Annotated in this window: 58 protein-coding genes and 1 pseudogene (1 of these 59 only partly in view); 18 read left to right on the forward strand and 41 right to left on the reverse strand. The window is 62.0% G+C overall.

The features are described 5' to 3' along the window. Window positions 1–103 precede the first annotated feature (103 nt). The 3 genes from XH88_RS29500 to XH88_RS29510 form a co-directional block, all read right to left on the reverse strand. Window positions 104–832, reverse strand: a complete 729-nt coding sequence (locus tag XH88_RS29500) for a Crp/Fnr family transcriptional regulator (protein ID WP_271671737.1) — start codon at window positions 830–832, stop codon at window positions 104–106. A gap of 274 nt (window positions 833–1,106) precedes the next feature. Then, complete coding sequence (locus tag XH88_RS29505) at window positions 1,107–1,232, reverse strand: hypothetical protein (RefSeq protein WP_271671738.1); 126 nt, start codon at window positions 1,230–1,232, stop codon at window positions 1,107–1,109. A gap of 95 nt (window positions 1,233–1,327) precedes the next feature. Then, window positions 1,328–2,041 carry a Crp/Fnr family transcriptional regulator gene (locus XH88_RS29510; RefSeq protein ID WP_271671739.1) on the reverse strand — a complete coding sequence of 238 codons (714 nt, stop codon included), beginning with the start codon at window positions 2,039–2,041 and terminating at the stop codon, window positions 1,328–1,330. A gap of 152 nt (window positions 2,042–2,193) precedes the next feature. On the opposite strand from XH88_RS29510, the gene XH88_RS29515 reads away from it, so the two are divergent. Then, on the forward strand, window positions 2,194–2,511 hold the full coding sequence (locus tag XH88_RS29515; protein WP_271671740.1) for a c-type cytochrome: 318 nt from the start codon (window positions 2,194–2,196) through the stop codon (window positions 2,509–2,511). 13 nt (window positions 2,512–2,524) lie between these two features. Here the strand turns inward: XH88_RS29515 and XH88_RS29520 are convergent, their stop codons facing one another. From XH88_RS29520 to XH88_RS29530, 3 genes are read right to left on the reverse strand one after another with little or no spacing between them, the layout of a single operon-like run. Continuing rightward, window positions 2,525–3,628 carry an ABC-type transport auxiliary lipoprotein family protein gene (locus XH88_RS29520; protein ID WP_271671741.1) on the reverse strand — a complete coding sequence of 368 codons (1,104 nt, stop codon included), beginning with the start codon at window positions 3,626–3,628 and terminating at the stop codon, window positions 2,525–2,527. Between the two features lie 3 nt (window positions 3,629–3,631). After that, window positions 3,632–4,402: an ABC transporter ATP-binding protein gene (locus XH88_RS29525; protein ID WP_271671742.1), complete on the reverse strand. Its 771-nt coding sequence runs from the start codon at window positions 4,400–4,402 to the stop codon at window positions 3,632–3,634. A gap of 2 nt (window positions 4,403–4,404) precedes the next feature. Continuing rightward, window positions 4,405–5,541: an ABC transporter permease gene (locus XH88_RS29530; protein WP_271671743.1), complete on the reverse strand. Its 1,137-nt coding sequence runs from the start codon at window positions 5,539–5,541 to the stop codon at window positions 4,405–4,407. A gap of 132 nt (window positions 5,542–5,673) precedes the next feature. Here XH88_RS29530 and XH88_RS29535 point away from each other — a divergent pair, with 132 nt between their 5' ends. Together XH88_RS29535 and XH88_RS29540 are read left to right on the forward strand one after the other, a co-directional pair. Next, window positions 5,674–5,949 carry a hypothetical protein gene (locus XH88_RS29535; protein WP_271671744.1) on the forward strand — a complete coding sequence of 92 codons (276 nt, stop codon included), beginning with the start codon at window positions 5,674–5,676 and terminating at the stop codon, window positions 5,947–5,949. Then, window positions 5,950–6,438, forward strand: a complete 489-nt coding sequence (locus XH88_RS29540) for a phage holin family protein (protein WP_271671745.1) — start codon at window positions 5,950–5,952, stop codon at window positions 6,436–6,438. It begins immediately after the preceding gene. A gap of 9 nt (window positions 6,439–6,447) precedes the next feature. Here XH88_RS29540 and XH88_RS29545 read toward each other — a convergent pair whose 3' ends face one another. Both XH88_RS29545 and XH88_RS29550 read right to left on the reverse strand, forming a co-directional pair. After that, window positions 6,448–9,138: a bifunctional acetate--CoA ligase family protein/GNAT family N-acetyltransferase gene (locus XH88_RS29545; RefSeq protein ID WP_271671746.1), complete on the reverse strand. Its 2,691-nt coding sequence runs from the start codon at window positions 9,136–9,138 to the stop codon at window positions 6,448–6,450. A gap of 73 nt (window positions 9,139–9,211) precedes the next feature. After that, on the reverse strand, window positions 9,212–10,051 hold the full coding sequence (locus XH88_RS29550; protein WP_271671747.1) for a universal stress protein: 840 nt from the start codon (window positions 10,049–10,051) through the stop codon (window positions 9,212–9,214). A 174-nt stretch (window positions 10,052–10,225) separates the two neighbouring features. Between XH88_RS29550 and XH88_RS29555 the strand changes: the two genes are divergently transcribed. The 3 genes from XH88_RS29555 to XH88_RS29565 are packed head-to-tail and all read left to right on the forward strand — an operon-like array spanning window position 10,226 to window position 13,741. Beyond that, window positions 10,226–11,209: a zinc-dependent alcohol dehydrogenase family protein gene (locus XH88_RS29555; protein ID WP_271671748.1), complete on the forward strand. Its 984-nt coding sequence runs from the start codon at window positions 10,226–10,228 to the stop codon at window positions 11,207–11,209. Window positions 11,210–11,232: 23 nt separating this feature from the next. Continuing rightward, window positions 11,233–12,756, forward strand: coding sequence for a bifunctional aminoglycoside phosphotransferase/ATP-binding protein (locus XH88_RS29560; protein ID WP_271671839.1), 1,524 nt, complete (start codon window positions 11,233–11,235; stop codon window positions 12,754–12,756). Between the two features lie 25 nt (window positions 12,757–12,781). Then, complete coding sequence (locus tag XH88_RS29565; RefSeq protein ID WP_271671749.1) at window positions 12,782–13,741, forward strand: CHAD domain-containing protein; 960 nt, start codon at window positions 12,782–12,784, stop codon at window positions 13,739–13,741. Here the strand turns inward: XH88_RS29565 and XH88_RS29570 are convergent. Continuing rightward, window positions 13,738–15,573, reverse strand: a complete 1,836-nt coding sequence (locus XH88_RS29570) for a PHA/PHB synthase family protein (RefSeq protein ID WP_271671750.1) — start codon at window positions 15,571–15,573, stop codon at window positions 13,738–13,740. The two genes, XH88_RS29565 and XH88_RS29570, sit on opposite strands and share 4 nt — an antisense overlap. Before the next feature lie 199 nt (window positions 15,574–15,772). On the opposite strand from XH88_RS29570, the gene XH88_RS29575 reads away from it, so the two are divergent. Next, entirely contained in the window at window positions 15,773–16,501 is a 729-nt protein-coding gene (locus XH88_RS29575) for a CBS domain-containing protein (RefSeq protein WP_271671751.1), read from the forward strand. Between the two features lie 25 nt (window positions 16,502–16,526). On the opposite strand, the gene XH88_RS29580 is transcribed toward XH88_RS29575, so the two are convergent. The 3 genes from XH88_RS29580 to XH88_RS29590 all read right to left on the reverse strand — a co-directional run bounded on the left by XH88_RS29580 (window position 16,527) and on the right by XH88_RS29590 (window position 19,332). Beyond that, a complete protein-coding gene (locus XH88_RS29580; protein ID WP_271671752.1) occupies window positions 16,527–16,985 on the reverse strand; it encodes a RidA family protein in 459 nt (152 codons plus the stop codon). Between the two features lie 21 nt (window positions 16,986–17,006). After that, complete coding sequence (locus XH88_RS29585; RefSeq protein WP_271671753.1) at window positions 17,007–18,698, reverse strand: benzoate-CoA ligase family protein; 1,692 nt, start codon at window positions 18,696–18,698, stop codon at window positions 17,007–17,009. 142 nt (window positions 18,699–18,840) lie between these two features. Further along, a complete protein-coding gene (locus XH88_RS29590) occupies window positions 18,841–19,332 on the reverse strand; it encodes a MarR family winged helix-turn-helix transcriptional regulator (RefSeq protein WP_271671840.1) in 492 nt (163 codons plus the stop codon). Window positions 19,333–19,610: 278 nt separating this feature from the next. Between XH88_RS29590 and XH88_RS29595 the strand changes: the two genes are divergently transcribed. Together XH88_RS29595 and XH88_RS29600 are read left to right on the forward strand one after the other, a co-directional pair. Continuing rightward, on the forward strand, window positions 19,611–20,783 hold the full coding sequence (locus XH88_RS29595; protein WP_271671754.1) for an ABC transporter substrate-binding protein: 1,173 nt from the start codon (window positions 19,611–19,613) through the stop codon (window positions 20,781–20,783). Window positions 20,784–20,813: 30 nt separating this feature from the next. After that, a complete protein-coding gene (locus XH88_RS29600; protein ID WP_271671755.1) occupies window positions 20,814–21,272 on the forward strand; it encodes a cupin domain-containing protein in 459 nt (152 codons plus the stop codon). Here XH88_RS29600 and XH88_RS29605 read toward each other — a convergent pair. The 4 genes from XH88_RS29605 to XH88_RS29620 form a co-directional block, all read right to left on the reverse strand. After that, a complete protein-coding gene (locus tag XH88_RS29605) occupies window positions 21,269–22,519 on the reverse strand; it encodes a flavin-dependent oxidoreductase (RefSeq protein ID WP_271671756.1) in 1,251 nt (416 codons plus the stop codon). The two genes, XH88_RS29600 and XH88_RS29605, sit on opposite strands and share 4 nt — an antisense overlap. A gap of 55 nt (window positions 22,520–22,574) precedes the next feature. Next, entirely contained in the window at window positions 22,575–24,926 is a 2,352-nt protein-coding gene (locus tag XH88_RS29610) for a bifunctional salicylyl-CoA 5-hydroxylase/oxidoreductase (protein ID WP_271671757.1), read from the reverse strand. A 100-nt stretch (window positions 24,927–25,026) separates the two neighbouring features. Continuing rightward, window positions 25,027–25,863 (reverse strand): enoyl-CoA hydratase family protein, encoded by an 837-nt coding sequence (locus tag XH88_RS29615; protein WP_271671758.1) that lies wholly within the window; start codon window positions 25,861–25,863, stop codon window positions 25,027–25,029. 42 nt (window positions 25,864–25,905) lie between these two features. Continuing rightward, entirely contained in the window at window positions 25,906–26,667 is a 762-nt protein-coding gene (locus XH88_RS29620) for an SDR family NAD(P)-dependent oxidoreductase (RefSeq protein ID WP_271671759.1), read from the reverse strand. A 214-nt stretch (window positions 26,668–26,881) separates the two neighbouring features. Here XH88_RS29620 and XH88_RS29625 point away from each other — a divergent pair, with 214 nt between their 5' ends. The 5 genes from XH88_RS29625 to XH88_RS29645 are packed head-to-tail and all read left to right on the forward strand — an operon-like array spanning window position 26,882 to window position 32,589. Continuing rightward, window positions 26,882–27,682 carry an alpha/beta fold hydrolase gene (locus XH88_RS29625; protein ID WP_271671760.1) on the forward strand — a complete coding sequence of 267 codons (801 nt, stop codon included), beginning with the start codon at window positions 26,882–26,884 and terminating at the stop codon, window positions 27,680–27,682. A gap of 7 nt (window positions 27,683–27,689) precedes the next feature. Beyond that, window positions 27,690–28,979 carry an acyl-CoA dehydrogenase family protein gene (locus tag XH88_RS29630; RefSeq protein ID WP_271671761.1) on the forward strand — a complete coding sequence of 430 codons (1,290 nt, stop codon included), beginning with the start codon at window positions 27,690–27,692 and terminating at the stop codon, window positions 28,977–28,979. A 2-nt stretch (window positions 28,980–28,981) separates the two neighbouring features. After that, on the forward strand, window positions 28,982–30,508 hold the full coding sequence (locus XH88_RS29635) for a class I adenylate-forming enzyme family protein (protein ID WP_271671762.1): 1,527 nt from the start codon (window positions 28,982–28,984) through the stop codon (window positions 30,506–30,508). Then, window positions 30,505–31,593 carry an NAD/NADP-dependent octopine/nopaline dehydrogenase family protein gene (locus XH88_RS29640; protein WP_271671763.1) on the forward strand — a complete coding sequence of 363 codons (1,089 nt, stop codon included), beginning with the start codon at window positions 30,505–30,507 and terminating at the stop codon, window positions 31,591–31,593. The genes XH88_RS29635 and XH88_RS29640 overlap by 4 nt, the downstream gene beginning before the upstream one ends. 3 nt (window positions 31,594–31,596) lie before the next feature. Further along, on the forward strand, window positions 31,597–32,589 hold the full coding sequence (locus tag XH88_RS29645) for a 3-hydroxybutyryl-CoA dehydrogenase (RefSeq protein ID WP_271671764.1): 993 nt from the start codon (window positions 31,597–31,599) through the stop codon (window positions 32,587–32,589). On the opposite strand, the gene XH88_RS29650 is transcribed toward XH88_RS29645, so the two are convergent. The 6 genes from XH88_RS29650 to XH88_RS29675 all read right to left on the reverse strand — a co-directional run bounded on the left by XH88_RS29650 (window position 32,586) and on the right by XH88_RS29675 (window position 38,939). After that, window positions 32,586–33,632 carry a peptidase M29 gene (locus XH88_RS29650; RefSeq protein ID WP_271671765.1) on the reverse strand — a complete coding sequence of 349 codons (1,047 nt, stop codon included), beginning with the start codon at window positions 33,630–33,632 and terminating at the stop codon, window positions 32,586–32,588. The genes XH88_RS29645 and XH88_RS29650 overlap by 4 nt on opposite strands. Before the next feature lie 38 nt (window positions 33,633–33,670). Next, the gene (locus XH88_RS29655) at window positions 33,671–34,438 is read right to left on the reverse strand and encodes an ABC transporter permease (RefSeq protein WP_271671766.1); all 768 of its coding nucleotides are present in this window, start codon (window positions 34,436–34,438) and stop codon (window positions 33,671–33,673) included. Next, window positions 34,435–35,220 (reverse strand): ABC transporter permease, encoded by a 786-nt coding sequence (locus XH88_RS29660; RefSeq protein WP_271671767.1) that lies wholly within the window; start codon window positions 35,218–35,220, stop codon window positions 34,435–34,437. Before XH88_RS29660 ends, XH88_RS29655 begins: the two co-directional genes overlap by 4 nt. After that, window positions 35,217–36,062, reverse strand: a complete 846-nt coding sequence (locus XH88_RS29665) for an ABC transporter ATP-binding protein (protein WP_271671768.1) — start codon at window positions 36,060–36,062, stop codon at window positions 35,217–35,219. Before XH88_RS29665 ends, XH88_RS29660 begins: the two co-directional genes overlap by 4 nt. Before the next feature lie 122 nt (window positions 36,063–36,184). After that, window positions 36,185–37,879 (reverse strand): dihydroxy-acid dehydratase, encoded by a 1,695-nt coding sequence (ilvD, locus tag XH88_RS29670; RefSeq protein ID WP_271671769.1) that lies wholly within the window; start codon window positions 37,877–37,879, stop codon window positions 36,185–36,187. Window positions 37,880–37,955: 76 nt separating this feature from the next. Continuing rightward, window positions 37,956–38,939, reverse strand: a complete 984-nt coding sequence (locus XH88_RS29675; protein WP_271671770.1) for an ABC transporter substrate-binding protein — start codon at window positions 38,937–38,939, stop codon at window positions 37,956–37,958. Between the two features lie 175 nt (window positions 38,940–39,114). On the opposite strand from XH88_RS29675, the gene XH88_RS29680 reads away from it, so the two are divergent. Beyond that, window positions 39,115–40,023 carry an NAD(P)-dependent oxidoreductase gene (locus XH88_RS29680; RefSeq protein WP_271671771.1) on the forward strand — a complete coding sequence of 303 codons (909 nt, stop codon included), beginning with the start codon at window positions 39,115–39,117 and terminating at the stop codon, window positions 40,021–40,023. 25 nt (window positions 40,024–40,048) lie between these two features. Here the strand turns inward: XH88_RS29680 and XH88_RS29685 are convergent, their stop codons facing one another. The 9 genes from XH88_RS29685 to XH88_RS29725 form a co-directional block, all read right to left on the reverse strand. Next, window positions 40,049–40,612 (reverse strand): flavin reductase family protein, encoded by a 564-nt coding sequence (locus XH88_RS29685; protein ID WP_271671772.1) that lies wholly within the window; start codon window positions 40,610–40,612, stop codon window positions 40,049–40,051. 9 nt (window positions 40,613–40,621) lie between these two features. Continuing rightward, entirely contained in the window at window positions 40,622–41,851 is a 1,230-nt protein-coding gene (locus XH88_RS29690) for an acyl-CoA dehydrogenase family protein (protein ID WP_271671773.1), read from the reverse strand. A gap of 64 nt (window positions 41,852–41,915) precedes the next feature. Further along, window positions 41,916–43,184: a CaiB/BaiF CoA transferase family protein gene (locus XH88_RS29695; RefSeq protein WP_271671774.1), complete on the reverse strand. Its 1,269-nt coding sequence runs from the start codon at window positions 43,182–43,184 to the stop codon at window positions 41,916–41,918. Window positions 43,185–43,415: 231 nt separating this feature from the next. Further along, a complete protein-coding gene (locus tag XH88_RS29700; RefSeq protein WP_271671775.1) occupies window positions 43,416–43,844 on the reverse strand; it encodes a GNAT family N-acetyltransferase in 429 nt (142 codons plus the stop codon). 61 nt (window positions 43,845–43,905) lie between these two features. Next, window positions 43,906–44,205 carry a hypothetical protein gene (locus tag XH88_RS29705; RefSeq protein ID WP_271671776.1) on the reverse strand — a complete coding sequence of 100 codons (300 nt, stop codon included), beginning with the start codon at window positions 44,203–44,205 and terminating at the stop codon, window positions 43,906–43,908. After that, window positions 44,202–44,585 (reverse strand): hypothetical protein, encoded by a 384-nt coding sequence (locus XH88_RS29710; protein WP_271671777.1) that lies wholly within the window; start codon window positions 44,583–44,585, stop codon window positions 44,202–44,204. The genes XH88_RS29705 and XH88_RS29710 overlap by 4 nt, the downstream gene beginning before the upstream one ends. Continuing rightward, entirely contained in the window at window positions 44,542–44,826 is a 285-nt protein-coding gene (locus XH88_RS29715) for a hypothetical protein (RefSeq protein ID WP_271671778.1), read from the reverse strand. The genes XH88_RS29710 and XH88_RS29715 overlap by 44 nt, the downstream gene beginning before the upstream one ends. Further along, window positions 44,826–44,975 (reverse strand): hypothetical protein, encoded by a 150-nt coding sequence (locus XH88_RS29720; RefSeq protein WP_271671779.1) that lies wholly within the window; start codon window positions 44,973–44,975, stop codon window positions 44,826–44,828. Before XH88_RS29720 ends, XH88_RS29715 begins: the two co-directional genes overlap by 1 nt. A 2-nt stretch (window positions 44,976–44,977) precedes the next feature. After that, window positions 44,978–45,664, reverse strand: coding sequence for a hypothetical protein (locus XH88_RS29725; protein ID WP_271671780.1), 687 nt, complete (start codon window positions 45,662–45,664; stop codon window positions 44,978–44,980). Window positions 45,665–45,704: 40 nt separating this feature from the next. On the opposite strand from XH88_RS29725, the gene XH88_RS29730 reads away from it, so the two are divergent. Further along, complete coding sequence (locus XH88_RS29730; protein ID WP_271671781.1) at window positions 45,705–46,445, forward strand: hypothetical protein; 741 nt, start codon at window positions 45,705–45,707, stop codon at window positions 46,443–46,445. 116 nt (window positions 46,446–46,561) lie between these two features. On the opposite strand, the gene XH88_RS29735 is transcribed toward XH88_RS29730, so the two are convergent. From XH88_RS29735 to XH88_RS29780, 10 genes and pseudogenes are all read right to left on the reverse strand, one after another. Next, window positions 46,562–47,554 carry a phage tail protein gene (locus XH88_RS29735; RefSeq protein ID WP_271671782.1) on the reverse strand — a complete coding sequence of 331 codons (993 nt, stop codon included), beginning with the start codon at window positions 47,552–47,554 and terminating at the stop codon, window positions 46,562–46,564. Between the two features lie 75 nt (window positions 47,555–47,629). After that, window positions 47,630–47,848: a hypothetical protein gene (locus XH88_RS29740; RefSeq protein ID WP_271671783.1), complete on the reverse strand. Its 219-nt coding sequence runs from the start codon at window positions 47,846–47,848 to the stop codon at window positions 47,630–47,632. Further along, complete coding sequence (locus tag XH88_RS29745) at window positions 47,817–48,302, reverse strand: hypothetical protein (protein ID WP_271671784.1); 486 nt, start codon at window positions 48,300–48,302, stop codon at window positions 47,817–47,819. Before XH88_RS29745 ends, XH88_RS29740 begins: the two co-directional genes overlap by 32 nt. Further along, window positions 48,299–48,676, reverse strand: a complete 378-nt coding sequence (locus tag XH88_RS29750) for a hypothetical protein (protein ID WP_271671785.1) — start codon at window positions 48,674–48,676, stop codon at window positions 48,299–48,301. The genes XH88_RS29745 and XH88_RS29750 overlap by 4 nt, the downstream gene beginning before the upstream one ends. A gap of 253 nt (window positions 48,677–48,929) precedes the next feature. Further along, window positions 48,930–49,244: pseudogene (locus tag XH88_RS39130) on the reverse strand (phage terminase large subunit); the annotation flags it as partial. A gap of 28 nt (window positions 49,245–49,272) precedes the next feature. Continuing rightward, on the reverse strand, window positions 49,273–49,599 hold the full coding sequence (locus tag XH88_RS29760) for a hypothetical protein (RefSeq protein WP_271671787.1): 327 nt from the start codon (window positions 49,597–49,599) through the stop codon (window positions 49,273–49,275). Then, window positions 49,596–49,778, reverse strand: coding sequence for a hypothetical protein (locus XH88_RS29765; RefSeq protein WP_271671788.1), 183 nt, complete (start codon window positions 49,776–49,778; stop codon window positions 49,596–49,598). Before XH88_RS29765 ends, XH88_RS29760 begins: the two co-directional genes overlap by 4 nt. A gap of 431 nt (window positions 49,779–50,209) precedes the next feature. Continuing rightward, window positions 50,210–51,829, reverse strand: coding sequence for a hypothetical protein (locus tag XH88_RS29770; protein WP_271671789.1), 1,620 nt, complete (start codon window positions 51,827–51,829; stop codon window positions 50,210–50,212). A 366-nt stretch (window positions 51,830–52,195) separates the two neighbouring features. Beyond that, a complete protein-coding gene (locus tag XH88_RS29775; protein WP_333909277.1) occupies window positions 52,196–52,831 on the reverse strand; it encodes an imm11 family protein in 636 nt (211 codons plus the stop codon). 45 nt (window positions 52,832–52,876) lie between these two features. After that, window positions 52,877–53,602, reverse strand: coding sequence for a DUF4261 domain-containing protein (locus XH88_RS29780; protein ID WP_271671790.1), 726 nt, complete (start codon window positions 53,600–53,602; stop codon window positions 52,877–52,879). Between the two features lie 599 nt (window positions 53,603–54,201). Here XH88_RS29780 and XH88_RS29785 point away from each other — a divergent pair. Together XH88_RS29785 and XH88_RS29790 are read left to right on the forward strand one after the other, a co-directional pair. Then, window positions 54,202–54,342: a hypothetical protein gene (locus XH88_RS29785; protein ID WP_271671791.1), complete on the forward strand. Its 141-nt coding sequence runs from the start codon at window positions 54,202–54,204 to the stop codon at window positions 54,340–54,342. 120 nt (window positions 54,343–54,462) lie between these two features. Next, on the forward strand, window positions 54,463–55,425 hold the 5' portion of the coding sequence (locus tag XH88_RS29790) for an FAD-dependent monooxygenase (RefSeq protein ID WP_271671792.1). The gene runs 558 nt beyond the window's last position; only the first 963 of its 1,521 coding nucleotides appear in the window; the start codon lies at window positions 54,463–54,465; the stop codon falls past the right edge of the window.

Consider the following 55,425-nt stretch of genomic DNA (forward strand, 5'->3'; position numbering starts at 1 on the left):
CCATGCTGGCCTCCTTCCAGCCAGCATGGTGAATCAGAAAGAAGCTGATTTGGGAATCCCAAATCGATTCAACCTAACCTCATCCCGCTTTAGACCGGCAAGATCACTCGCCGTCGAGCCCGCTCTCAGCAAGTTCGCGGAGCGCGTTGGTATCGAGCACGACGATGGCGCCGTGCTCGAGGCGCACCCAGCTTCGTCCGGCCCAGGCACGCAATTGCTTGTTGATGCTCTCGCGCGTCATCCCCACCATCTCGCTAATCTCCTGCTGGGTGATCGCGAGCGTGCCGCTGCCGGAATCGAGCTTGCGCTCTTCGGTGAGCCCGAGCAGCGCGCTGGCAAGCCGCCCCGGCAGATTCTGCAGGATCACTTGTTCGACCTGCTGGCTGGTCCAGCGCAGCCGCGCGCAAAGCAGTTCGATGAATTTCATCGCGAGCGCCGGCTGGCTCTTCACGAATGGCAGGAAGTCGCGGCGGTCAATGATGTAGAGCTCGCAGTTGGTGTTGGCCGTCGCGTCCGCCGACCGCGGCGCACCATCAAGCACAGCAATTTCGCCGAAAATTTCGCCGGGGCCGATCAGATTGAGAATGGCGTTCCGGCCATCGGGCGACGAAGAGGAAATCTTCACTGTGCCGGAGATCACCGCAAACAGATTATTCCCGGGATCTCCCTTGGCAGCAATCGTTGCACCGCGCTTGACCGTGGTGTGCTTGGCATAGCGGCACAGTTGATCGAGCGCTTCCGGATCCAGATCTGCGAAGATCGGATGCTTGCGCAGGACGGACAGTTTGCTACCCGACGACTGCCGGGGATCGCCGGTCTTGTCCTGAGGCACGCCGGGACTCCTGAGACTGCGAGGCACTGGAGTTCCTGCGTAGTCAACGTTGCCCGGCTTTTCAACCGGAAAGCATGGGGCGCAGGTTGAAGCAGATACCGCAGGAATGCCGCAATCACGCCACGAAAGCGCATCCGCAGGCTGCGCCCATGCGGATCGCGCCATGCAAAGTTGCAGAAACAGCAAACTCTTGCGGCTCGGCCAGAGGCACTGGGGCGGCGACCGCGGAAGGAGCCCTGGCAGGCGTTAAGATACGACCATTATCTCAGGAAATTCAACGCTTCGCACCCGAATCGAGCCGGACTCCGCTGGTCTGTCGGTCCGCCCAAGCCAAGGCTGCGGCGAATACGACAAACATGGTCACGACAGCAATGGTCACCAGCAGCGCATCGATCGGCATCCTACCCTCCCAATATTTTGAGCATTATTTGCGACCAATCATCGGCGTCATTGATTCAGATCAAAAATCAAGCAGCGCTCGGGCAAAGTCAGGATTCAGGCCGCAGCCAGCGCCTCGACTCGCGCGGGATCGCGCAGGCAGATTCCGCCATGGACGATCTCGATCGCTCCGTGCCGTTCCAGCTTGGTGAAGGTGCGGCTGACCGTCTCGATGGTCAGGCCAAGATAGTCAGCGATGTCCTGCCGGCTCATCGGAAGAGGAACGATATTCGATGAGCCCTTCACCGAGACCAGCCGCTCCCGCCAGCCGAGCAGAAATGTCGCAACTTTTTCGTCCGCCGAGCGGCGGCCGAGCAAAACCATATGGTCGCGCGCCTGGCTCAACTCGCGAATTGCGAGCTCATTGATCCGTTGGAGCAGATGCGGCCGGTCTTCGATGAAGCGGCCGAACGGTACCTTCGCGAACTGGCACGCAGTCACCGCACCAATCGCATCGGCCGAAAAATTGTGCCGACCGGACATGTTCATCCCCAGGAAATCGCCAGGCAGGGCAAAGCCCACGATCTGTCGGCGGCCGTCAGGCAACAGCTTGTAGAGCCGCATAACGCCTTCGAGCAGGTTGAAGAACGAGGTCGTGATGTCCTCCTCGGAGAACACGGTCTCTCCCGTCGAGAAATGAACACGGCGCCCGAGATGCTCGAACTCCCTCAGCTCGGCCGGGTCCAGCGACGCACAAACCGCCGTGCCGCGGACCGCACAATCGCTGCAAAAATGACCGTTCGGCTCAATCATCGTCACGGAAGCCCTCATCCACCCACCCAAACGCCCTGGATTTGCACCGGACAGAGTCCGCCGCGCGGAGTGCATTTTACTGCATTGCGCCAAACCCGATTGACCCAGGTCAAATTTGACGTCTATCCCCACCCTATTCTGCATCGAGAGTTCGACGGGGACCAATTTCCGTGCTGCAAAACGCACTGCGCAACGGCTTGATCGTGCTGCTTTTGACCACACCCGCGCTCGCCGCGCCGACGGCCGAACAACGCGGCAAAGCCTATGCACGGGCCAATTGCGCACGCTGCCATGCTATCGACCGCCGCTCCGAAAGCCCTCTGAAGATTGCTCCGCCGTTCAGGACCCTGCACCAACGCTACCCGATTGATGCCCTCGAGGAAGCGCTCGCCGAAGGCATCTATACCGGCCACGCCGACATGCCCGCCTTCGAACTCGATCCTGACCAGATCCACGACCTGCTGTCCTATCTCAAAACGCTTGAATAGCCGGCAGGTGCTGTCACACCGCCAGTACCGTCCAGCCGATCAGCTCCTTGGCAATGCGGGCAAAAGCTGCGTCGAACGCCGCGACCGCGGCTGCCGGCTCGACCTTGTCGAGCTTTTCATTGGTCTCGAGCAAGCGCGATGCGATCACCTTGCCATTCTTGTCGACGATCCGCGCCGATAGTCCGATCTCGACCCGGCTCTCGCCGTCGGTGGCAATGCCGAAACGCCTGATGTCGATCAGGAGCTGATAGTCCGCCTGCCCCAGATCGGCCGTCCGTAGCGGAGCGTGCGCGATATCGTAATTTTCGAAACTGTCGATCAATCGCGCCTGCACCAGCTTTGGAATGCTATCGGCCCACAGGAATTCGGCAAAGCCCTTGAAGTCGCCGACCGGCGAGAACAGCATCCGCTGCGTCTGGAGCATGGCGACGGCGGTCGGCTCGGGTACGGCCAGCGACGCCGACAGCGTCTTGCCGGCCGGTCCGAGATTCTGCGGCGTGCGGAGATCGTAAGTGATCTTCTGTGCAGGCGCGCCGCCGCCGGTCATCTTCTCAAGGCCAGCCAGGATGCCGTCAATCTTGCCGGTGTTGCGCGCCAGCCCGTCCGAGAACGTCTTGAGATTGGCGATCGTGTCCCTAAGCGGTCCGGAATTGTCCTCCAGCACGGTATCGACGCGCCGCAGGGCATCGCGCGCCGCCTGCGTCATGCTCTGGCCCGCGCCGGCCTCGGCGACCAGGGTCAGCGGCTCGCTGGATTTGGCGACGATCATGCCGCCCTCCAGCGTCACCACCGGCACGCCGGTCAGTCCTTGAAACTCGAGCCCAACTTTGGTGTCGGTGCGCACGGGCGTCGTCGAGGCAACCGAGATCGTGGCATTGACGAAGCGCGGATTGTCCGGCGCGAGGCCGAGCTGGGTCACTTCGCCGACCCGGATGCCGTTGAACAGCACCCCGGCACCGACCAGCAGGCCCGGGACCGGTCCCTGGAACTGGACGTGATAGCTCGTACGCGGTCCGATGCCGCCGGTGTTGTTCAGCCAATAGACGAAGCCGAATACCGCGAGGATCGCAGCCAGCACGAAGGTGCCGATCAGCACATAAGGAGCGCGGGTTTCCATGTTTCATCTCATCTCGTGTTGCAGCATCTGCGAGCGCTTGCCGTGGAAATAGGCGCGCACCCAGGGATGCTCGGATTGCAGCAATTCGCGCATCGGGCCGATTGCGACGATCTTGCCGTCGGCAAGCGCGGCGACGCGGTCGCAGACGGTGGTGAGGCTGGCGAGGTCATGGGTCACCATGAATACGGTCAGCCCCAGGGTCTTTTGCAGCGTGCGGATCAGCGCATCGAAATCGCCGGCGGCGATCGGATCGAGGCCGGACGTCGGCTCGTCGAGGAACAGGATGGGGGGATCGAGTGCAAGCGCGCGCGCCAGCGCAACGCGCTTGGTCATGCCACCGGACAATTCTGCCGGATATTTGTCGCCATCCTCCGGACGCAGCCCGACCATCTCGAGCTTGGCGATCGCGATCTCGTCCATCAGATCCAGCGACAGCGTGAGATTTTCGCGAAGTGGAAATTGCACGTTTTGCCGGACCGTCAGTGAAGAGAACAGTGCACCCTGCTGAAACAGGATGCCCCAGGTCGTGGCCGTGCTGCGGTCATGCGCGCCGCCGATCGGCTGTCCCATGATTTCGATGGTGCCGCTACGGCGCGGGATCAGGCCGATGATGGTGCGCATCAGTACCGACTTGCCACCACCGGACGCCCCTACCAGCCCGAGGATTTCGCCGCGGCGGACGTCGAGCGACAGGTGGTCGAGTACGATCTGGCGGCCGAAGCCGACTACGAGGTCACGAACACCGATCGCAACCTCTGCATGGGGCTCGGGCATCGTCACATTCCGATTGAGGCGAAGAAGATCGCAAACAGGCCGTCGAGCACGATCACCAGGAAGATCGACTTGACCACCGAGGTTGTCGTCTGCCGGCCGAGCGACTCCGCACTGCCCTTCACCCGCAACCCTTCGCTGCAGGCAACGATCCCGATCACCAGCGCCATGAAAGGCGCTTTCAGGATTCCGACCTCGAAATGGGTGACGGAGATGGCGTCATGCAGCCGGGCGATGTAGATGGCTGGCCCCATGTCACCGTAGAACTGCGCAACGAGGCCGCCGCCATAGAGCGCGGCAATCGATCCGATGAAGGTGAGGATTGGCAGTGCGATGACGAGTGCGGCCACCCGCGGCAGGATCAGGACGTCGACGGGATCGAGCCCCATGGTCGAGAGCGCATCGATCTCCTCACGCATCTTCATCGAGCCGAGCTCCGCCGTATAGGCGCTTCCCGAGCGGCCCGCGACCATGATGGCGACGATCAACACGCCGAGCTCACGCAGGACGAGGATGCCGACCATGTCGACAGTGTAGGACTCCGCGCCGAACCTGCGAAAATGGAAGAAACCTTGCTGGGCAATGATGGCACCAATCAAGAACGTGATCAGCACGACGATGGGAATGGCCTGCAACCCGATTCGGTTGAGCTGATAGACCAACGACGTCAGCCGCAGCGAGCGGGGCCGGCGCACGACTCCAAGCACGGCCATAAACAAGGCGCCGAGCATTCGCAGAAAGATCGTGATATCTTCGCGGGCACCGATCGTGGCCTTGCCGAGATCGTCCAGCCTGAGCAGGATTGGGCTAGGCGCGGCCACCTGCGCCGGCGCGTGGCGATTGACCTGCCGCACCTCCTCGAGCAGACCGCTGAAGTGATCGGCCACGCCCACGATATCGGCCGGCCTGCCGGATGATGCAGCCTGGCGCGACAGCTTCTCCAGGACCCAGGCGCCGAGCGTATCGAGCGCGCTGATGCCCGACATATCCAGCGTTACGGCTCTCGATTGAGAGACCTCTGCGACGACCGATCGGGACAGCGTTTCGAGTGTTGCTACGTTGGCTGCAATCCACGGCCCCTCCGGCCGCAATTCCAGCTTGCCGCCAGACGGGGTTGCGAGCAGCAGAGGTTCCGAATTCACACGCATATCCTCATGAGACCACCGGTCCCCTGTTGTTGATCTTGTAGGCCGGCATGAAGCGGCCGGATTGACGCAAATCAATGGGCGTTGGGCCCGCTCACATAGGCTTCCGTCATGCAATGGAGACCGCCAATGTTCGATACCGGCAGAATGAGCGATGAGCTAAAGGCACTGAAGGTCGACGTCACACGTCTGCTGAGCACCGCCGGGGAGGACATGTTCGAAACGTCAAAGGACCGTACCGAAGCCCTCGCCGATCAGATCAGGGCCGCGCTGGCCGAGCTCGGCGAAACCGTCAGCGAGGAGCAGGAGCAGCTGCACGATCTCATCACCGAGCGCCCGGTGGCCTCGCTCGCTTCCGCCTTTGCACTCGGCGTGGTCGTCGGCTTCATGCTGAGGAGACACTAGGTGAATACCGAGAATGTGGTCAAACATCTGCGCGCCCTGTGGCGTACGGACAGGATCATCGCTGATATCAGGCTCCGCCACCTGCTCATCGGGTTCGGCATGCGGGCCTTCGCGGCGCTGATCGCCGCCTTTGGGCTCCTGATGCTGGAGCTGTCGGCCTATTTCGCGCTGGTCCAGATCTGGAGCGCGATCGCCGCAGCGGCCGTGCTCGGAGCGATCAATTTTGCCATCGCGGCTCTCCTCTTCACCGTCGCGGGGCGTCCGCCGTCAGGTCGCGACATCGAGCTCGCCAATGAAATCCACGACACATCGATCGAAGCACTTCAGGTCGAAGCCCGCGCGTTCCAAGCCGAATTGACTGGCGCGGTCCATCATCCGCTCAGCACGATCGTGCCGGTGCTGGTGCCGCTGATCGCCATCATCGTCAAGAACATGCGAAAGCCGGCCAAACAGCCCGCCACAACCCCAAGCTCCGAAGCTCGCTCGTAGTCGCGACGGTCAGAGCTTCAGCCGAACGTCGCAGATATCGGGCTCGGTCGGGTCCGGCTTCACCTCGAAACCGAGGTGCCGGCACATCTCGAGCATGACGACGTTCTCCTTGAGCACATCGCCCGAGATGGTCTTGAGCCCTTCCGACCTCGCATAATCGATGATCAGCTGCATCAGGGCCCAGCCGAGCCCCCTGCCCTTGAGGTCGGAGCGCAGCAGGATTGCGTACTCACCGCTCTCGTAGATCGAATCCGAGTGGAGCCGCACCACGCCGACCATCTCGTTCTTGTCGTCGAATGCAATGAACGCCATGGCGCGCGCGTAGTCGAGCTGGGTGAGGCGCGCGATGAACTCGTGAGTAAACTCCTTCATCGGCGCAAAAAAGCGCAGGCGGAGATCGTGGGCTGTAACGTGACGAAGGAACTCGTGAATGGTCGGCTCGTCCTCCGGGCGCAGGGGACGCACTGAAATGTGCCAGCCATCTTTCAGCGTAAAACGGCGCTCCCATTGTGACGGATAGGCGCGGACGGCGAGATTGGCGGGGCCCGTGCCCGCGAATTTCCGCTGCGGCGGCCCTACCGCGACGCGGGCATCGACCGCTGTGACGCCGGTTTCGTCCGCGAGCAGCGGATTGATATCGAGCTCGCGGATTTCGGGAATATCGGTCGCCATTTGCGCCAGCTTGACCAGGACCAGGGCGACGGCGTCTTCCTTGACGGCCGGCACGTCACGATAGGCACGGAGCAATCGCGACACACGGGTACGATCGATCAGATCCCGGGCGAGCTGCAAATCGAGTGGCGGCAGCGCCAGGGCCTTGTCGTTGATGATCTCCACCGCCGTGCCGCCCCGGCCGAACACGACCACCGTGCCGAAAGTGGGATCGTCGGCGAGGCCCAGGATCAGCTCGCGCGCCTTTGCCTTGACGACCATCGCTTGCACGATGACGCCGTCAATGCGGGCTTCGGGCCGCAACTTCTTCGCCCGCGCAAGAATATTGGCCGCCGCTCCTCGCACCGCAGCCGGCGTGGTCAGGTTGAGCACGACCCCGCCGACATCGGACTTGTGCACGATATCGCGCGACAGGATCTTGAGCACGACGGTCGCGCCTTGTGCAAATATCTCGTCCGCATAGGCGACCGCCTGCTCGACATCATCAGCCGCATAGGTCGGCACCATCGCGATGTCATAGCACCCGAGCAGATGCTTGATCTCGACGGGCTCGAGCCATTCGCGACCGTCGGCAATGGCCCTTGCGACAATTTGCTTTGCAGCCGCCACATCAGGCACAAAGGTGTCGGGCATCGCCGGGGGAACCTGGCTCAACTCGTCGATCACCTCGCGATGACGGACCAGATGCATGAAGCCGCGCACCGCGTCATCTTCGGTCGGGTAGTTCGGAATGCCGGCGCCGGACAGCGTCGCAATGATCTCCTGATCGGCCCCGACCCAGGCTGCCAGCACCGGCTTGGCCCAGCTGCGGTGCTTCTCGCGATATTTGCTGACGAGTTCGGTCACGGTCGTCGCGATCTGGGCGGCCGAAGCGATCGCGGTCTGCACGTTGAGCACGAGAACCGCGTCGTTACCCGGATCGTCGAGCAGCACTTCCAGCGCTGCGGCATAACGCGAGGCATCGGCGTCGCCGACAATGTCGATGGGATTGGCGCCGGACCAAGTCGGAGGCAGCACTGCGTCCAGCTTCTGGCGCGTATCCGGTACCATGGGAGCGGGGAGTCCGCCGAGATCCGCCAACCGGTCGATGGCCAGGACGCCGATACCGCCACCATTGGTGAGAATGGCCAAGCGCTTCCCCGCCGGCGATCCGATTCGACCGAGCGTCTCGGCACAATCGAACAGCTCACGCAGATCAGACACCCGAAGGACGCCGGCGCGACGGAAGGCGGCATCATAGACCGCGTCCGCACCCGCGAGCGCGCCCGTATGTGTGGCGGCAGCCTTCGCACCCTGCGCCATCCGGCCGGATTTGACCACAACGACAGGCTTCACGCGCGCGGCTGCGCGCGCCGCCGACATGAACTTCCGCGCGTCCTTGACGGCCTCGATGTAGAGCAGGATGGCACGAGTCTTGTGATCCATCGCGAAATAGTCGAGCAGGTCCGCGATGTCGACATCGATCTGATCGCCGATCGTGACGATGCCCGAGAAGCCGACGCCACGCTGCGCGGCCCAATCCACCATGCCGGCCGCGATCGCCCCCGATTGCGAGATCAGCGCGAGGGTTCCCGCTCCCGGCATGTGCGCGGCGAAACTCGCATTGAGGTTGACGCCGGGCATCATGATGCCGAGGCAATTGGGGCCGATCAGCCGCATACCATACTTGCGGGCAGCTGCGACGGCGGCTTCCTCGAGGGATCCCGGCCCACGACCGAGCCCCGCCGAGACGATCAGCGCGCCGGCCGAGCCGCGACGCCCGGCTTGATCGATGATGTCGGGAACCTGATCCGCCGGCGCCGCAATGACGACGAGCTCCGGCAGGAAAGGCAATTGAGCCAGGCTGCTCACCGCAGCCACCCCGCCGATCTCCGCATGACGCGCGTTCACCAGGCCGAACTGCCCCTTGAAGGCCGATTTGCGAACATTTTCCAGAACCGCGCGTCCCACGGACGCTTGTCGGGGGCTCGCCCCGACAAGTGCCACTGACTGGGGCGACAGCAGGTTTTTCAGGCGGTAAGTCGACATGGTCACAATCGTCCGATCGGGCTCCGGGTCCGGCAAGTACGAAACTAACCCGAATAGGAGTTGGAAACGCAACCTAGTGCGACATCATCACCCAGCACGGTGGCTGGCCGATGACAGTCTTGGTCACACCGCCCCAGACGATCTCATTCAGGCGCGAGTGGTGATAGGCACCCATGACGATGGCGTCGACGGCGTGGGACTGCGCCCAAGCCCCCAGCACCTTGCCGATTGAGCTTCCGCTGCTCTTCACAGTTTCGAAGGACGCATAAACCCCATGTTCCCTGAGGTGGTGGACGAGACTGAGGCCCGATTGTGCGATGACTTCGGTCTTGTCGTCCGCCACGGTCACCACACGGACCGAAGCAGCTGCCTGAATCATCGGCAGGGCGTCGCCAACAGCGCGCGCGGCGCGAGCCGAGTGGTCCCAGGCGATCACGACATGCTCGAATTCCGGCCGCAGCGCGTCCGCGTGCTGCTCTGGACAGAGCAGCAGCGGCCGGCCGGATTCAAAGAGGAAAGTTTCAACGATGTTTTCGGTTCGGCTGTCGTGGGCCTTTACGGGGATCAGGCTGAGATCGCTGAAGCGTGCATGCTCCGCCAGGGTCGATGCGATCTGGTCCGCCGGCACCTTGCCCGATCGGCTTTGGGCACGCGTACCGGTGCGCGAGGCCGCTTCAGTGAATACATTCAGGAGCTGCTGCATATCGCCCTCCTCGCACACAACGCTGAGTTCTGCGGACTCCTTGGCATCGGGAAAGACCACATTCGGGCGCACGAAAACGTCGTCCTCCAGCGCGAGCCCGGTGATTCTGGCGCCGAGGTCGGCTGCAACGGCGACGCATTTCTCAATCGCGGCGAGCGCAGGCCCGCTCGGCTGACCGACAAGCGGCAGAAAGACGTCCTTGATGGGCATCGGGATTCTCCTTCCGAACCACAATAAGCCGCTCTTCGTCAGGTCCCTTGATTCTCGTCAAGGCGGGGAACGCCGCCCGCGCCGGCAAAGACCGGCGTTGACCAAGGTCAAGCACTGGCCGCGCAGTCGCTCTATGGGTATTCAGTCGGAGCGGTTTGTCCCCGGAGAGCCCTTATGCGTGCGATGGTGTTACCGGTCCCACGAGCGCGGCTCCGAATGGAGGAGCGGCCTGACCCAGTCCCCGGCGTTGGCCAGATTCGGGTGAAGATAAGCGCTTGCGGGGTATGTCGCACCGACCTGCATGTCGTCGACGCCGAGTTGCCCGATATTCACTATCCGATCGTGCCTGGCCATGAGATCATTGGCCGGGTCGACCTCGTTGGCCCCAATGTTACAACGCACGTGCTTGGTGACCGGGTCGGCATTCCCTGGCTCGGCTTCACATGCGGAAGATGTCGATTCTGTCGGGAAGGCATGGAAAATCTGTGCGACGCACCGCTGTTCACCGGCTATACGCGTGACGGCGGCTACGCAACACACACCATCGCCGATGCCCGCTACGCATTTCCAATCGGCGAAGGCGACAATGACGTGGAGATTGCCCCATTGCTGTGCGCAGGGCTGATCGGCTGGCGCTCGCTGGTGCTGGCTGGTCCCGCAGAGAGACTCGGCCTCTACGGCTTTGGCGCGGCCGGCCATATCGTCGCACAAGTCGCAATCTGGCAGCGGCGATCTGTCTATGCATTCACGCGCCGGGGCGATGACGCCGCTCAAGACCTCGCGCGACGTCTTGGTGTCGTCTGGGCGGGGGCTTCCGACGAAATACCCGCCGAGCTGCTCGACGCCGCCATTATCTACGCACCAGCCGGGGAACTGGTTCCGGCTGCGTTGCGCGCCGTCCGAAAAGGTGGTCGCGTGGTGTGCGCCGGCATCCATATGTCCGACATCCCGAGCTTTCCATATCATTTGCTCTGGGAGGAACGGCAGTTAGTCTCGGTCGCCAATCTGACCCGGCAGGACGGACTGGATTTTCTCAAGGTCGCACCACAAGCCGGTGTGCGCACCGAGACGAAGGCATTTCCGCTGGATCAAGCCAACGAGGTTCTGGGCATGCTGCGGAACGGTCAGATCCTGGGCGCGGCCGTCCTGACGCCCTGACGGTGCTTCCGATGCCTGCTTCGATGAAAGATCAAACGGCGATCCAGGAACGGGTCTTCCAGGCCCTGGCTGGACATCCGGGCGTGACGCGGATCGATACGCATGGCGCCTCGGTTTTTCTCGACGGCGATCGTGCGTTGAAAATCAAGCGAGCCGTGCGGTTTCCCTTCCTCGACTATTCGACGCTCGAGAAGCGCAAGGCGGCCTGCGAGGAGGAAATCCGGATCAACCGGCCGCTCGCGCCACAGATCTACTACGGCGTCATCGCGATCACTGAGGAGCCGGATGGATCGGTGAAGGTCAACGGCCATGGCCAGCCGATCGAATACGCCGTTGACATGTCGCGTTTCGACGAGAGCCAGACGCTGGACCATCTGGCGAAGACGCTAAAGTTCGATGCGGATCTTGCATCAGCCATTGCCGGCGCGATCGCGGCATCGCACGCGGCGGCAACGCGTGCCGACGGCAAGGCATGGATTTCCGCGATCCCTGCCCTGATCGACGGCAACAGTGCGGGCCTGCAGAACCGCAATCATCTTCAGGGCGCAGACATCGAACAGCTCGCGCGCGCTTCGCACGAAGCATTCCTGCGCACCCGTCCCTTGCTTGAAGAACGCGGCCGCCAAGGCTTCGTCCGCCGTTGCCACGGCGACCTGCATCTCGCGAATATCGTGCTGATTGACCAGCGGCCCGTGCTGTTCGATGCCATCGAATTCGATGCACAGATGGCCACGGTCGACGTGCTCTACGATCTCGCCTTCACGCTGATGGACCTGCTGCGCCACGATCAGCCGCTGGCCGCAAACGTTGTCCTGAACCGTTACCTTGCCGCGACGCCGTCCGAAAACCTCGATGCGCTCGGCGCGCTGCCGCTGTTCATGTCCATTCGCGCCGCGGTTCGGGCCCAGGTGGCCTTGGCACGGCCGAAGTCATCACATTCCAATGATGCCGATATCCTTGACGAGGCGCGCCGCTACTTTGAGCTTGCCCGGACGCTGATCCAGCCTCCTGCTCCCCGTCTGATCGCGGTCGGCGGGCTGTCGGGCACTGGCAAGACGGTTTTGGCAGCGGCTCTCGCACCAACCGTCGTACCGCAGCCGGGCGCCGTAGTGCTCCGCAGCGATGTCATTCGCAAGGAAATGTTCGGAGTGGCCGACACGGACCGGCTGCCACCATCTGCCTACACGCCCGAACTTGCACAGCGGGTTTATGCAATCTTGGCCGAGCGCGCCCGCCATGTGCTGGCCCAGGGCCATTCAGTGATCATTGACGGCGTGTTCGCCCGCGATGTCGAGCGAGACGCCGTCGCCACACTGGCCCGAGATTGCAACGTGCCTCTCACCGGACTCTTCCTGGTCGCGGATCTGGCAACCCGGCAGGCTCGAATCGGCGGCCGGCGCGGCGATGCATCCGATGCCACGCAAGAGGTTGCCGCCTTGCAAGAGCGCTATAAGATCGGCCCTATCGGGTGGGCGAGCATCGATGCATCCGGGACACAAGCGCAGACGCTCCAGAGCTGCCGGGATGCGATCGTTGAAAACAAATAAGGCAATCTGATTGGCGCGGGCTAGGATGGCGCACCCGACCATGAGTTCGACGGCGACCGGCCCTGCCAAGCCGGCGGCGGGCCGTAATGCGCGGCCAGGCCGCCTCAGCCCCGGCATGGCCTGCGATACGGCCTTTCGGATCATCGCCCGCCGGCATCTCGCCGCCGTCCTCGCCCAGCACGACGGCACATGCCGCGGCGATCCGGATGCGTTGCACCAGATCCGGATCGCCTTGACCCACCTGCGGACCGCGATTCGCTTCTTTTCGCCCATGGTCGACGATGCACTGCGGCCCAAAGTCTGGGCCGAGTTGAAATGGCTGAATAGCCAGCTCGGCATGGTGCGGGACCTCGACGTCGCCATCGAACGCGTGGTCGCCGGCGCGGAGCTCGCCGAGCTCCACCACTGGGACGAAAGGCGCGACGAAAGTCATCGCCTGCTGGCCCGCGCGCTGCGATCGGCGAGATATCGCCGTCTGGTCGAACAGACATCGAGCTGGATCGAGGGCGGCCCCTGGTCAACCAGGCGCAGCAAGGAAGCCATCAGACTTCGCCGCGGCCCTCTCGCCGACCACGCCATGGCGCAATTGACCGATTGGGAAAGGACGCTGCTGAAGAAGGCCCGGAAGCTACGCAAGCTTGACGTCGAGAAAAGGCACAAGCTGCGGATTCTCAACAAGCGGCTGACTTATTCGATCGAGTCGCTGGAGGATCTGTTCGCCGACAAGTCGCTGAAAAAGCAGAAGGCGATCCTCAAGCAATTGCGCAGGGCGCAAAAGTCGCTAGGGCAGCTGAACGATGATGCGCGCGGTCAGATGCTGGCCACGTCACTGAACGAGGCCGTTCCCAAGACAGCCACTCGATTTCTCGACCCCAAGCGCGAACGGAAGCTACTGCGAACGGCCGCGACGGCCTATCGCAAACTCGAAAAGGCCAAGCCCCTCCGCCCCTGCGACCTGTCTCCGGATCCGGAGCCCGAGCATTAGGTGCGGACGTAGTCGCCCGGTGCATCTGGAAGGCTGCCAATGTCGCCGTACCCGATCGGCGGCGGATCGCAAGGCTCGCCGGATTTCGCGATGAGCCAGCGAGTCCACTCCGGCCACCACGATCCCTCGATATGCGGGGCCAGCTTCAGCCATTCATCCGGGCCGACATAGGGCGCGTCCGCACCCTTGGTCATTACCTGATAGCTGTGCCCGGCCTCGTCGGGCGGCGCGACGACGCCGGCATTGTGGCCGCCGCTGGTCAACAGGAAGGTCAGGTCGGCATCGACCTGATAATGGAGCTTGTGCACGGATCGCCACGGCGCCACGTGATCGGTGAGTGTGCCGACCACGAACATCGGGATGTGAATGTCGGAAAGAGAAATATTTCTGCCTTCGACAGGATAACGTCCCTCGGCCAGATCATTGTTGAGGAACAGCTTTCGCAGATATTCCGAATGCATCCGATACGGCAGCCGCGTCGCGTCGGCGTTCCAGGCCATCAGATCACTCGGCGCCGACGCCTCGCCCATCAGGTAGTCATGCGACAACCGCGACCAGATCAGATCGTTCGAACGCAGCAGCGCGAACGCGCTCGCCATCTGCGTCGTATCGAGATAGCCTCGCTGCCACATCATGTCTTCGAGAAAGGCAACCTGGCTATCGTTGATGAAGAGCGTCAGCTCGCCGGCCTCGGTGAAGTCAGTTTGCGCGGCCAGGAGAGTGATAGTCCCGAGACGATCGTCGCCGTCGCGCGCCATCGCGGCGGCAGCGATCGACAGCAAGGTGCCGCCGAGACAATACCCGAGCGCGTGAATCTTCTGCGCCGGTACGATTCGGCCAATCACATCCAGCGCCGCCATCACGCCCAGCTTGCGATAATCGTCGAACGCGACATCCCGATCTCTTACGTCCGGATTGCGCCAGGAGATTGCGAAGACGGTAAAGCCTTGGTCGGTGAGATATTTGACCAGCGAGTTCTGCGGCGACAGATCGAGGATATAGTATTTCATGATCCAGGCCGGCACGATCAGGATCGGCTCGGGCCGCACCTGCGCCGTGGTTGGATGGTACTGGATCAACTCGATCAGCTCGTTGCGGTACACGACCTTGCCGGGCGACACCGCAACCGTCTTGCCGACGATAAACTGCCCGTCCAGGACGGACTTCGCGGCTGCAAGCGTCCGCATCAGGTCGCCGCACCAGTTCTGTCCGCCGAAGATGAAATTCTCGCCGCCACTCTGAAACGCCTTCTCCAGCACCTGCGGATTGGTCATTGCGAAATTCGACGGCGCCAGCATGTCGAGCATCTGGCGCACAGAGAATTCGACGATCGCCTCGTTCGCATGCGAGACGCCGCGCACGCCCGTCGTAGCATCGTGCCACCAGCGCTCTCCGAGCAGAAACGCCTGCGCAAGAACATTGAACGGCGCGGCCTCCCATTGCGGCGCCCTGAAGCGGCGATCCCGGCCCTCCGGCCGGATCACGGACCATGGCTTTTGCTCGGGCGACGTCGCGTGCGCGGCAGCTTCCAGCAGACGGCCGGAGTCACGAACGACGCTCTCAGCAATCTCCATTCGACGCTGGGGCGCCCCCGCAAGATGCAAGCTCCAATCGAGCCAAGCGAGCAGCAAGGCCGTCGGCGAGAGTCCACCCGTGAACCGCGCGAGCAAAGCGTGGAACGTGCGATCGAGTGGGTAGGATTCCGGCACCGACTTGACGGCCGATTTCTCCGCGGTTGGCTCGGTGTTCGTCACCGAGCAGGCGACGTCCACAATCGGATCGATGGAGACCACCGACTGTTCGGGCTGGGGAAGAATTCGCATAACGTTCATGGGTTTCCTGCGCGCTGCTGGTCGCATGTGACAGGATATGACCGTCTGCCTTGGAGACGTTGAGCTGCATCAATTCCAGGAAGCAATCACAATCGCTTAATCCGCGAGAACCGGTCCGCCCGCTTGACCTGCGTCAAACTGCGCCGCGGGGCCTGATCTAGATTTCCCATCGAAGTTCGAAAAGCCAGCGGAGCATTCCATGCGCGCCCACCAGATCATGACCCGGTCGGTTATCTCGGTCACGCCCGACACCAGCATTGTCGAGGCCGCCAATATCATGCTGAAGCGTCACGTCAGCGGCCTCACCGTAGTCGACGATCGAGGCAAGCTGGTTGGCGTGGTCTCGGAAGGCGACTTCATCCGCCGCAGCGAGATCGGCACCGGGCGCAAGCGTGGCCGCTGGTTGAGATTCATCCTCGGACCCGGCACGTCGGCCAGCGACTTCGTCCACGAGCACGGTCGCAAGATTTCCGAGGTGATGACCGCATCGCCCGTGACCATCACCGAGGACACCGCGCTCGCCGAAATCGTCGACCTCATGGAACAGAATAACGTGAAGCGCTTGCCCGTCGTGCGCGGCGACAAGGTCGTGGGCATCGTGTCACGCGCCAACTTGTTGCAGGCAGTGGCGGGCCTCGCGCGCGAGGTACCCGACCCGACCGCCGACGATGATCACATCCGCAGCCGCATCATCGACGCCATGGAGAAGCACGACTGGTGCCCGTTTGGGCTGAACGTCATCGTGCGCGACGGCATCGTTCACCTCAGCGGCGTCATTACGGAAGAACGCTCACGTCAGGCTGCGGTCGTCGCAGCGGAGAATGTCGAGGGCGTGAAGAAGGTGCACGACCATCTATGCTGGGTCGACACCATGTCGGGCGTTTACCTGAACTCGCCCGAGGACGACGAGCTCGCCAAAGCGGGCTGAAACGACGAGCTGAACGGCAAGCATATCAACGAGGAATGACGGCCGTGGCTTCGATCTCGACGCGCGCCGCCTTCTCGACGAGACGGACGACCTGGACCAGCGCCATCGCGGGATAATGCGCGCCGAAGATGGCGCGGTAGATCTGGCCGAGTTCCTTCAGATTCGTCAGGTATTCGTCCATGTCGACGACGTACCAGGTCAGACGCACCAGGTGCTCGGGCCGCGCACCGCCCTCCGCCAAAATCTCGGCGATATTGCTCAGGGTCTGGCGCACTTGAGCGACAAAGCCGTCCGCGAGACGCTCTCGGGCATCCCAGCCAATTACGCCCCCCGTGACGACAATGCGGCCCTCGGCGGCCATACCGTTGGCATAGCCCTTCGGCATCGGCCAGCCCAAAGGCTGGAGCACCTGCGCCCTGGGGCTGGCATCATCCTCGGTGGCGGCTGGCAGCACCGCAAGCTGGGGGCCTTTCGGCGTTGTCACGGACAATTCTCGATCCTCATCTCATTCCGCCGCGACGCCCGAGGACGCCGCAGCCGCCTGCGCCAATTGGCGCAAGGCAAAACGCTTCAATTTGCCGGTCTCGGTCTTCGGCAGCTGCGTCACGAACTCGATCGCGCGTGGATATTTGTACGGCGCGATCTCGCGTTTAACATGCTCCTGCAGCTCGGCTGCGAGCTTTGCGTCCGGCGTCACGCCGGGTGCGGCAATGACATAGGCCTTCACGATCATTCCGCGCGCCTCGTCCGGTGCACCGACGACGCCGCACTCGACGACGGATGGGTGCGTGAGCAGCGCCGCCTCGACGTCAGGGCCTGCAATATTGTAGCCGGCGGAAACGATCATGTCGTCGGAGCGCGACTGGTACCAGAAATAGCCGTCGCCATCCATCAGATAGGTGTCGCCGGTGATATTCCAGCCATTCTGGACGTATTTGCGCTGACGTTCGTCGGCGAGATAGCGGCAACCAGTCGGTCCGCGCACCGCGAGTTTCCCCATCGTGCCCGTCGGCAAATCATTGCCGTCGTCATCGACGATTTTGGCCTCATAGCCCGGCACCGGCTTGCCCGTCGCGCCGGGACGAATTTCCTCCTCGGTCGCACTGATGAAGATGTGCAGCAGCTCCGTCGAGCCAATGCCGTCCATCAGCTTGACGCCAGTGGCTTTCAGCCAGGCGTCGAACGTCGGCTTGGGCAACGTCTCACCCGCGGAGACGCACTTTCGCAGTGAAGAAATGTCGCGGCCAGCAAGCTTGCCGATCATCGCCCGGTACGCGGTCGGCGCCGTGAAGCAGACCGTAGTCTTGTATTGCTCGATTGCCGCCAGGATGTCGTCGGGCGTCGTCTTCTCGAGAACGACGAAAGAGGCGCCAATGTGCATCGGAAACAGCACGCCGCCAAATCCGAACGTGAAAGCAAGCGGCGCGGAGCCGACGAACCGGTCCTTCTGTTCGGCCCGCAGGATATTGCGCGCATACGCGTCACACACCGCCAGCATGTCCCGATGGAAATGCATGGTGCCCTTGGGATCGCCGGTCGTACCCGACGTAAAGGCAATCAGGCAGATGTCGTCGGACGCTGTATCGACCGCAGTGAACTCCGGGCTCGCATCCGCGATCAGCGCCTCGAGCGAGTCGGATGCGCCATTGCCCCAATAGACCACGCGCTTGAGGCCGGGCGCAGCCTGCTTCGATTTCTCCATCTCTTCGGAGAGCTTGCCGTCGCAGAGGGCGAGCGTTATCTCCGCCTTCTGGATCGGATAGGACAGCTCCTTGGCGCGCAGCAGCGGCATCGTCGCTACACAAATGCCGCCGGCCTTGATCACGGCCAGATAAGTCGCAACCATCATCGGGTTGTTGGCCGAGCGCAGCAGCACGCGCCCCCCAGTCACAAGACCGAGCTTGCCGACCAGCACATTGGCGATGCGGTTCACCAGCGCCTGCAGTTCGCGATAGGTGTAGCTGACGGCGGGACTGATGACGCAGAGCGCGTCGCCGTGCCCCTGCTCAACCCAGCGGTCGAGAAAATAGCTGACGCAATTCAATCGCGGCGGATATTGCAACTCTGGCCGCGTGAAGATGAACTCCGGCCACAGCTCGGGCGGCGGCAGATACTGCCGCGCGAACGTGTCGACATGGGCGGTCGCAGCGTTTGCGTCATGCGAGCCCGAGACTTGAATCTTGGCGGCGTCGGCCATCGCACGCTCCTTTGCGCATGGAAAGCACCCGGCAGCACTCACTCAAAACATTTTAGGCTTAAAACAATTTCGTGCAATAGCGGATTTTGAGCAGTTCATGCATTTTCCCGCGGCAAAGTGGGATTGGCGAGCGCCTTGGGGCTTACGGCCGGCGACGCGCGGCCGATTTCTGCGCCGAGGCCTTGGTCTTGGCCAGCAGCCGCATCAGTTCACGTACGTCCTTTGGCGTCAGATCGGCGAAGAGATCGGCGATCCAGGTCTCGTGTTCCGCAGCCATCCGGCGGAATTCGGCGCGACCGAGCTTTGTGAGGCGGATCACCTGGACCCGGCGGTCGGTCTCCGAGGTGCGGCGGTCGAGATGGCCGGATTCCACGAGACGCTCGACGAGGCCAGTGACATTGCCGTTGGACACCATCATGCGCTTGGAGACGTCCGACAGTGTCATGCCGTCGGGCGCCTTGTCGAGTTGCGCCATGAGATCGAAACGGGGCAGCGTGACATCGAAGCGCTGCCGCAAGCGGCCGCGGACCTCCCCCTCGATCAGCGTGGTGCAGGTCAGCAGCCGCAACCACAGCCGGAGCTCTTCGGCATGGTCCTCCGGCGTTTCGGCAGCTTTCGTCTCGGAATCGAGCATCTCGATGCAGTCACTCACGGCATTGGCGCCGACACGGATTCCCCCAACATTTTGAGCTTCAAATAAATCCGCTCCGGCCGCAAGCCCAAAGCTGCAACAATCGACCGCGCCGGAATTTCTTTAGGCTTCAAATAATTTGGCGCGCGGCTTGCATGCGCCGCAGCCGGCAAGATGGTGACGTCCTAAGCTTGCTTGCCGCGGTAGCCATCATCGGCATAAGCTCGGATCGAAGTGCACGCGGCTTGCAGCGCAAGCCCGATATCACGGGGGGACAGATCATGAAGACGCAACTGACTTTGGCTGCGGCCGCCTTGCTGCTCGGCACCGCGATGAGTTCTGCCTTCGCCCAGGAAAAGATCAAGCTCGGCGTGATCGTGACGCTATCGGGACCCGCCGCTGCGCTGGGCCAGCAGGTTCGCGACGGCTTTGCACTTGCGGTCAAAGATCTCGGCGGCAAGATGGGGGGCCGCGATGTCGAAGTGGTCGTCGTCGATGATGAGTTGAAGCCCGACGCGGCCGTGACCAAGGTCAAGGGCCTGCTCGAGCGCGACAAGGTCGACTTCGTTGTCGGGCCGATCTTCTCCAATATCCTGCAGGCGATCCACCGGCCGGTTACGGACTCCAAGACATTCTTGATCAGTCCCAACGCCGGCCCGTCGACCTTTGCCGGCAAGGACTGCAACCCGTTCTTCTATGTGACATCCTATCAAAACGACCAGGTACATGAGATCCTCGGGAAGGTGGCGCAGGATCGCGGCTACAAGCGCGTGTATGTGATGGTACCGAACTATCAGGCCGGCAAGGATTCGGTCGCGGGCTTCAAGCTGGACTACAAAGGCGAGATCGTCGAAGAGTCCTACATGCCGCTGAACACGCTGGATTTCCAGCCGGAGCTATCGAAGATTGCGGCCCAGAAGCCTGATGCGCTGTTCACGTTCATGCCGGGAGGGCTCGGCGTCAATCTCGTCAAGCAGTACAAGCAGGCAGGTCTCGCCGATAGCATTCCAGTGCTCTCTGCCTTCACAGTGGATGAATCGACTTTGCCGGCGCAGCAGGATGCAGCCGTCGGCATGTTTGGCGGCGCCAACTGGGCGCCCAATCTCGACAATCCCCAAAACAAGAAGTTCGTCGCCGCCTATGAGACCACGTATAACAGCGTGCCCGGCACTTACGCTTTCCAGGCCCATGATGCTGCAATGCTGATCGACAGCGCAGTCAAGAGCGTAAAGGGTGATCTCTCCAACAAGGACGCCGTTGCGGCTGCGCTCAAGAAGGCGGACTTCACGTCGCTGCGCGGGTCGTTCAAGTTCAACACCAACGGCTATCCGATTCAGGATTTCTACCTGACCAAGGTCGCCAAACGCCCGGACGGCAAGTTCCAGACCGAGATCGTTCAGAAGGTTTTTGAGAATTACGGCGACCGCTATGCCAAGGATTGCAAGGCGAACTAAGGCTGCGCGTCGCGTTAAGGGAGGACTGCCATGAAAAGCGAAATCACCGGCATCACACGGGCCAATGAGGGAATCCAGGGCATCTCCTGGAACATTCTCGGCCAGACCTATGTGCCCAAGAGCTGCGCCGAGAACAGCTTCTCCTGGCACGCCACCCTGCCACCGGGCACATTCGTGCCGCCGCACATCCATCCCGATCAGGATGAGTATCTCTACATGCTGGAGGGCAAGCTCGACTTCATGCTCGGCAATTCAGAGGCGCAGGCGACCCCCGGCGATCTGATCCGGCTTGGCATGGGCGTGCCACACGGTATCTTCAACAAATCGGACCAGACGGCAAAAGTTCTGTTCTGGGTGTCACCGACCAAAAAACTGTTCGACCTGTTCTGGGGCCTTCACAACATGAAGGAGCAGAAGCCGGAGGACGTGGTGGCGATGGCCGCCGAGTTCAACATCCACTTCCTGCCGCCGCCGCCCGGCGCCAGCTAAGCGCGCACCGCTGCGAGCCCCGGCACCGCAGCGAAGCCGGCTTTGGTGGCGTAACCGCGAACGATCGCCTCGCGCTGCGAATAGCTCAGCACATTGTCGACATTCTCGAAGCCGTCGGGCGCGAGCTGCTCGACGGCGTCGATGACGCCCTCTGGGCCGCCGCGTCGATTGGAGCGGACGATATCTGCGGTCATAGGCAGCCGCTTTTTCTCGTATTCCATGAGCGCCTGTCGCGGATGCTCGGCGCGAACCAGTGCGTCGGCGAGACAACGCGCGTCGAGGATTGCCTGCGAGGCGCCGTTGGATCCCACCGGATACATGGGATGCGCGGCATCGCCGAGCAGCGTGACGCGACCCGACGACCAATAGGGCAAGGGATCGCGGTCGCAGGTCGGATATTCGTAGAATTCGGGCGTCGCCGAGATCAGGCTCTTCACGTCGATGTAAGGCACGGAGAAGCGCGCGACGTGCGGCATCAGCTCCTCGCGTCGACCCGGGCGGGACCAGTCTTCTTTCCGCGGCGGCGGCGCATTGCCCTCGCCTACTTTCACCAGCACTGCCCAATTGGTGAGACGGCTCGCCGAGCTCGAACCCTCTGCGATCGGATAGATCACCACCTTGGCATTGAGGCCGCCCGCGACGATCATCGACTTGCCTGTGAGGAACAGCGGCCAGTCGCGCGCACCGCGCCACAGCATCAAACCGTTCCAGCACGGCGGTCCCTCGTTCGGGAACAGCGTGTCACGGACCCGCGAATGGATGCCGTCGGCCCCGATCAGGATGTCGCCTCGCGCGGTGTGGATGTGCGCGTCGGCGCGGTCGAAGAAATAGGCGGTGACGCCACCCTCATCTTGCGTGAACGCACCGAGCCGGCAACCGGTGTGGATAGCCTCCGCCCCAAGCCGCTCCTCGACGGCGCGATGGATGACGCCCTGAAGACGGCCGCGGTGGATCGAGAATTGCGGCACGTCGTGGCCGGCGTCGATGCCGCGGGCTTCGCGCCAGACCTCCTGGCCATGGCGGTTGAGGTAATAGAGCTGGTCGGTCCGGATCGCGACCTCATCGAGCTTCTGCAGGAGACCAAGGCTGGCAAGCTCGCGCATGGCGTGCGGAAGCGTGTTGATACCGACACCGAGCTCTCTGATCGTGTCGGACTGCTCGAAAATTTCGCAGCTGATGCCGCGGGCCCGCAGCATCAAAGCCGTGGTGAGACCACCAATACCACCGCCGACGATAATCGCCTTCATCGCCCTCAACTCCACTCGAATACGCCAGGCAATGGGGTTAACGTCGCACGGGCAGTCACTCCGCCGCAAGCGGCTTTGTCGCCTCGGCCTTGAGCTCGGCCCGGGTCTTGGGCTTAGCCTTAATTCGCAGCTCCTCGAGATCCTGCCGGTCGCGGATGCTATTGCGGAAAATCTGTTCCTGGCCGGGCAGATATTGCCGCGGGCAGAACGTGTTCTCCGCCCCATACCAGGCCGCCGCCTTCATGGTGAAGAAGGGGTCGACCAGATGCGGCCGCCCGAGCGCAACCAGGTCGGCCCGGCCGGCCGCCAAAATGGTGTTGGCCTGGTCCGCTGTTGTGATGTTGCCGACGCACATGGTCGCCACCCGCGCCTCGTTGCGGACCTGATCGGAGAAGGGCGTCTGGAACATGCGGCCATAGACCGGCTGTGCATCGCGGACGGTCTGCCCGGTCGAGACGTCGACGAGATCGACGCCGGCCTCAGCGAAGGCTCGCGCGATGGCAACCGCATCGTCACCCGTGATGCCGCCATCTGCCCAGTCAGTCGCGGAAATACGCACCGACATCGGCTTGTGCTTCGGCCATACAGCCCGCAAGGCCTCGAAGACCTCGAGCGGGAAGCGCAGCCGGTTTTCGAACGAGCCGCCATATTCGTCTGTACGCGTGTTCGTCAGCGGCGAGATGAAGCTCGCGAGCAGATAGCCGTGGGCGCAATGCAGTTCGAGCATATCGAAGCCGCAACGCTCGCCGCGCTCGGCCGCGGCGACGAACGAGTCTCGCACTGCATTCATTCCGGCACGATCGAGCTCACGCGGCACCTGGCTATCGGAAAAGTAAGGCAGCGGCGAAGCCGAGACCACATCCCAGCCGCCTTCGTCCAGTGGGCGATCGATGCCGTCCCACATCAGCTTGGTCGCGCCTTTGCGGCCGGCATGCCCGAGTTGCAGGCAGATTTTCGCGGCGGAGTTGCCGTGAACGAAATCCACGATACGTCGCCAAGCCGTCTCCTGCTCGTCATTCCACAATCCGGCGCAACCCGGCGTGATCCGGGCATCACGGCTGACGCAGGTCATCTCGGTGAAGATCAGGCCCGCACCGCCAATGGCGCGCGAGCCGTAATGCACCAGATGAAAGTCGGTCGGCACGCCTTCCTTCGCCGAGTACATGCACATCGGCGACATCACGGCACGGTTGGCGATCTCCATCTTGCGCAAACGGATTGGCTGAAACAGCGGCACCGTCGTCTTTTCGGTGTCGACGTTGAAGCCGTTGCTCCGCACCTGCCGGGCGAACGACTTCTCGACCTCGCTCACAAAATCGGGCGCGCGGAGCTTCAGATTGTCATAAGTGATCGCTTTGGAGCGCGTCATCACGCCGAAGGCGAATTGCACGGGATCGAAATCCCAGAAGCGGTCGACGTGCTCGAACCAGACCAGCGAGACGTCCGCGGCGTGCTGGGTCTTCTCGACCTCCTCGCGGCGGCCATGCTCATAAACCTCGAGCGCGGCCTTGAGATCAGGCGCCGTCGCCATCGCCTCGGCCAGCGCGATCGCATCTTCCATCGCCAGCTTGGTCCCGGAACCGATCGAGAAATGCGCGCTCGCCTTGGCGTCGCCGAGCAGGACCATGTTGTCCTTGACCCAGCGCTTGCTGCGGATCATCGGGAAGTTGCGCCACATCGAGCGGTTGGTGAGCAACTTGTGTCCATCAAGGAACCAACCAAAGATCTCAGCCATCCGTGCAGCGGATTGGGCTTCATTCAACCCGGTCAGCCCCGCCCGCTCAAATGTCGCCGGATCGGTCTCGAAGATCCAGGTCGAGAGCCCGGCTTCGTACTGATAGGCATGGGCGATGAAGGGTCCCCACTCCGTTTCCTGAAAGATAAAGGTGAAGGCGTCGAGCGGCCTGGTCGAGCCCATCCACGCGAACTTGTTGGTGCGAACGTCGACCTCCGGCTGGAAGTCCTCGGCATATTTCTCGCGGAAACGGCTGTTGACGCCATCGGCGATCAGGATGAGATCGGCCTCGGCAAAGCGCAATTCGTCGTCGATATCCTCCTCGAAATGCAGGCTGACACCGAGCTCGCGCGCTCGCTCTTGCAGGATCAACAGCAGCTTTCGCCGCGAGCAGCCGCAAAAACCGTTGCCGCCGACCCGGTGCACCGTGCCGCGAAAATGGACAGCGATATCGTCCCAGTAAGCGAATTCCTGGGTGATGCGACGGTAGGTCGGCAGATCGTGCTTTTCGAAATTGTCGAGCGTGGCGTCCGAAAACACCACGCCGAAGCCGAACGTATCGTCGGCGCGGTTGCGCTCATAGACAGTGATGTCGGCGCTCGGGCGCTGCTTCTTCAGCAGGATCGCTGCGTAGAGACCCGCAGGTCCACCACCGATGATCGCGACTTTCATGGGCGCCTCGCCAATTCACCCGGCCATGAAAACTATTTTAAGCATAAAGTAATTTCTGGCAAGTCTCGTTTAGCGGTGGTGGGCGACCGGAATTTGCCGCTCAGTCCCCCCTGAAGATCGGTTTGACCTTGTTGGCAAAAGCTTCGTAAGCGCGCTCGAAATCGGCTGTCGTCATGCACAAGGCCTGGGCGACAGCTTCAGCCTCGATCGCTTCCTCCACCGACATTGCCCATTCCATCGCCAGCATCCGCTTGGTCATGGTGTTACCGAAGGTCGGCCCTTCCGCCACCTGCTTGGCGAGCAGCTGCGCCTGGGGGAGGACTTGCTCCGGTGTGACGATCCGGCTGAAGAAGCCCCAGCGTTCCCCTTCTTCTGCGGTCATGAACCGGCCGGTGTACAGGAGTTCGGAGGCGCGGGACTGGCCGATGATCCGCGGCAGGATCGCGCAGGCGCCCATGTCGCACCCGGCAAGACCGACCTTGTTGAACAGGAACGCCACCTTGGCTCCGCTCGCGACGAGCCGCATGTCGGACGCCATGGCGATGATCGCGCCAGCGCCGGCGCAGATGCCCTCGACCGCGGCCACGATCGGCTGTGGACAGGCCCGCATCGCCTTGACGAGATCACCGGTCATCCGCGTGAACGCCGTCAGCCCCTTGGTGTCCATCTTCACCAGCGGGCCGATGATCTCGAACACATCGCCGCCGGAGGAAAAATTGCCGCCGGCACCGGTGACCACGATCGACTTGACCGCATCGTCGAAGGCGCAGGCGCGGAAGAAATCCGTCAGCTCGCGATAGCTCTCGAAGGTCAGCGGATTCTTCCGCTCCGGACGGTTGAGCGTTACCGTGGCAACGCCGTCGACCACCGCCAACAGGAAGTGTTGCGGCGAATAATCCGCCAGCGGCACGGTGACGGGGTTGGCTGGTCTGCTCATACGATCTCCTTAGCTTTCTTGCTCCGCGCCTGCGCCCCCGCACTAGATTTCGCCACCGGCGACCGCAATCGCCTGTCCGGTGATGGCTCCGGCGTCTTCGCTGCACAGCCAGAGCACCGCATTAGCTACTTCTCGCGGCCTGATCAGGCGGCCCTGCGGATTGTGCTTGGCCAGTTCGGCGATCGCCTGCTCGCGGGTTCGCCCGGTCTTCTTCATGATGCTGTCGATGCTGCCGGCAACCAGATCAGTGTCGGTGAAGCCAGGGCACACAGCATTCACAGTGACGTTGCTGCCGGCCATCTCCAGGGCCAGCGAACGCACGAGACCGACCACAGCGTGCTTCGCCGCCGTGTACGCGCTCACATACGCATAGCCTTTGAGCCCGGCCGTCGATGCAATGGCGACGACGCGTCCATACGGGCTATCTTTCATCCCTGGCAGCACGGCGCGGAAGGCATGGACAACACCCATGAAATTAACTTCCATCATGCGCGCAAAAAGGGCACCGTCCGATTTCGCAAATGGCGCGGATTCGGCGCTGCCGGCGTTGGCGATCAGGATATCGATCGGCTTTCGCGCCTGGGCTTCGGCGATCGCCGCATTCAGCGCAGTTTCGTCCGAAACGTCGGCAATAGCGGCATAATGTGCTGCGCCCGCGTTGACAGCCTCCTCGAGGGGGGCAGCGCTCCGGCCGAGCACCGTCACAGTGGCACCAGCCCCGACAAGGGCCCCCGCAATCGCGCGGCCGATGCCGCGACCTCCTCCGGTCACCAGCGCGTGCGGCGAATGCGGCAACCCGGACATGCGCTTGCTCCCTAGGATCTGCTGATCGTTCTCCCGATATATTTTAACCTTCAAATTTTTGCAACGAAAGCGCCGATCGACGCCGCCAACGCTGTTACGCGGGCGAACGGCCCGAAAATTGCTTTAAGTATAAAATTATCTCTTCCCATCCTCTGCGAGCCTGTTAGCATCTCCTGGCCAAGCAAAAGGACGTCGCGTGTCGCAGCCTGTGCCAATGACAACAAGGGACGGAGGCTTCGCCTATGAAGTCTCGGGCAATCCGGCGGCCACGTCCCTGATTTTCCTGCACGGCATCGGTGGTGCGGCGCGAGCCTGGCGGCAACAGCTCGCCACATTCGGCGATCGTTTCCACACGATCGCATGGGACATGCCGGGCTATGGCGGATCGGCGCCGCTCGGCAGCGTCAGCATCGCTGCCTTGGCTGATGCACTCCAGCATTTTATCGAGCAGATCGGGGTGAGAAGCCCGATTCTGGTTGGACATTCGATCGGCGGCATGGTCGTCCAGAAATGGCTGACGCAATCGCCGAAACTCGCTCGCGCCGTTGTCCTTGCGCAAACCAGCCCGGCATTCGGCAAGGCCGATGGCGACTGGCAGAAATCGTTCATAGAGTCGCGGCTGGGCCCGCTCAATCGCGGTGAGACCATGAACTCGCTGGCGCCTTCGCTGGTGAAGGAACTCGTCGGCGATGATCCCGATCCCAACGGAATGGAGCTTGCGCGCGAGTGCATGGCAAGCGTGCCCGAAGCGAGCTATCGCGCCATGATGCTTGCGCTGGTCGGCTTCGATCAGCGCAGCACGCTCAAGGACATTTCGGTTCCGACCCTGCTGCTGTCCGGCTCCAAGGACAACAATGCGCCTGCGCCGATGATGGCAAAGATGGCGACCTACATTCCCGCGGCCGAATATGTCGAACTCCCCGGCGTCGGCCATCTTGCCAACCTTGAACGACCGGACGCCTTCGGCAAAGCGCTCGGCCGCTTCGTCGATTCTATCCTCGCAAATCACGGGTGACTGCACCATGACCATGCAAGTCAGCAAGACCATCGGCGCAACCGACAAGGTCGTGCTGGATGCGCCGATCTTCGATCCCGCGGCATTCCGGCTGAGCGACGAACAGGCCGCTATTGTCGCGCGGGCGCGCGAGATCGGCCAGAGCGTGTTCGCTGGTCGTGCCGCCGTCTACGATCGCGAGGCCGTGTTCCCGACAGAGAATTATCGTGACCTGCATCGCGTCGGCTTGCTCGGCATCGCTGTGCCCAGGAAGCATGGCGGGCTGGGGGCGAACTACCAGACCTACGCGCTGGCCGCAGCGGAGGTCGGCCGTTATTGCGGCGCAACCGCGCTGACCTGGAACATGCATGTCTGCTCGACGCTGTGGTCAGGACCGCTGGCCGATGATCTCGATATGGATGCTGAGACCCGCGCCGAACATGAAAAGCGGCGTGCCATCCACTACAAGCGGATCGTCGAGGACGGCGCGATCTATTCGCAACCCTTTTCCGAGGGCGGAGCGGCGGCCGCCGGCGGCGTTGCCTTCGGCACGGAGGCGAAGCCTGTCGAAGGCGGCTGGATCGTCAACGGCAAGAAGATCTTTGCATCGCTCTCCGGCCATGCCGACTATTACGGCGTGCTCTGCACCGAGATTGAGGAGGGCGAGAAGGCCTCACGCCGCAATACGCTTTACCTCGCGATATCGGCAAAATCACAAGGCGTTTCCGTCGTCGGCGATTGGGATCCACTCGGCATGCGCGGAACCGTCTCCCGAACGCTGCTGTTCAAGGACGCGTTCGTGCCGGAAGATTCCGCGCTGATGCCACGCGGGGTCTATTTCCAGGCCGCAATGCGCTGGCCCCACATGTTCCTGACGCTGTCACCGACCTATATGGGTCTCGCACAAGCGGCTTACGATTTCACGGTGCGTTATCTGCGCGGCGAGGTACCGGGCATGCCGCCGGTCAAGCGGCGGATGTACCCGACCAAGCAGATTGCGGTCGCGCAGATGCAGATCAAGCTGGAGCAGATCAAGGCGGTCTGGTTCCAAGCTATCACCGAGGCACGCGCCAATCCGAGCAAGGAGCAGGTGCTGCGGGCTTATGCCGCGCAATATTCGGTGATGGAAGGCGCCAATGAGCTCGCTGCGCTCGCCATCCGCACCTGCGGCGGACAGGCGATGCTCCGCTCGCTACCGCTGGAGCGCATCTATCGCGACAGCCGCTGCGGCTCGCTGATGCTGCCCTGGACGGCTGAGCTCTGCCTCGACCGGATCGGTCGCGAGGCGCTGTATGAGGCCGGCGAAACGGACGACTGACGGTGGATCTCTGCAGTCTGATCGATCGCAACGCGGCGTTCGCGCCAGACAAGACGGCCGTTGCCTTTGAGGGTGAGCGGCTGAGCTACGCCGCATTCGCAGACCGCGTCGGGCGGACCGCCACAGCCTTGAAACGGGAGTTCGGTGTCGGCCGCGGTGATCGCGTCGCGATCCTGAGCCTGAACCGGCCGGACTATCTGGTCCTGCTCTATGCCTGTGCACGGCTCGGCGCGATGCTGGTGCCACTGAACTGGCGGCTGGCGGTTGCCGAGCAGCTCTTCATCCTCACCGATGCCGGCGCCAAGGTGCTCGTGCTTGAGCAAGCCTTTGAGGGTGTTCTTTCCGAACTCTCGCGGGGCACTGCAGTCATCGGCTTCGATTTTGCGCCCTTGCGTGGCGTGACTTTCGAAGGTCTGGTAGCACGCAGCCAGGGTAGCGGGCGCAACCCGCACACCGATCTCTCCTGCCCGTTGCTCATCGTCTATACGTCAGGCACGACCGGTCGCCCGAAAGGCGCGGTGCTGCGCCAGGAGGCACTGTTCTGGAACGGCGTCATGAGCCAGCACATGCACAACATGACCTCGGACGATCATGTATTGACGGTGCTGCCGTTCTTCCACGTCGGCGGTCTCAACATCCAGACGACCGCGGCGCTCCAGCTTGGCGCGACGGTCACCATCCAAGCCCGGTTCACGCCGGACACGGCGCTCGCGACCATCGAGCGGGATCGCCCGACCCTCACGGTGATGGTGCCGGCGATCATCCAGGCTGTCAGCGAGCATCCCGCCTGGGCGACGACCGATCTCTCCTCGCTGAAAGCCGTCGCCACCGGCTCGACCATTGTGCCGCCACACCTGATTGATCGCTTCGTCGCGCGCGGCGTGCCGGTGCTGCAGGTTTATGGCTCGACCGAAACCTGCCCTATCGCCATCTACACGCGCCTCGGCGGCGACCTGTCGCGCACGGGATCAACCGGACTTGCCGGCCTGTGCTGCGAAGCCAGGGTGATTGATCAGGGCGGCAATGAAGTGCCGGTGGGCACGCCCGGCGAAATCGCCGTACGAGGGCCCAACGTGTTCTTCGAATATTGGGGCAATGCGGACGCGACGCGCGAGGCGCTGCAGGACGGCTGGTATCGCACCGGCGATATCGGCCTGTGCGACCCCGAAGGCTATTTCTGGGTTCGTGATCGCAAGAAGAACATGATCATTTCCGGCGGCGAGAACGTCTACCCGGCCGAGGTCGAGCGTGTTCTGCTGGAACATCCAGATGTCAGCGAATGCGCCGTGATCGGAAGGCAGGACCCGCGCTGGGACGAGGTGCCGATTGCGTATGTCATCCGGCGATCCGGCTGCCGCATCGAAGCGGACGAGCTGAGGGCGCATCTTCAGGCCCAGCTCGCCCGCTACAAGGTTCCGCGCGACATCGTTTTCGTCGCGGACCTGCCGCGTACTGCGCTGGGCAAGGTTCAGCACTTCCTGCTGAAGCAGCTTGATGCGCAATCGCGCGCGCAAGGAGAAGCATCTTGAAGATTGCGGTTCTGGGTGGAGGAAACGGCTCTTTCGCGGCCGCAGGCGATTTTGCACTGTCGGGGCATGAGGTCCGGCTCTGGCGCCGTGACGCCGGGCTGGTCGAAGCCCATCGTGCCGCCGGCTCACGCATCCTCGTCAAGGACCACAATGGCCGGCACGACGTCAAGCTGGCGAAGGTGACGAACGACATCGCCGAAGCGATCAACGGCGCGGAGCTGATCCTGTGTCCTGCCCCCGCCTTCGCGCAGCAGGACATCGCGCGTTTGCTCGCTCCGCATCTGCGCGACGGTCAGGTCGTGTTTCTGCCACCCGCGACCTTCGGCTCGATGATCTTCGCCCAGGCCGCGCGCGATGCCGGCAATCGCGCCCAAGCGAGCTTTGCTGAGACCGGCACATTGCCCTGGCTCACCCGCAAGCACGGGTCCTTCGAGGTCGCAATCACCATCCGCGCAAAGCGGCTGCCGGTCGGCGTGTTCCCGCTCAACCAGGCGTCGCACGCGCTCGAGGTGATTGGACGCGCGTTCCCCGATGCGATCGAGCCCTGCGGTGACGCGCTATCCGGCGCGCTGATGAATGCAGGCCCTATCATTCATCCCCCGTTGATCGTGATGAACGCGGGTCCGATCGAGCATTTCGAGCGGTGGGACATTCACAAGGAAGGAACGCAAGCTGCGATCCGGCGGGTGACTGACGCACTGGATGCCGAGAGGATCGCTGTGCGCGAGGTGCTTGGATATAGCGCACCGCATTTTCCGCTCGCGCACCATTACGCCAAGGAAGGCGAGATCTGGATGTACGGCCGCGGCTCGCATGATCGTCTGACGGATTCCGGCGATTGGCGCGAGCGGATCGTGCTGACCGAGCACCGCTACATGCGCGAGGATTTGAGGCTGGGACTATCGCTGCTGGTGTCCGTTGCTGGTCTGGCAGGCGTCGGCACACCGCTCGCCAAGGCCTTTCTGGCAATCGGCGGCGCAATCTGTGGCGAGGACTTTGCGCAAGGCGGCCGCACCTTGGAGACCCTGGGGCTTGGCAAGTTTCACAAGGCCGAATTGCAAACACTGCTTCGCGAAGGATTCTGACTGATGACCCGACGCGCCAACATAGCCTGCCTCGGGGCCGGTCGCATGGGCTGCGGCATCGCCGTCGCTTTCGCCTATGCGGGGCACATTGTCACGATGATCGACATCAAGGCGCGCACGGAGGAAGATTTCGCCAGACTGGAGGCGGACGCGCTCGGTGAAGTCAGGAAGACCTTTGCCAACCTCTCCAAGCTGGGACTGCTGACGGAGGCAGACGCTAATCTGCTCATTGCGCGGGTTTCGGTGCTTCCGGCGCGCCAATGCGGCGCCGCACTGTCCGGAGCCGGAATAGTCTTCGAGGGCGTTCCCGAGGTCGTCGAGCTCAAGCGCGAGGTGCTAGCGGCGGCTTCACGACAGGTCAGCCCCGACACGATCATTGCCTCGACGACGTCGACCATTCTCGTTGACGATCTCTCCAGCGCAATCGTGAATCCCCGCCGGTTCCTCAATGTGCACTGGCTCAACCCGGCCTATCTGATTCCGCTCGTGGAAGTGTCACCCGGCCAGGCCACGGACCCAGCCATCATCGAGGAGGTGAAGGCCCTGCTCGAAAGCATCGGCAAGGTACCCGTCGTCTGCGCTGCCACACCCGGATTCATCGTCCCGCGTATCCAGGCCCTCGCCATGAATGAGGCCGCACGCATGGTCGAAGAAGGCGTCGCCAGTGCGGAGGAGATCGACAAAGCGATCCGCTACGGATTCGGCTTCCGCTATGCCGTGCTCGGGCTACTCGAGTTCATCGATTGGGGCGGCGGGGATATCCTTTACTACGCCAGCCGCTACCTCGAAGGGGCGCTCGGCAGCGACCGATATCGTGCACCGGACGTCATCTCACGCAATATGCATGAGGGCCGGATCGGCTTGCGCACGGGCGCTGGCTTCCTCGATTACTCAAGCATGGACGTCGAGGCCTATCGCGCGAAACGGCTCCAGGCCATGGTCGACCTGCTTCGGCACTTCGACCTAGCTCGCCCGCCGGTCATCGACCGCGGTTAGCCGAAGACGTCCTGGAGGACACCTTCCCGCACCACCGCGATGCCATCGAGTTCGATGGTCGTTCCCATCATCGGTAGGTCAAAATGGCCCGCAGTGTAGCGGCCCGCGAACTCATTGGCACCGGTCGAGAACAGAAAGTTGCCGGACACGGCGCGAATTTCAGTGCCGTTGGTGTCGCGCTGGTCATACATCGACAGCGCCTCATAGCGGGCCGCCGGATTCATGCCGAAGCCGACATGCGACACGGCGTAGGCCTCGCGGTCCCCCCAGGCGGCGAGATAAGCACGCATCATCGCCGCATCCGTGCCAATACCTTCCAGCTCGACGACGTAATCGTCCTTCAGGGTCATTTTCACCGGTGAGGTCAAATAGCGCTTGAAGGTGAGGTTGATATCGCCGGGCGCCATCACCAGCGTGCCGTTGATCGTTCCGCTCTTCGGGAAACTGACGACGATGCCGCCCGGCCAATGTGCCAGCGTGCCCGGCTTGTCGGTCCAACCCCACACACCGACCGTCGAAGCGCCGACCATGTCCACATCGAGGGCTGTGCCGGCTTTCGATGTCACTCGCATCCGCTTGGTCCCGCGCAGCATCTTGGCGGCAGCGCGAACGCGCTTCTCAAGCGCGGGATCCGGCGTCATCCGCTCCAGCGCCTCCGGGTGCTCGTTGGAGATCACCAGGATGCGCGCGCCGGCTTTCAGGATCTCAGGTGTCTCCACCGCATGCATCAGGCCCTCAATGGTGCAATCCACCACGAATCCGGCCTGCTGAAGCGCGCTGATCACCGGACTGAGCTTCTGAATCGCCTCGCTGGCCCCTGTCGAACGAACCGGGACGATGTTCCGGTTGCGCGGCGTCGGCATGACGACGTGGAACGGCTTCGCTCCCATTCGCAGGAGGGCCAGCTCTGCGAGGTGCACATTCAGCGCACGCGACTGCGTCTCGGAGAGGATCGCCGCGGTATCGCCGGCCTTGACGGCGCATCGCTCAAAGATTTCGCAAAATGCGTCGATCCATTTTGCCTCGATGCGATCAGCCAGCATGATTCACTCCCGGTCTTCTGGTTTTCTTGTTCGTCAGCTCAGGCCTCTGGAAAGCCCCGCAGGAGGTACGATCGCACGGCGCCCAGGAAGGCATTCAGGACCAATCCCAGCAGCGAGATCGTAATCAGCGGCACAAACATGTCGACAGCCTGGAAGGTGCGGGCGGCCGTCACGAGCGCATGCCCCAAGCCGTCCGTCGATGTGATCATCTCGGCCAGAAACACCACGATGCAGGAAATGACAAGGCCGATCCGGCACCCGGTCAAGATCGACGGCATCGCGGCCGGCAACACGACCCTGAATAGGATTTGGTAACGCGGCGTTCCCGCCGCCATCGCCGACCAGATCAGCTTCTGTTCGACCGTCGAGGCGCCGTAATAGGTGGACAGCAGAATGGGAAAGAGCGCGTCCGCGGTCACCAGCGTAATTTTCGATCCGTGGCCGAAGCCAAGAAGTAGCAGCAACGCCGGATAGAGCGCGACCTTCGGCAACGGCGCGAGCACGCGCACGATCGGCCGAACCAACTCGTTGATCGCAGGGCTAGCGGCGGCCGCAATACCGATGCTGACGCCGAGCACGACCGCAATCGCGAAGCCGGCAAACAGCCGGATCAGCGTCGCCGCGATTTCCTGCTGGAACGTCCAGGTCACGAGTTGCTGGAGCAGCCGGCCGAAGACGACGCCCGGCGGCGGCAGCAGGACCACAGGCGCGAAGCCGAATGAGACCAAGCCCTGCCACAGCGCGATCACCGATACGATTGGTGCCAGCCCGAAGATGAGGTTTGCCGAGAGAGAACGCGGCATCATGAGAAGCTCAGCGGCATGTCGAACTGCGGCTCAGACCAGCGCACTAGCCTTGCACGAATGCGCTCGAACGCCGCATCCAGGCAAATGCCCATCGCACCGACAATGATGATCATTGCGTAGACCGTGTCGTACTGGCCCATATCAAGCGCGTTGAACAGGATGTTCCCCGCTCCTGACTGACGCGCGATCATCTCGCTGGTAATCATCGTGATCAATGCCAGCACAAGGCCAGTGCGGCACCCGGTCAGGATTTCCGGAAGCGCGGCAGGCAACACGATTCGGGCCAGGCGCTGCAAGGGCGAAAGTCCCATCGCCGCGCCAGACCACAGCATCTTCTCTTCGACGGCCTTGGCACCCTCAAAGCTGTGGTAGATCACGGGGAGGCTGACGCCGAGGAAGATCACCAGCGTCTTGGTGATATCGCCGACACCAAGCCACAGCATAATGATCGGCATCAACGCCGCCTTCGGCACCGGGTAGATTACCATCAGCAGCGGGTTGAAGAAGGCTGCAACAGCCCGGCTGCGGCCCATCAACAGACCGAGCGGAATCGAAACCAGTACCGCGATGCCGAAGCCGATCGCCATGCGACGGAGCGACGCCAGGATGTTGATCAGAGATTCCTGGTCGCCGAGGATATCCGGTATCGTCCGGATCGCTTCTAGCGCGGTCGGGAAACTATCGCTCTTGAGCGCGAGCGACGCGATCTGCCACACCGCCAACAAGGCGGCGCAAGCCAGCACGGGCGCAGCGCGTCTGGTCAAGGCAGCTGCCGAGATCAAGACGGCGACCCGACTTTATCGCTTTCATCGAACATGCGCTCGATGTCGACGACACATTTCTGATAGCGCGGGTCCAGCAGCAGCTCGTTACGGCGTCGCGGTCGCGGCAAATCGATCTCGATGACTTCCCGAATGCGACCGGGGGATTTCGACATCATCACGACCTTGTCCGAGAGGAAGACGGCTTCGTCGACGGAGTGGGTGACGAACAGCACCGTCTTGCGGTCACGCTCCCAGATATTCAGCAGATCGTTCTGAAGGCGCGTTCGGGTATGAGCATCGAGCGCACCGAACGGCTCGTCCATCAACAGGACCTCGGGATGGTAGGCGAGCGTTCGAGCCAGTGCGACGCGCTGCTTCATGCCGCCCGATAGTTCTTTGGGGTAGAAATTCTCGTAGCCCTTCAGGCCGACCATCTCTATCAGGGCTCGGCTTTGTACCTCTGCCTCGTTGGCGCGCACGCCCTGTTGGCGAGGGCCATACATCACGTTGCCCAGCACGGTCTTCCACGGAAACAGCGCGAACTCCTGGAATACCGGTCCACGATCCGGCCCCGGTCCCGTGATCGCCTGTCCTTTCATCTTCGCCGCGCCGGTGGTTGGACTGACGAAGCCACCGACGATGTAAAGCAGGGTCGACTTGCCACAGCCGGACGGACCGAGGATGGAGACGAACGCGCCCTCCTCGATCGTCAGGGAGATATCCGACAGCGCCAAGTGGTCCTTGCGCGCCGAGGTCTGGAAGACCTGCGAGACGCGGTCGATCTCGATGATCGTAGAAGCCGGCCTTTGTGACGTCACCGGTCTCACCCATTCACTCGATCTCGAAGGCACTACCTTCATCCCGTTTCTAGCATCACTTACGCGAATGTCATGCAGCCGCTCAGCTGAATGCCATCCGTCAGCGCACGAGCTTAGCAAGAAACTTGCCAAAACGTTCCGTCATTTTTCGCGCGCACGATGCTTCAATCGAACCACGGCCACTCCGCCGGTCCTTCATGCGTGACGGCTCCGCCTGGTGCTTGACCGACCAGACGTGCATATTTCGCCAAGGCGCCAGCGCGATGGCGCGGCGGGCGCTGCTTCCAATCGCGCCGGCGTGCAGCGAGTTCCTGCTCGTCGACCAACAGGTCCATGCGGCGGCCGGTAGCATCAATCCGGATCCTGTCGCCATCGCGCACGAGCGCCAGTGGACCACCGACGTACGCCTCCGGAGAGACATAGCCAATGCACATGCCGCGCGTGGCACCCGAAAACCGCCCATCGGTGATGAGGGCGACCTTCTCACCCATGCCCTGGCCATAGATCAGTGCGGTGACGCCGAGCATCTCGCGCATACCGGGACCGCCGACTGGCCCTTCGTTGCGGATCACCAAGACTTCGCCGGCCTTGTAGCTGCGGTCGCGAACAGCCGCCACGCAAGCTTCCTCATCCTCGAAGACGCGCGCTACACCTTCGAAGAACTGGCTTTTCAAGCCCGCGACCTTGATGACCGCGCCATCGGGACAGAGATTGCCCTTCAGCACCGCAACGCCGCCGTCAGGCATGATCGGCGCGCGGGCCGCATAAACGACTTCTCCATCAGGCGCATTGGCCGCACCGTATTCTTCCGCAAGCGTACGGCCCGTGATGGTGAGGCAACTGGCATCGATATGCCCGCTCTGGATCAACTCGCGGATCACGACAGCCGCGCCGCCGATGTCGTAGACGTCTTTCGCCGTGTACTTTCCCCCGGGGCGCAAGTTTCCGATCAACGGCGTTCTGGCGAAGACCTCTCCGACATTGCCGATTGTAAATCCAATCCCGGCCTCGTTGGCGATCGCCGGCAGGTGTAGCGCGGCATTGGTCGAACCACCCGTCGCGGCAACAATCGCCGCACCGTTTTCCAGCGACTTTCGCGTCACGATATCGCGTGGCAGCGGACCGCCACGCGCCAGCATCTCCATGATCAGCCGTCCGGCGCGGCGCGAGATCTGGGCGCGCTCGGCGTAGACGCCGGGCACCATCGATACATTGGGAATGGTCAGGCCCATTGCCTCCGACACCATCCCCATGGTGTTCGCGGTGAACTGGCCGGCGCAGGCGCCGATGGTCGGCAGGCAGGCGCGCTCGATGCGCTCAAGTGTCGCGGCGTCGATCTCTCCGGTCATGAAGCTACCGACAGCCTCGTAGGAGTCGAGCACCGTCAGCGTCCGCCCATCGACGCGGCCCGGCAGCGAGCTACCGCCATAGATGAAGATCGAAGGCACGTTACAACGAACCATGCCCATCATCACGCCGGGAAGCGTCTTGTCGCACCCGCCATATCCGATCAGGGCGTCATAGGCGAGGCCGTGAACGACGGCTTCGATGGAGTCGGCGATCAACTCGCGCGAGAACAGAGAGAACTTCATCCCCTCGTGATTCATGCTGATGCCGTCCGACACCGAGATGGTCGAGAATTCGCGCGGCGTGCCGCCAGCCTCCTCGATCCCGATCTTGGCCGCGGCCACCTGGAAGTCATGCGTCATGTTGCAGGGCGTCTGTTCGCCCTTCATGCTGACAATGCCCACCATCGGCTTGGCGATGGCCGCATCATCCAGCCCCATGCCGCGCATGAAGGCGCGGTGCGGCGCTCTGTCGAGGCCGTCAGTGGTAATCCGTGATCGCAACTTCTTCATGATCGCATCGTCTTCATGCCACGTCGCGCACCCGGCGGGACATGGCCCCTCGTGGTCTTGCGGGCCCGCGGATCGCCTATTGCAGCGGCGCCACGATCGTTGGATGCTTGAACTGCGCCACATCCAGCTTCGGCAGCATCCCCGTATCCGCATAGATGTCGAGCATCTTCTGGATCGCCGGGAAATTCGGCGCAGCGCCGGGATCGCGGCCAAAATCATTGTCCTTCAGCAGGTAGGTGTCGAGCACTGGAATCGGCGCTTTTAGAACTTCATTGACAACCTTCAGCGTCTCTTCGCGGTTCGCCAGCGCCTTCTTCATGCCCGACGTGATGTCGCGGACATAGGCCTTGGCTAGTTCAGGGTTCTTGTCGACGAAATCGGCGCGACAGGCTTCCAGGATATGCACGATGTTCGGCATGGCCTGCGACAGCGAGAACAATTTGCGAGTGCCGCCCTTGGCTTCCGCCCGCGCCGCAAAGGGCTGGTTCATGTTGACCGCATCGACGCGGCCCTGGCGCAGAGCATCCTCGGAGACGGCGAAGCCAACCTCGACCAGCTTGATGTCCTTGGCCGGATCGACGCCATTCTGCTTCAGCAGCAGGTTAAAGGGACCTTGCGTGCCGCCGCCGATCACGGAAATGCCGACGGTCTTGCCCTTGAGGTCGGCGATCGTCTTGATTGGGGAATCATCCATGACCGCCCAGTAGACCGAGAAGCCGCCGGGCTTCTCGAACACGTGCTGCGCCACTATGTAGGCCTTGAGATTGCCGCCGACTACGCCATTGGCAAGCGACAGCGGCGCCTGCGTCGCGCAATCCAGAGCGCCGGCCGCCAAGGCCTGCGTCATCGGCGCGGTGCCCTGAAACTGGGTCCATTCGATCTTATAGGTCTTCCCGATATCCGGAAATTCGGCCGGCCCGCGCATCATCCAGTATTTGGATTCCTCGGCCGGGATGGTCCAGCCCACGCGGATGGTCTGCTGGGCCTGTGAGGCGCTTGCGCCCGCGATCATGGCCGTTACAGCCCCTATTGCCAGCATCCACCTCGAAACTGCCCGCATCGTGCCCACTCCGTTGCTCCGGCGCCGACCGACGCCACCCAACCCGACCGGCTCAAATGTTTCATGGTTCAAACAATCAGGCAAGCCATGCGTGCCGGCTGGTTTCGCTGCGGAATGCGTTCTGTATGGTGCGAGTGGTCGCGCGGCGCTGCGCCGCGACAGAAGGAGGCAACCCATGGCTGATCCGAGCAAGATAAACGCGCAAGGCATCGAGAGGCTCGGCTATCTCGGCCTCGGGCTGATGGGAACGCCGATGACCCGTCGGCTGCTCGAGGCCGGTTATCACGTCAGCGTCTGGAACCGTTCGGAGAGCAAGGTCGCTCCGCTCGTTGAAGCCGGCGCCAAGTGCGCCGACACGCCGCGTGAGCTCTTGGCGAGCTGCGACATCGTCTTCATGTGCCTGACCGATGCCGCCGCCGTCGAAGAGGTGGTCTTCGGAAAGGAGGGTCTTGCAGCCGCTTCTGGTGCAGGCAAGCTCCTGGTCGACTTCTCCTCGATCCACCCCGACGCCGCACGCGAGCTCGCGATACGCTTGAAAGCCGGGAATGGCGCAAGCTGGATTGATGCGCCGGTGTCCGGCGGCACCAAGGGTGCCGAAGAAGGCACGCTGGCCATCATGGCGGGCGGAGAAGCTGCTGATATTGAGAGGGCGCGCCCTTATGTGCTGGCCATGGCACGCCGGTTCACCCACATGGGTCCGATCGGGGCTGGACAGACCACAAAGCTCTGCAACCAGGTGATCGTGGGGTGCGCCATGGCGGTGCTTGCGGAGGCCACGCGCCTTGCCTCGAATGCAGGAATTGACGCGAGCCGGTTGCCCGAAGCGCTGGCCGGCGGTTTTGCGGATTCGATCCCGCTTCAGCTCTTCGTCCCGCGCATGGTCCAGGGGATCCATTCGCCGCCGCTCGGCCATATCGCGACGATGCTGAAGGACCTCGATACGGTTGCCGACGTGGCACGGGCGACGTCAACGCCGGTACCGATGGCGACACTTGCAGGCCAGATATTCAGGTTGGCCAAGGCCGCACGCGGCGCAGACGCTGACGCTTTGGAAATTTACAAGCTCTCCGCCACCGACCACTGAACTAACGAGCGCACTCGAGTTGCCCCTACGACGACTTCTTGCGCTCGTCGTCAGCCAGAAAGCGGCCATACGTCCCCCGCGCAAACAGCAGCGGCTCTTTTGCGCCATAGGCATAAGCCTCGACCGCACCGAGAAAGATCACGTGATCGCCACCATAATAGCGATTGACGGATCGGCACTGAAAGTTGGCCACGCTCTCGGCAAGGACCGGTGCATTTCCGAGGCCAGGCGTCCAGTTCACGCCCGCGAATTTGTCGTCGGATGACTTTGCAAATTTGTTTGCAAGCGCCTGCTGCGAGGTGCCCAGCACGTGGACCGTGAAATGGCTGGCGTTCTGGAACACGGTCAGGCTCGATGAATAGACTCCGAGGCTCCAGAGGACCAGGGGTGGATTCAAGGAGACCGACGCAAACGAATTGCAGGTGATACCGTACGGCTTTCCATCAGCGGCCGTCGCTGTGATGATTGTTACACCCGTCCCGTAGGTGCCGAGTGCGTTGCGAAAATCACGCGGATCAATCTGCGAGCTGTCGCTCGCGAATTCATTGGCCGGATCAGGAGCGGCAGGCTGTTTTGGCAAGTCATTCATCGGCCGGTCTCACAGCGTGAGATTCTCGGACGGAAGGCCGAGTGCCACGCGTCCAAAGTTGGTTCCGGCCGCATCGAAATTGAATGCGAGGTGCGAATTGATCGCGTGTGCATCGCGAAACTGCCGCTGCAACACGCCGGTCGTGAACAGGCCGCGCGCGCCGCTCGCCGAGAACAGCATCGAGACGGCCTCCGTGCACAGATTGACCGAGAATGCTCCATCGCGTCGATATCTGGTCTTGGTCGCCATGTCGGGTGTGTGGCCGCGCCGGGCGTCCTCCATCGCCGCGATGCAGGCCGAGCGCATGATGAGGCGCGCAGCATCGATCTTGGCGGAGGCCTCCGCGATCTTGATTTGCGTGCTCTGGAAATCGCTCAGCTTGGCGCGGTTGTATGTCGATATGCGGTGACGGACGACCTCCGCATAATCGTCCAGGCATGCCTGCGCATTCCCGAGTGCGACGCCGGAGAGAACATAGGGAAACAAAGAGAACACGGGCAGCGCGTACAGCGGATTGGGGTTCACCTTGCTGCCGGGCGTCGCGCCGCCAGCGAGATCACCGACAGCGACCGTCATGTGCTCGGGCACAAAGGCGTCCCTGACTTCCACATCCGACGAGCCCGTGCCGCGCAGTCCGGCGACGTTCCAGGTGTCGAGGATCTTGTAGTCGGCCTTCGGCAACAGGAAGATGCGGTATTCGATACCGTCGGCTTCGTCCTCGGAGGAGACGACGCTCGCAAGCATGTTCCACGCGCAGGAGCCAACGCCCGACGAGAACGGCCAGCTTCCGTGCAGCCGGTATCCGCGCTCCACCTTGCTGGCGCGGCCGGCAGGGAAGATGAACGAGGAGGCAATCAGCACGTCCGGATCTCGGCCCCAGACCGCATCCTGCGCGCTCTGCTCGAACATGCCGAGCATCCAATGGTGGCTCGCTAGATTGGCAAGATTCCATGCCACCGACGCGTCGGCCCGTCCCAGCAGCTCGGCGCAATCGACCAGAGCGACGTAGTCGAGCTCGGCGCCGCCAATGCGTTTCGGCTGAAGCATCCGGAACAGCCCAGCCTCATGCAGGTCCCGCTCGGTCTCCGGTGGCAGGTGCCGCAGTTCCTCGGTGCGAGCCGCCCGCTCAAGCAACTGCGGCACGAGAGATCGGGCTTTGGCGATCATCGCCGCATAGGCTGGATCGCCGGAGACTGATCCTACCGACTGCCCCTTGCTCGACTGTTCATCAGGCGCCATTCGCGTCCCTCGCTCTCGTGTATTTATGCGGCGGGAACCCAATCAAATCAAGCTGGAGCGGCGCTCAGTCCGACCCTTTGGCCTTGCGCGGACCAAATGCGCCTTTTTCGGCCAACGCCGCCATCCGCCTCTCGTCGTAACCAAGCGTCTCGCGCATGACACGTTCTGTGTGCTCTCCCAACAGTGGCGCGGCCTGGGGATCAACAGTCGCTGTCAGGCTCATGGTGATCGGCGGCTCGATGTTCGGCACCCACTGCGCCGTGCGATGTGGGATCCGGCTCAATCGCGCGCGTTCCCGAGCTTCGGGCGCATTGAATCCCTCTTCGACGGTTCGGAGATAACCGACCGGGATATTGGCCAGCTTCATCTTCGTCATCCAGTTCTCGAGAGTGTCGCTCGCGAAAACTTCGGCGATGGCCGCACGGAGGCGCTCCTTGTTTTCGGATCGCGCTTTCCGCGTCGCAAATTTCGGATCGGTGATGAGATCCGGGCGGTTCAGCACTTCGACCGCCAGTCGTCGATACAAACGATCATTGGCGCAAGCCATGTAAAGCGGACCATCGGAGGCCTCGTAGACACCGACGGTCGGTGACCCGCTCGGCGAGTTACCGAAGCGCCCGGGGTTCTCGCCGTTGATGAGATAGGCCATGCCGTAGAAGCCGGTCATCCCCATGGCAACGTCGAACAGCGCGACCTCGACGTGCTGTCCCCGGCCGAGTCGATCCCGCGCCAGCAGCGCCAGCAGGATGGCATTGCAGGCAGACATCCCGGTCGCCATGTCGACAATTGGCGGGCCAGTACGAACCGCCGGACCATCAGCGAATCCATTGAGCGACATGAAGCCGCTCTCGGCTTGCGTGATGGGATCAAAGCCCGGGCGCGAGGCGAACGGTCCCGTGCGCCCGTATGCGGAGATCGAGCAATAAACCAGCCGCGGGTTGAGCGGCGCCACAGCCGCGTAATCGAGGCCGAACTTCTTCATGACCCCGCTGGAGAAATTTTCGACGACCACGTCCGCCTTGCGGATCAGATCCAACGCGATCTCGCGCGCCTCCGGCACCGAGAGATCGAGCGCAATGCCGCTTTTATTCCGGTTCAGGCTGAGATAAGCCGCGCTTTCGCCGCCGATCTCGGCATGTTCATAGGCGCGCGTGTCGTCGCCTCCATCTGGGTTTTCGATCTTGATGACGCGCGCGCCGAAATCGGCGAGCGTCTGGGTGCAGGCGGGCCCAGCAACCACGCGTGTGAAATCGATGACCAGCAGACCATCAAGTGCGCTCGGCCCTCCCGCCGCCCGCGACGGCCGTTCCGGCAATTGAGGCTTGGTGGACATCGCTGGTGCTCCCTTGCATCGGCTTGTGCTCGCCGAACTCTCTGCAAGCAAACTAAAGCCTTACGGAGCCGACTTCGCAAGGGCTTCAGATGCAACGCTTCAAGACGCAAAAAGGACCCGGCAGCGGTCAGGCTGCCGGGTCCTCAAACATGCCAGACGAACAAGGCCGCACCTGCGCCGGTGCGTGCCGCTAGCCTCGCGAAAACACCTTCCGCACCGCGGAAAACCCCTTCAGCGAAGCAACCGTCGCCAATAGAGCGTATGCGACCAGGCCCAGGGGATCACGGGTTCGTAAAGCTGATAGCCGGCTTTGATGAAGTTATTCGCTGAGACAACATTGTCCGTCGTATCGGAGACGATACCATACCACCCGATGCGACGCCCTTGCGCTTCTATCGCACGCGTCAACCTGAGCTGAAGTCCCCTGCCCCGATGCCGCTGCATGACACCGACTCTGGAGAAGTAGCCGCTATTTCGCACGTAGGTGGATGGTACGACCCCCGCAAAGGCGATCGCATCGTGGCCATGATAGGCGAGCCACCACGCGCCCAGTCCAAACTGCGGCATCGCCGCAGCATCGAAGAACGTCAGCCGATGCAGATCGGTCAAAGTTTCGGCAATGTCTTCGTCGGACGCATCGACCATACGAATTCTGTACATGGCGTGATCCAGAACAAAGGAATGGACTCAATCGGCCGCGCGGCACTCCGCGACGGGGAGCTCACTTACCCAGCACAACTTTCACACCTAGCCAGACGGCCCCCATCAGGCCGGTGGCAATCACCGTGATCACGGCCTTGAAGGTGTAGCTCTGCGCCTGCTCCACGCTTTTTCGCCACCGCCGCAGGTGCTGGAAATCGGCCCTGACCTCCTTCCGGTCATCATCTTCGATGCCAAAGCTCGCCAGCACGGACGCCACCGCCTTCAGCACGATCGCATCGATGCTGTCCTGCTGGAGCCTTTGCTGCTCGGCCAGCGTTTCGGCGACGATGGCCCTGATCTCGTCGTCTGGTTTCTTCACCGCTTGATGATCCTTGCAACATTCTCGAAGCCGCGCTTGGCGAAGTAAAACGAGACGACAAGATTGGCGGTGGTCGCCGCAAATCCCGCCAGGGGGTCCGTTGATCCAAGGCCCATCACCTTGTCCCAGACGAGGAGCTTCGCGAAATAGACGGTGACGCAATACCCGATCAACTTGTCGGGCTCGTACCAATAGCCGAGCTCGGCCATTCTATATTGCGTGACAGTTGTTGTTTCGGCTGTCTGCGCCGCGATCTCGTTCGCTGCGAGATCCGCTGCGACCTTGCTGTCCACGTTCTCAGCTTTCAGCTTGGCGCTATATGCGTCGATCAGCGCCTTAACGACGGGACCGCCGAGGAGCGAGATGATCGTCATCCACATCAGTTATTCTCCGCAGGGTTCGCAGGCGCGCGATGATCGTCACGACGGAGATCGCGAGCAGGATGCGCCCCGTGATCTTGACATCGCCGACGGCCGCGCTGATTTGGTCCTTGACGCCAGGATCGCCCAAAGCGTCGGCAAGCTCGTCGACGATCGAGGCCAATGCACCGGCAAGCGCGATGCAGTAGCTCCAGGCGATCGTCACGGAATGCAGGCAGATGGCCTTGATCCTTGCGAGCATCACAGCATGGCCCGCAGCACAGCGAGCCTGGTCTCCAGCGACTTGACCTGGGCTTCGGTGCCGGTCACGAACCGGAGCAACGCATCCTTGCAAAGCCAGCAGGCGCCGAAGCCCGCCGCGAAGGCGATCACATCAAAAATGGTCCTCATATTCATTTCCTTTTAAAGATGGCTCTGATCAGAGTGGCGACGAACGCGCCGATCGAGCCTTTCGACGGGTTCGTCAGAGATGGCTTGGCCGGTTCGCCACTCGTCGACCTTGCTGCGATCCTGGTCCCCGCGAAGCGGATGTCCGGATCAAGCTCCGCCAGCGCCATCCACAGCGCCGCGCAGCCAAGCTGCGGGTCGACTTTGCCGGGATCGTAGATGCCATCGCGCACGTATTTTCCGGCCCGGTACTGATCGGTCCCAGACCAGAGATAGGGCGACGGCACAGCGCGGACCGCGTAGCCGACGCCGTTGTAGGTCTCGAGCGCAGTCAATGCGCCTGCGATCGACCAATCCTCGTGGTGAGCCAGGAATGGGGGACACTTGACCAGCGCATCGACTGCAGCAGCCTCCCAGGAGTCAAAGGGCCCCCGCCCGGCCGGAACGTGCACAGAGACACGGTTCCAGGGGTCGCCCTGGGCCAGGGAGGCATTCCATTGCTGCGACGATTCCCGCTCGTGGATGACCGCGATGGCCGGCCAAGGGACGCCGGTCTGCCGCTCAACGGCCTGATAGCGCTGCTTCGCTTTGTAGAGGCGTAATGCAACACCGGCGGCTTCTGCCTTCCGCGTTAGCTTGGCATTCGCCCAGCGCCTAGCATTCGCCCGAGTGAGGGCGTTCAGGTCTACCATGGGTTGACTCGGGTTGGGGTTAGGGTGATATCAAGTCAGAATGAGAAATATACTGAAACAAAGCAGCACTTTGCGACGAGCGATCTATTGGGCTCGTATGCAGAGGGCTTCTTCACAGTCTGACGAAGGCTCAATCATCGAAAGTCTAACGACACAAGCACCCAAGACTTTTGTTGAGTTTGGCTTCCATCCGGTCGAATTCAATTGCTTACAACTAGCAAGGACAGACGATTGGCAAGGCGTGCTTATCGATGGCAACGCGGACCAAGTCGCGGATGCAAGGCGTCTGCTTTCGAAGCGCATCCGCGCCATCCAACGTTTCATCACGCTCGAAAACATTGACTTCATAAAAGATCTGTTTCCTCGACTGGGAGTTCTATCGATTGATGTAGACGGCAACGATTATTGGTTTCTAGAGCGCCTCATCGATACGAGACCGACTGTCATTTGTGTAGAGTACAATTCAAGCTTTGGCCTTGAGCCCGTCACCGTCCCTTACCACTCTGATTTCGACCGCCACAAATACCACCCACGAGGATGGTACCATGGAGCATCTATTACAGCTCTTGCTTCGCTCTGCACCAAGCACGGGTACGGGCTAGCGGCGGTCTCTTCGGGAGGAATGAATGCAGTCTTTACTGAGACGGGCACTCTCGACCCCATTAAAGAGTGGAAATCGAATTCGCTTCGTCAGCGCTACTCAAAGATGACGCAAGAGGAGCAGTGGGCGTCAGTTAAAACGATGCCACTAATCAATGTTCAAGCACTTCAAACGAGGTGATCAATATCAGAAACGGACCTGTTAGGAGGACCTGGCGCTGTTGTCTTCCAGATCTCTAGTCTTTACGGCGCTCCGGCCTTTCGCATTGAATACTCGGGAACGAGTTCATCCAAACCCTAGATAATGCGAATGACGTAGTTGCAGATTATCGTTGGCTGCACGTTATTGTGAGCACCACCACTGCCGGTGGTTTGAATAGATATCCCTGTGGTCGCGAGCGGAATGGTCGTATGCGTCATCTGAAAAGCATTTCCTCCGCCGGCAGCGCTGCCGACGACGTTGTCACCCCACAACCCTGCAGAGACTCCTGGAGGAGTATGCGCATGTCCCGGGTCGGTGACTCCATGACTGTGAATGGGCATCTGGGCGATTGTGATGGTCTGGCCCTCCACCCCTCCAGCAGCGCCAAGGTTGCTTGCGGACGTGCCAAAATACGATGCCGTTAGTCGTCCGGCTGCCGATCCGCCCATATCATCCTTCTTCGCAGTTATACGACCCCGAAGATCTGGAATATTGAACGTCGTCAATCCATCACCGGCACCGTACGTTGTACCAAATAGCGCGAAGAGCGAATCGTATATCGAGCGTGAGATCGCTTGCCCGTACGGGAATACAAACGAACTATTCGGTGCAGCCGCACCCCAATAGTCAAAGCCCGCGCCAATCGGGATGTTATACGGATTGCCAAACAAACCACGGAGATAGAATGCGCCGTCGGAATTATTGTAAACCGCGTCGTACGGAGTGCCTTGAATGATGATCCCTGAAGGCAATTCGATACCGGGAGCCGATCGCAGTGGTCTCGGTCCAAGACCATCGACATTTAGCGTCACCGTAGCACCGTTAGTCGTATGTGGCACAAATGCGACTGCCTGCCCGTTGAGATGCGTTAGGGAATCGAACCCCTGAAAGCTCGACATTGAGTACGCCGTGCTAGTCCCGCTCGTCACGATCGCTCCCGCCATATCATCGCGATATTTGGCGATCGCCGCCATCATTGCGCGCGCGGAATCGTTGACGCTGGAAGGGGACTGCCCCTCGGCCCAATTGACCGTCGAGTCTGCCGTCGCGTCGGCGGACGCCGTCTGAGACCATTTGTAGAGAGTCATCTTGTTTCCTTGATTCAGTGGCGCGCCATCGTCGCCATCGCAAATTCCCAAGGCACCCACGCGCCCCGCGGAAGGTCAATCCGAATTCTCCGCCTCGCTGCCGCACAATTCGATATACTGCGCGCAACGGCAGGCCGGCGCGCGCGCCGTGAGCAGGTTGCGGATCACGCCGGGTGGCACTCCGGGGCTTTGGCTTGCGATCTTCGCCACGCGCTCATCAATGATGCCATCGATCTCCGCGCGAAGCTCTTCGATCCGTTCTTCAAGTCTCGCCGCGCGCTGTTTCGTCGCCATGCGTCATTCCGTCCTTTAATTGAGTTTCAAGCGCCACCAGCTTCCGACCGGCGGCTGCCGCTTCGTTCTGTGCGCGGCGGAGCGCGCGTTCGCGCTGTTCTTCGTGAGCCGCGAGATAGGCCTGGATGTCGTAAGGCAACGAGCGGAACCGTTCCTTGAACTGCCTCGGCCACGACCGAGGCGGCGGAACCGCCGCAACTGCGCTCATCGCGTCTGCGGCGGGGCTGCCAAGCGTGGGATCGGCGAGGCCAAGCGATGCATGCATCCGCGAGACGTCCTGCATGGCCGGCCACAGCCGATGCACACCCAACGATGCACATTCGGTAACGAACCGCGCGATCGACGAAGGCGTTGCAGGACATGCGTTCACGTTGTTCAACTCGCACCATTTGACGAACATCGGCGCATCGAGTCGCCGAGCCTGCGCGAGTGCCGCCAGGAGCGGATGGGTCATCGGTTCGCTTTGCGCAGCGCCTCGTGGAGGCTGCCGATGCGCCGGCGCAGATCGACGAGCTGGACACGCCTTCTCAAGCTATGAGGGCTCGAATCGATTTCGCCGCTCAGCTCGGCATCGAACCGCTCGAGCGCGGCTACCCGCTTTTTGAGGCCGTAGAGCGCAAAGTTCTCCGCAATCCGATCCGGCGACATCGGCTCGCCATAGAGGTTGCCGGTAATGGACTCGGCGCGGTCGATGAAGTCTCTGTCGTCTTCTCTCATGGTTGAGTTCCTGTCGTAGACACGTGCCGATCCGGCCTGGCAATTGTCAAAGATTGCAGGAGAGATCGACTGGCGATTAGGAGAATAGAGATGAGCTGGCGTCGTGCCCAAACGTGAGGCGAGTTACATCATCTTCTGTTCGGCGAGCGCAGACTTTTCACCGCCGGCCCGCCGTCTTCGCCTGGTAGAGCGCCACTGCATCCTTGAGATCGCCGGAGCTGGACAGCCGGGCGCTCAACGCGCGCAGATCATGCTGATCGCGTTCGCCGCGGCTGGCCGCCATGCCCGGCCTTTGCACCGGCGGTACCGGCTTTGCCGTCACAGCGTCCCTCGCCTTCATCATCAGCCGGTACTTGCCGGCGTCGTCCTGCAGCCCGCGGAAGATGATCAGCCCGTCGCCGGGCGTCTCGATCTTGTCGCTGAACAGCTTGAAACCGTGACCAAGCCCGAGGCTCGCGATCTTGCCCTCGATCAGCCGCTTCGAGGATTGCGCCAGCGAATGCTGCGCCTCGCGGATGCAAACCGCGAGCGTGCCGCGCTCGGCCTGGCAGGTCTCGACCAGGAGCTCGCCGAAGAAGTGTGATTTGCCCGAGCCGCGCCCGCCGTAAACGCCCTTGTAGCGCGCGGGTTTCAGCAGCGGCGCGAAGATCTTGGCCGTTGGAATTTTCAAGGTGGACATGGCGAGCGCCTCGTCTCCAACGATGGCGCTAGGACACTTCGCCGCCGGACTTTTCCGGATGCACGATGATGCGCTCGATCCGGTGGATCAATTCCAGCACGCCGTCTTCGGCGTTGTCGATCGGCTGCGCGGCCTTGCCATAGCCGCGCTCGAGGATCGCGTTCGCGGCCGACGCGCGGGCCGCCGGCGTCGCATCGCTATTGCGCATGATGCCGACGAGAACCTTGATGGCTGTCCCGGCATGGCTGCGCGCGAGCGAGCGGATCTCGGTCAGCGTTCGCGCTTTCGATCGTCCCTTCGCGACCGGACGGGAGACGTCCGCGAACTTGGGCTCATATTCGAGTCCGTCACTCATGCGAACGCCTCCCACATCACGATCGCGACCAGGCCCGCCAGCGCGAGCGATATCAGATAGACCGTCATCGTTTCTCCAAGAGAAATACAAGAAAACAACAATGCGGCAGATCGCGGCACGAGGCGCGATCGTTTCGGCGCGAACCTTATCTCCGTCTTGCGGAGGCCGCGGCGGCGCAAGCAAAGGCTCGCGCCGCGGGCCGGCACGTTCGCGCGTGCACGGCCAATAAAGATGGTTCGGACGGCGGCGCGCTGTTCGGCGCTCCATGAACGCGTTTCAACGAGGGCGAGGCCGCGATGCGCGGGACGCCGTCCGATTCCTGAGATCGAAACGAAAAAGCCCGCAGCGGATGTCCCGCGCGGGCCTCACAAACTCGTTTCGATGATGCCATTATGCCGGTGTTTTGCCCGACGTGTCAAACTGCGAATTGCAATCGGAGCAAGGCCCGTCGCGATCGAAACGCTGCGATCCCGCGGCGACATGAAAAAACCCGCTGCGGATCGCTCCGCGCGGGCTGAACTGAACTCTCTCGATCATGCCACTATGCCAGTGTTTTGCCCGACGTGTCAAAGGACATTGAGCGGGGTTAAAAAAACTCGACCATGGATCGCTAGTCTTGGCGAAGCAGCGGCTGTATCCAGCGAGAGAACCATTCTTCCGCATCATTTGGCTTATTGCTCGAGGCATCAAGTCCCCAGACCGGCGGTGGAATGGCATAGCCCGGCTCATCAGCGAATGCACTGAGCGGGCTGCTTACCCGCTGGGGGTGCCTTCCTTGCTCTCGCCAATTGCTAAATCGAGCGTCGAACTCAGGAGAAGGCAGATACGGCACCGGCGCGCTACCCGACTCGAACACGCTACCCGCATTCGAGGCGTTCACGCGAGTGAGACGCCGGACTTCTTCAGGCGCAGCGACTTCCGCTGCAGAATGCATCGTCGCATCCGGCACGCTCGGCGGCTGGGTGGGCATTGTTCCGGCCGGGATCCCAGGCCAATTGCCGAATCTTTCGGCGAAATTGTCGACCCGGCCTGGCTCGCTGGCTGTCACCAAAAGTGGCGATCCCGTTCTGGATTCACCGACTGAAGGACCGCCTCCAGCAATGCTCTCACGATCCAACGAGGCAAAAGAAGACGCTCCCTTTGCAAAGACCCTTTCATCGCCAACTTCAGTCGGATTTGCGGAACCAGACTCTAGGCCGCGCCCGCTGGCGGCGCCCGCAACCGCGCCAACACCTAGCGCCGCCACGAGCCACGCAGGCAACGTGAAAGCTGCTACACCGAGAGCAGCCGCGCCCGCGAGCCAAGGGAGAAGAGATGAGCCGGATGTGGAGGAAGAGGGATAGGCCAATCCTGGCGATCCTGCAGATGAAGGATAGATCAGTCCCGTGGCCATATCGTACTGCAGAGTTGGATCTTCCGGCGGCGCGGCAGTGCTCGGAGGTGGCTGTCCAATCCGTTGCCAAGCCGGGTCCAGCGCAGGAAAACCGCGCAGCCCAAAAGTTAGAGAGGAATTACCAGGTGTAAATCCTTCCGGCTGCTTCACCTCGTCCGGGGACATCGGAATGAAGCCGGGCAGCCCGGTGTTGACAAAAGATGGCACCAAACCTGGAAGCTCGGGAACCGATCCAATCGCAGTGAACTGTCTTGAGATCGGAGAGCCTTTAGGAAATTGGTTTCGTATCTTGATACGATCTTCAAGGCTCAGCGTGCTGGTCGGGGAAAGGATGGGCCAGTGAAGGGCTCCATTCCATTGCCCAGATCCACTCAGCTGATTGATCGTGTCCAGCATCTCCTGAATTTGATCTTCATTGTCTTTGGCATAGCTCCTCCAATTCTTAAACCATCTCTCGTTCGCCGCGTTTGCCTGCTCGCGAGTCACCCCAGTTGGCGTGTTGGGAAATAGATGGCCATTCGCCTGCGCGTATTTGGCCGCGGCCAAAAGCCTATTCAGATCGGAAGCAATCTCGTCGAACCGCGATTCGCGGCCCGCTACGCCAGCCGCGAACTCATCTGTTGACTCGACCTCATCGAGGTATTCCAAGAACCCATTGTAATACGATCGAAGATGTCCTCCGGAGTGTGGGCTCGACTTGAGATCGTCGGCAAGTCCCTGCGTGGCAGGTAGAGCCATACGATTCTTGATCCCATCAATGTCGAAGCGATTAGCCAGGCGGTTTATGACCGGATGTTCTGCAAGAAGTTGAGGCAAGATGTGATGAATCGGAAACATGCGACCGATGCTTTCTGGCGCACGCCGGCATCCGAGCTGACCATGAGCTCAGTCGGCATTTTTGATTGCAATCGATTGGTGAGACGGCCAGCGATTGGAGCTGGCATTGGATTTGCGCGCCGCAGTCGGTGCAGCCGCGCTAGTTAGTATTGCTGCTAGGCGAGCAAGTACTCTCGACGTCGGCGCCTGAACCGACGGCATGACGCAAACGTGCGGCCGCACCAAAGACTGGCGCCGTGCCTCTTATGCTATGTTTGTGGAAAAGGGACCTTCGTTCCCTAGAGGAAGAAGCGTTGCGTAAAGGTCAACAAGTGACCAATGTTCGCTTTCGACTCTTGATATGCGAGATCGTGCACCAACGTGCGATTACCCACGGGACACATCTTCGAAGCTTATTCCCCTCATACCGGCCTCCCTGCACGCATCCTTCATGATTTGATCACAAATGACGCCAACCCAGAATCGTGGTCTGAAGATATGGGCTGAACCGACGGCCTGTTGTTTAAAGACCAGTCGGGCCCCGGCCATAAGATCATATCGCCTGTACGGGGTCCCATCATCCACGATTGTGCCTTGCGACTTTTGCTCGTCGATAGCATCGAGTACGCGAATGACGTCGCAAAGCCAGTAGGTTGGCGCAGCCGGTCCAGTCAACGATCGCGTTTCGCACTTCAAGAATACTACGCCCTCTCGATCTATACTTTCGAGAAGATCCTTCATCCGATCGGATGCGAGCCGAAAGCCGTAAAAAAGCTCCCAGTCGCCTGGTGCCCGACCAAGAGATCGGTCGATCAGCAGGCGCGGCGATTCGGGGAGTGGCGGAAAGCCGCGCCGGCCCGGCGGCGGCATTAGAAGGCGGCCCCCATTCAGAGCGGCGGTATTTTCGATTTTTACCCCTGGCGCAGTGTGAAATCCGCCTATTGATACACGGTAGAATTTTGCAGTCTTTGGTTTTCGCATGCGCTTCTCAATCGAGGATGCAGCCATGAATTGTCGTCTCATCTTCCTCACAGGCGCTATCGCGCTGAGTAAGCGAGCTATGCTCCGTTAGGGCGAGCCGTCCGTACAAAGAAACACGGGCATGCCGTTGAACTGGTCGGAATTCTTGTAGCGCACAGCGATGCGCTCGTTCGCGTCGCCGCCAAATGTATCGCCCTCTTTGAGCACGCGTCCATGCTCGATGAGATAGACGGCAAGGCCGGCCACCCTTTCGATCAGCGCCTCGAGCGTCAGCCCGGAGGTCTCGAACTGAATCTCGCGATCGACAAAAGCGGTCAGCCCCATCGTTACCGCACCGATGCCTCTTTGCCAGCGGAAAGGCAGGACATCGACCCAGAGCGAGAAAGGATAGTCGGGGAACGGCGCATAGGATCGCCGGGAGAAGTGCAGCCAATGATCAGCCGGTCGTGCGACCTTGCCATCCCAGACCACGGCGCAGCATTCCGGCACAGTCGCTATCAACGCGCCGATAACAGCAGTCATCAAACGAGCCTTGGGCAGTAATGGCTGGCTTTGTCCGACCACCGAGACGATCAAATGACCGCGGTGTCGCGCCGCGACGGTGTTCGCCTCCGGCCAGGCCATCGTCGTGCGCGACCACAACCCTGGATCCTGTGGAATGGGCGCCGGCATTGACATCACGGCGATGAGTTGATCGCCGCAGTGGAGCACCGATCCACCCGCGGAACGCTGGCGGATAGCCGCCGCATCGGCCTCCATCTCCGCCGCCAGCTCCGGGTGGCGGGTGCGAAGCGCCTCGGCAAGCGCGACCATGTCCGGCGTTGCCGGTCTCTCCAGCAAGACAAGCCCAAGAAAGGATCTACTCATCACAGCCTCGGTCGGGATCGAGCGTCAGACAAATTCATTGTCACTCGCCCTCGGGTTGAATCGAACATACAGGGAACAAAGTCAACATCTTTCTCGCCCGCGGCTAATTCGAAATTTTAACGTCAAGCGCGGAGACGATTGACAGGCACAATGAGCGATCGGATCCAAAAGCAGAAAGCCCGCGACGGATGTTCCGGGCGGGCTGCAAACTCCTTCAATGATGCCATTCTGCCAGTGCTTTGCCCGACGGGTCAAGCTTCACTTATGATAAACCGAACATGCTCGGCAACTTGAGACGCCGGACAATTATCGTGCTCCAACGGTCACCATCGCATCGATGACATCAGCATGAAAAAGCCCGCGGCGGATGCGTTCCGCGCGGGCTCACCTAAGATTTCGATGATGCCATTATGCCGGTGTTTTGCCCGACGTGTCAAACGAACGATCTGGCAGCGTGGCGCGTTGGTCGATCAGGAGGATCGGCCATGACTTCAAGAACAGCTGCGCCCAAATCGCCGCGAGATCTGCCGAGACGGAGGCCGCGCATGGACAAGGAGCGGGAGAGGCAAGCGGCTGTCATCGCGGACGCCGGCGAGACTGAAGACAACAGCCGCGATCTCGTGCACGGCGAGGGTGGAACCATCGACCGGCCGACCACGCCCGGCGAACTGTCCAGGGACGATTAGGCCGCCGCTTCCGGCAACGCCCCTCCTCCCAGCTTGATATGTGGTGCGCTAGGGGCTTGCTTCAAGCGCCAAGCCCCGGTGTACACCCCGCGCCTCACAGCCAGCCGAGGGGGTCACCACATGCCTGTCCTGCTTCCGAAGTCACGCGCGCGCATCCGCACCTCACTGAGGCGAGACGCGCACGTGGCCGACCATGCCGTCATCATCGCCGGCGGCGGGCCGACCGGATTGATGCTGGCCGCGGAGCTGGCGCTCGCCGGATGCGATGTCGCGATCGTCGAGCGCCGCGCCAGCCAGGGTCTCACGGGCACGCGGGCCGGCGGCCTGCACGCGCGCAGCCTCGAGATCCTAGATCAGCGCGGCGTGGCGGATCGCTTCCTGCGCGAAGGCAAGGTCGTCCAGCTCGCCGGCTTTGCCTGGACGCGGCTCGATATCGGCGATCTGCCCACCCGCCATCCTTACGGGCTCGCGCTGCGGCAAAGCCACATCGAACGCATCCTGGCCGACTGGGTCGCCGAACTCGGCGTCCCCGTTTATCGCGACCGTGAGGTGAGCGATGTCGTGCAGGACGAGGCCGGCGTCGACGTGACGCTCGCTGGCGGCGAGATCTTGCGCGCGGAATACCTCGTCGGCTGCGACGGCGGCCGCAGCCGGGTGCGCAAGGCGGCCGGCATAGCATTCGCCGGCAAGGATCCGACGCTCAGCAACCTCATGGCCGAGGTCGAGATGCGCGAGACGCCGGCATGGGGCCTGCGTCACGATGCGCTCGGCTTTCACGGCCTCAGCACGAGCGAGAGCGGGCGTGTGCTGGTGGTCATGACGGAAGCAACGTTCGATCGCAGCGGCGAGCCTTCCTTGCGCGACCTCAGCGAGGCGCTCGTTGCCGTGTACGGCACCGATTTCGGCGCCCATAGCCCGGCCTGGATCTCCCGCTTTACCGACGCGGCGCGGCAGGCCGTCTCCTATCGCGCAGGGCGCGTGCTGCTCGCTGGCGATGCCGCGCATATCCATCACTCCGTCGGCGGACAGGGCCTCAACACCGGCCTGCAGGATGCCGTCAATCTCGGCTGGAAGCTGGCGCTG

The organism is Bradyrhizobium sp. CCBAU 51627, from assembly GCF_028128765.1.
Lineage (GTDB): Bacteria > Pseudomonadota > Alphaproteobacteria > Rhizobiales > Xanthobacteraceae > Bradyrhizobium.

What these genes read in the sequence shown, in the direction of transcription:
- XH88_RS29505 (WP_271671738.1), bottom strand. Translation starts at nt 1,232, where the DNA reads ATGCCGATCGATGCGCTGCTGGTGACCATTGCTGTCGTGACCATGTTT.
- XH88_RS29510 (WP_271671739.1), bottom strand. Translation starts at nt 2,041, where the DNA reads ATGAGGGCTTCCGTGACGATGATTGAGCCGAACGGTCATTTTTGCAGC.
- XH88_RS29520 (WP_271671741.1), bottom strand. Translation starts at nt 3,628, where the DNA reads ATGGAAACCCGCGCTCCTTATGTGCTGATCGGCACCTTCGTGCTGGCT.
- XH88_RS29525 (WP_271671742.1), bottom strand. Translation starts at nt 4,402, where the DNA reads ATGCCCGAGCCCCATGCAGAGGTTGCGATCGGTGTTCGTGACCTCGTA.
- XH88_RS29535 (WP_271671744.1), top strand. Translation starts at nt 5,674, where the DNA reads ATGTTCGATACCGGCAGAATGAGCGATGAGCTAAAGGCACTGAAGGTC.
- XH88_RS29545 (WP_271671746.1), bottom strand. Translation starts at nt 9,138, where the DNA reads ATGTCGACTTACCGCCTGAAAAACCTGCTGTCGCCCCAGTCAGTGGCA.
- XH88_RS29550 (WP_271671747.1), bottom strand. Translation starts at nt 10,051, where the DNA reads ATGCCCATCAAGGACGTCTTTCTGCCGCTTGTCGGTCAGCCGAGCGGG.
- XH88_RS29555 (WP_271671748.1), top strand. Translation starts at nt 10,226, where the DNA reads ATGCGTGCGATGGTGTTACCGGTCCCACGAGCGCGGCTCCGAATGGAG.
- XH88_RS29560 (WP_271671839.1), top strand. Translation starts at nt 11,233, where the DNA reads ATGAAAGATCAAACGGCGATCCAGGAACGGGTCTTCCAGGCCCTGGCT.
- XH88_RS29565 (WP_271671749.1), top strand. Translation starts at nt 12,782, where the DNA reads ATGGCGCACCCGACCATGAGTTCGACGGCGACCGGCCCTGCCAAGCCG.
- XH88_RS29570 (WP_271671750.1), bottom strand. Translation starts at nt 15,573, where the DNA reads ATGAACGTTATGCGAATTCTTCCCCAGCCCGAACAGTCGGTGGTCTCC.
- XH88_RS29575 (WP_271671751.1), top strand. Translation starts at nt 15,773, where the DNA reads ATGCGCGCCCACCAGATCATGACCCGGTCGGTTATCTCGGTCACGCCC.
- XH88_RS29585 (WP_271671753.1), bottom strand. Translation starts at nt 18,698, where the DNA reads ATGGCCGACGCCGCCAAGATTCAAGTCTCGGGCTCGCATGACGCAAAC.
- XH88_RS29590 (WP_271671840.1), bottom strand. Translation starts at nt 19,332, where the DNA reads ATGCTCGATTCCGAGACGAAAGCTGCCGAAACGCCGGAGGACCATGCC.
- XH88_RS29595 (WP_271671754.1), top strand. Translation starts at nt 19,611, where the DNA reads ATGAAGACGCAACTGACTTTGGCTGCGGCCGCCTTGCTGCTCGGCACC.
- XH88_RS29600 (WP_271671755.1), top strand. Translation starts at nt 20,814, where the DNA reads ATGAAAAGCGAAATCACCGGCATCACACGGGCCAATGAGGGAATCCAG.
- XH88_RS29605 (WP_271671756.1), bottom strand. Translation starts at nt 22,519, where the DNA reads ATGAAGGCGATTATCGTCGGCGGTGGTATTGGTGGTCTCACCACGGCT.
- XH88_RS29610 (WP_271671757.1), bottom strand. Translation starts at nt 24,926, where the DNA reads ATGAAAGTCGCGATCATCGGTGGTGGACCTGCGGGTCTCTACGCAGCG.
- XH88_RS29615 (WP_271671758.1), bottom strand. Translation starts at nt 25,863, where the DNA reads ATGAGCAGACCAGCCAACCCCGTCACCGTGCCGCTGGCGGATTATTCG.
- XH88_RS29620 (WP_271671759.1), bottom strand. Translation starts at nt 26,667, where the DNA reads ATGTCCGGGTTGCCGCATTCGCCGCACGCGCTGGTGACCGGAGGAGGT.
- XH88_RS29625 (WP_271671760.1), top strand. Translation starts at nt 26,882, where the DNA reads ATGACAACAAGGGACGGAGGCTTCGCCTATGAAGTCTCGGGCAATCCG.
- XH88_RS29630 (WP_271671761.1), top strand. Translation starts at nt 27,690, where the DNA reads ATGACCATGCAAGTCAGCAAGACCATCGGCGCAACCGACAAGGTCGTG.
- XH88_RS29645 (WP_271671764.1), top strand. Translation starts at nt 31,597, where the DNA reads ATGACCCGACGCGCCAACATAGCCTGCCTCGGGGCCGGTCGCATGGGC.
- XH88_RS29650 (WP_271671765.1), bottom strand. Translation starts at nt 33,632, where the DNA reads ATGCTGGCTGATCGCATCGAGGCAAAATGGATCGACGCATTTTGCGAA.
- XH88_RS29655 (WP_271671766.1), bottom strand. Translation starts at nt 34,438, where the DNA reads ATGATGCCGCGTTCTCTCTCGGCAAACCTCATCTTCGGGCTGGCACCA.
- XH88_RS29665 (WP_271671768.1), bottom strand. Translation starts at nt 36,062, where the DNA reads ATGAAGGTAGTGCCTTCGAGATCGAGTGAATGGGTGAGACCGGTGACG.
- ilvD (WP_271671769.1), bottom strand. Translation starts at nt 37,879, where the DNA reads ATGAAGAAGTTGCGATCACGGATTACCACTGACGGCCTCGACAGAGCG.
- XH88_RS29675 (WP_271671770.1), bottom strand. Translation starts at nt 38,939, where the DNA reads ATGCGGGCAGTTTCGAGGTGGATGCTGGCAATAGGGGCTGTAACGGCC.
- XH88_RS29680 (WP_271671771.1), top strand. Translation starts at nt 39,115, where the DNA reads ATGGCTGATCCGAGCAAGATAAACGCGCAAGGCATCGAGAGGCTCGGC.
- XH88_RS29685 (WP_271671772.1), bottom strand. Translation starts at nt 40,612, where the DNA reads ATGAATGACTTGCCAAAACAGCCTGCCGCTCCTGATCCGGCCAATGAA.
- XH88_RS29690 (WP_271671773.1), bottom strand. Translation starts at nt 41,851, where the DNA reads ATGGCGCCTGATGAACAGTCGAGCAAGGGGCAGTCGGTAGGATCAGTC.
- XH88_RS29695 (WP_271671774.1), bottom strand. Translation starts at nt 43,184, where the DNA reads ATGTCCACCAAGCCTCAATTGCCGGAACGGCCGTCGCGGGCGGCGGGA.
- XH88_RS29700 (WP_271671775.1), bottom strand. Translation starts at nt 43,844, where the DNA reads ATGTACAGAATTCGTATGGTCGATGCGTCCGACGAAGACATTGCCGAA.
- XH88_RS29710 (WP_271671777.1), bottom strand. Translation starts at nt 44,585, where the DNA reads ATGTGGATGACGATCATCTCGCTCCTCGGCGGTCCCGTCGTTAAGGCG.
- XH88_RS29715 (WP_271671778.1), bottom strand. Translation starts at nt 44,826, where the DNA reads ATGCTCGCAAGGATCAAGGCCATCTGCCTGCATTCCGTGACGATCGCC.
- XH88_RS29720 (WP_271671779.1), bottom strand. Translation starts at nt 44,975, where the DNA reads ATGAGGACCATTTTTGATGTGATCGCCTTCGCGGCGGGCTTCGGCGCC.
- XH88_RS29725 (WP_271671780.1), bottom strand. Translation starts at nt 45,664, where the DNA reads ATGGTAGACCTGAACGCCCTCACTCGGGCGAATGCTAGGCGCTGGGCG.
- XH88_RS29730 (WP_271671781.1), top strand. Translation starts at nt 45,705, where the DNA reads ATGAGAAATATACTGAAACAAAGCAGCACTTTGCGACGAGCGATCTAT.
- XH88_RS29735 (WP_271671782.1), bottom strand. Translation starts at nt 47,554, where the DNA reads ATGACTCTCTACAAATGGTCTCAGACGGCGTCCGCCGACGCGACGGCA.
- XH88_RS29740 (WP_271671783.1), bottom strand. Translation starts at nt 47,848, where the DNA reads ATGGCGACGAAACAGCGCGCGGCGAGACTTGAAGAACGGATCGAAGAG.
- XH88_RS29745 (WP_271671784.1), bottom strand. Translation starts at nt 48,302, where the DNA reads ATGACCCATCCGCTCCTGGCGGCACTCGCGCAGGCTCGGCGACTCGAT.
- XH88_RS29760 (WP_271671787.1), bottom strand. Translation starts at nt 49,599, where the DNA reads ATGAGTGACGGACTCGAATATGAGCCCAAGTTCGCGGACGTCTCCCGT.
- XH88_RS29770 (WP_271671789.1), bottom strand. Translation starts at nt 51,829, where the DNA reads ATGTTTCCGATTCATCACATCTTGCCTCAACTTCTTGCAGAACATCCG.
- XH88_RS29775 (WP_333909277.1), bottom strand. Translation starts at nt 52,831, where the DNA reads ATGAGACGACAATTCATGGCTGCATCCTCGATTGAGAAGCGCATGCGA.
- XH88_RS29780 (WP_271671790.1), bottom strand. Translation starts at nt 53,602, where the DNA reads ATGGTCGCGCTTGCCGAGGCGCTTCGCACCCGCCACCCGGAGCTGGCG.
- XH88_RS29785 (WP_271671791.1), top strand. Translation starts at nt 54,202, where the DNA reads ATGGACAAGGAGCGGGAGAGGCAAGCGGCTGTCATCGCGGACGCCGGC.